Genomic DNA, 57,671 nt, shown 5'->3' on the forward strand with positions numbered 1-57,671 from the left:
TGCCTTCGAACAGGCGTTTCCATGGATTCATGTTGAGGTAACCTATGGTGTTGGAGTAGGAACTTCTCAGTTCGAAACTGCCGCTGAAGCTGGAAAAGCACCTATAGTGTATAGAGATACTAGTGATTCTGGAGGAGCATTATTTGCAGCTGGTTTAGTATTGAATCTGTCTCAATATCTTCCTCAAAGCATAACATCCCTATATTTGCCTACAGCTATAGATGATTGGACGTTAAACGGTTCTCTATATGGTTTGCCAGATAATATAAACTATATAGTTATGTTTTACAATAAAAAATTTGTACCATATCCTCCAAACACTACTAATCAGCTTATTCAGATAGCTGAGTATGTGAATAAGACTTATCATGTTTGGGGAATAGCTTACGGCGCTAGTCAAGAGTATGGATATAGATTTGCAGCATGGTTTGCAGGATTTGGAGGAAATATATTTACGACTATGAATGGACAAGTTTACCCAGCTCTAAACAATACTGCGATGGTTAATGCACTTAACTTCTGGTACAATCTAACTTACAATTTACATATTAACTATCTAGCCCCGAGTACTGGAGCTGGAGGAGCTGAAGGACAATTATTTATAGCCAACAAGACTGCAATAATATTTGACGGACCTTGGGATCTAAATGCTTATTTACAAGCCTTAGGACCAAATTTAGGTGCTGCACCATTACCTATAGTTAGTCAAACTGGTTTAAGAGCTGCACCATTTATAGGTTCTACTGGATTCTTAATAGCTTCTCCTCAAGCTAGTGGAGCTACACCAATGCAAATAAAGGCAGCTTTGATATTTGTGTTATACTTTACAAGCTATCAAGCAGATTTGAGATTGTGGGATGTAGCACATGATATACCAGCTAACGTACAAGCTTATAATGAGGCTATAACTGAATTAAATGAAGGGAAATTACAACCTTCATATCTAAACGGCATCATGAAGGGAATATTAGAACAAGCTCAATACGGCCAAAAGTTCCCCAACATACCCCAAATGGCTTATTATTGGAATTCATTCCATGAATATGCTAGTGAGTTCTTCGCTGGTAAGATAAGTGCTAACGCTGCTGCTCAAGGGATGGAGCAAGCTTTTGTACAAGCGCTAGTGCAAAATGGTTTACTTTCTGGTTTACCAATCTTCCCAATATTGCCACCGACCCAGTTCCTTTTGATAATAACAGCGGTACTATCTCCTTTAATAGTAGCATTACCCAAGAAAAGGAAATGGTGAATCTAAATTGAGAAAGGATAAAATTTATCCGTTTTTTTACATTCTTCCCATTCTAGTTGTTACATTATTTCTTTTTATATTTCCTTTAATATACTCACTGTATATTTCATTTACTAACTTAAGTCTATTACATTTCTTTAAATATGAGTTCGTAGGCCTTAAAAACTATTTAATAATATTTGAATACGGTTATTTTCTAGAATTATTAAAGAACACACTAATATGGACTGTAGGAAGTTTAGTGACTATGATGTTATTAGGATTTGTATTAGCATTGATACTTAATCAAAGTGATCTTAAAGGTAAATCAATATTTTATGCTATTCTCATTTTACCTTGGGCTTTTCCGGGCTTCATTTCACTTTTAATATGGCAAGGCTTATGGGTTGACCCATATGGTATGATGAACAAGTTAATTTTACCCTTACTTCACTTGCCTAAGATAAATTCACTTACTTCTACTACAGATGCATGGATAGAATTAATAGTAACTAACGATTGGCTTTCATTTCCTTATTTTATGACTGTCTTTTACTCAGCTCTCCAGAGCATACCCAGAGAACTTTATGAAATAGCAGATTTAGATGGAGCTAACGCCTTAACTAAATTTCTTAGGATAACTTTACCTTCTCTTAAGAAAACTATCGCATTCGTATTCATTACTAGTTTCGTATTTACATGGAATAATTTTTACCCGATTTTTATATTAACTGGTGGAGGACCTGGAATCTCAACAGAAACTTTCATAGTCTATGCTTATGAAGAAGCATTTAGCTATAGTAATTTCTCTTTAGCGGCGGCTTGGTCTGTAATTTCCACTATTTTTGTTATAGTTCTTGCTATAATTGTAATTAAGTATACACACATTTTAGATTCATTTACATGAGGTGAGTAGCATGATTAGTGTTAGGAAAAAATACAAAATTTCTAAAATTATAAGATTAGCAATATCATATTTTATCTTATTAGTTATGGCATTTTTCTCTATCTTCCCATTATATTATGTTTTCATGACATCATTCAGCAACTCCCCAAGCTTAATATCTCTTAGTATATCAACATTATTACCTAAACATATATATTTCACAGCATATAAGGAGTTACTCTCAGCAAATTTATATGGTGGTACTTTTCCTCTATGGATTAGAAATAGCTTAATTCTAGCAGGATCTACCGCAATAATTTCAGTACTATTAGCATTAATAACTGGATATGCATTATCAAGATTAAATATACCAGCTAAGAAAATCTTGGCTACATTCATTTATATTGTAACATTCTTTCCTTATACTGCTACAGCAGTACCCTTATATTTATTATTCGCTAAACTTCACTTACTTAACTATATTGGTTTAATACTAGCATATACTCCCGGAACCTCAATCTTTGCCGCTTTCATAGCAAAACTAAGTATAGACGCTATCCCGTCTTCTTACGAGGAGATCGCAATGGTAGATGGACTATCAAGATTTGGGGCATTTTTAAGGATTATAATGAGACTAGCTTTGCCCGTAGTGGCTTTAACCGCAATATTGGGATTCAGTGGCGCTTATTTAGATTTTGCTTTGGCTTACTCCTTCTTACTACCTAATGTGAAAGCATGGACTGCAACAATAGGTCTTTATTACATGGCCGGGCTATTAAATCCTGCTAGTGCACCAGCATATAATATATTTGCTGCAGGTGCAGTAATAATGGGTATACCTCTAATGGCATTATTTATAGTCTCCCAAAGAATGATGACACGTGCATATAGTAGTTTAGCTGGGGTGAAACAATGAGTTATGTTAAATTAGAAGATATTTGGAAGGAGTATGAGTCAAAAGGAAAGAAAGTAGAAGTATTAAGAGGATTAAACCTAGATATAGAGAAAGGAGAATTTGTAGTTATTCTAGGACCTTCTGGTGAAGGAAAGACAACAATTTTAAAAATTATAGCAGGATTATTAAGGCAAGATAAAGGTCACGTATATTTAAGAGGAAAAATAGTAGATGATTTACCTCCTAAAGACAGAAATGTTGCAATGGTACCACAAAACTACGCTTTATACCCCTTTATGTCAGTATACGATAATATAGCCTTTCCTTTAAAGATAGCACATGTCCCTAAGGATGAAATTAAGAAAAAAGTAGAGGAAGTGGCTAGAATGTTAAGAATAGATGACTTATTGGATAGAAAGCCTAGCCAATTGAGCGGAGGTCAGATGCAAAGGGTGGCAATAGCAAGAGCATTAGTTAAAGGTGCAGATATCATATTAATGGACGAACCTTTATCAAACCTTGATGCTCAAGTTAGAGTTTTAGCTAGAGAAGAGTTAAAACAATTACAGCGTAGTCTTAAACCAACCATAATATATGTTACTCATGACCAGATAGAAGCGTTAAGTTTAGCCTCAAAAGTAGCAATACTTCATGAGGGAGTTATACAAGCTTATGGAGATCCAATGGAAATATATAGAGAACCAAATAATGCATGGGTAGCAAAATTCTTAGGTAATCCTCCAATGAACGTCTTGAAAGGAGAAATAAAAGATAGTAGTATAATCATAGGCAACACTAAAATTGAGTTACCTACTAAATTCAGAAGTATAGTTAAAGAAGGGCAAAAAGTCTTAGTGGGTATTAGACCAGAGGACCTTTACTTAAATGATAACGGACCTTTAGAAGGTAGTGTAGAAATGGTAGAAGACCTAGGACCATATAGCATTATTCATGTTAGGATAGAGGATGAGATTATAAGAGTAATAGAAAAATCAATAATGAGGAGAGAAAGAGGTGAAAAGGTTAATCTAAGTATTGATACTAGTAAAATTGTTCTTTTTGACCAAGAAAGTGAGAAAAATCTTATGCTGTTACAATCGAAAGTGGAAAGCAATGAATAAGAAACAAGCTCTTCCGTTACTAATATTAATAATCATGTTTTTTCATCCTTTATTGCTAACTACTTCCATTAGTTCTCAAAATTATTACAATAGCCCATCCTATCTTTTACTGAATAACTGGGATAATCAGTCAATTTGGATAGTAACCGGTATAAAAGTTCCTAAACCTTTACTTAATGGATTTCCGATTTTCCCACCTTCAATAAGAAACCTTTATTTAGGGAAATTCGGAATCCTCAACTTCAGTGTGAACATTAATATTACTTCGGAAGAAGCTTATTTAACACTCAATAACAGTGTTATAATTTCTGGTAATGAAGGAAATATAACAATAATGACACCTCCTTATACTCCATACATTCTACTGACGTTTAATATAGTAACAAGATTAACTATAACAGTTTTGACAAACGGAACGATTTATAAAAAAGGAGGAGAAATTGTTATAAGTATGAGTAAGCCTCGATTACCAATTTTCCTTTTATCTAACATTAGCTCATATTTTATCCAAAATCATGAAATTATATTTAATATATCTAAAGGAATATGGTTCTTGGAAATAGGCGTTAACGCAAGTCCGTATAACAGTGTATCAGCTTTAATTAACTTAAATAATAAAGAAGTTTCCCAATGGCTTAACAAATCCAGAATTCCTAAATTACCAGATCCTTTGTTGAAAGAATATTTCCTCTCTCTTTTACTTATTAAGGATGATCAAAACCCTTATCTAGGCACTTTCGCCGCTTCTCCTTCTCCAATATACTTATATTCTTGGGTTAGAGACTCAGCTTTTAGTGCAATAGCCCTACAACAAGCTGGACATTATAATTCAGCCTTAAAATATTGGCTTTGGATGGCTAATGCAGAACAACTTCAGCCTGGGGTTTGGTATACCAGGTATAACTTCTACAATGGAGAACCAGATTCGAGTTTCGGTATACCAGAATTAGATAGTATAGGACTTTATGAGATAGGAGTGTATGATTATTATAATTTAACTCATAATATCACATTTCTCAAGTTAGTTTTACCTAGAATTAATGAAAGCGTAGAATATCAGATTCAACAGATAGAAAATGATAAATATCACCTAATTCCCCCAGACTTAAGTATATGGGAGGACAGATTAGCATATCATTTCTGGACAGAGGCTATAAATGATTTAGGCTTATTAAGCGTAGTTAAAATCTATAAGGCTTTAGGCTTAAACTATACTCTCGTATTGAAAGAAGAGAAAGCGCTAAATGAAAGCATCATTAGATACTTCTGGGACAATAATTCATTTGCCTCAGCACTTGGAACTTCTGTGCTATTTGAAAATGGAAAGAGTGAAGAAGTCTTAACACCGGAGCCACCTTCAATAGATTCAGCAACTTTACTACCTATTGACATGGGATATTTACCTTATAACTCCAACTACTCTGTCGAAAATTTTGACACTGTAATAAAGACATTAACCAGAGATGGTGGATTAGCTAGATTTCCTGACGATCTTTATCACTATTCCGAGTATTTATATGATGCTACCGGGCCTAGTCCTCCGTGGATAATTACCACGTTATTTGAAGCATGGTATCTAGAGGAGATTGGAAAGTATAATGAGGTAGAAAGTATATTATACTGGGCATATAATCATAGTCAGCATGGTCTATTGCCGGAAGCCGTAAATCCTTCTGTAAATGATAGTTATCCGTTGCCAACTACATCGCCGTTAACATGGTCATCAGCTATGTTTGTTATTGTCTCTCTACATTATAAGCAAGAACACTCATCAGTATCGATTTTAATATTTTTAGTTATAGTAATAGTTTTGATACCAATCCTATATTATTTAATAAAAAAATTCTATCATAGTTAAATCTAAATTAGGAGTAAAAAGCCGTAAAATAAAATGTCTTTTACTCTGCAATCATTAATAGTACTTCTAATAAAATGTCTTTTTAATAGCAATATATGATTAGGTTTAGCATTTACAAAAAATATTGTTAAAATTCATGATTCTTCTGAACATTCTCTTCAATATTTAATCTTCATCAAGATGATAATAAAGTATGATTAATTTAAAGATAAAATCATGTTATTTTAGCTTACGTTCTTTTTTAAAAATAACTTAGAGCTTCTTGTAAAATAATGATGAGGAAAATCTCATAGAACATATGAAATAAATACACTATAGACTTAGAAAAATACCGAAAAATCATAATGTAATTAGAAAATATGATATTGGTCATTTAGTGACCGATTAAAACAAAAATTCTTCAACTAACTTAACTTTTACATTTATACTCTTCTAGCACACCTTCTCTTAAAGTATATCCTAATCCAGGTCTATCTGGAGTAACTAAATGTCCATCATCTATTTCAATTTGCTCCTTAAATATCTTATCCCTTAAGTCGTTTCTTCTTAAGTGCATCTCAATCCATTCAGTTCCTAATGCACTTGCAACATGAAGATTTGCTATGAGTGATATTCCACCAGCAGAGTAATGTGGAATAAGGGGATATCCCATTACTTTAGCCATATTCCCTATTTTCATCATTTCCGATATTCCTCCAGTCCACATTGCATCAGTTTGAACTATGTCTACAGACTTCTTTCTCATAATCTCATAAAACTCCCATCTAGTATATGCTGTCTCATATCCAGCTATTGGGACTTCTAATGCCTTCGCAAGCTCAGCACTTAGATCTAACAAATCTGTCTGTATCGGTTCTTCAAAGAACCATATGTTTAACTTCTCAAGTTCTTTACCCATTTTTAATGCCTCTTCAAAGGTATATACGTTATTAGCATCAACAGCTATTCTTACATCATCTCCTACAACCTCCTTAACAGCTTTAAGTCTTTCCAAGTCCTCATTCATAGACTTTCCACCAATTTTAATCTTAACACCTTTAAAGCCCATCTTCACGTAATATGCTACTTCATCCTTTAGCCTTTCCAAATCCTTTTTCTCTGAATAATATCCCCCAGTAATATAAGCTCTAATTTTCTTTTTTGCTCCACCTAATAATTTATATATCGGTTTCTTTGTCTTCTTACCCATTATATCCCAAAGGGCTATATCAATACCACTAATACCGGCAATCACTATACCTCTTCTTCCGAATCTTAAAGTTGCTTTATACATTTTATCCCATAAATTTTCAATAAGTTCCTCGTCCTCATTAAGAAGAAGTGGTTTGAGAATTTTATCTATCGTAACTTTCACTACATCAGAACAGCCATAAGCTAATGATTCGCCATAACCTACTTGTCCATCGGAAGTCTCTATTTCCGTAACTACAATTTCCATAGGGTGTTCAGCTAAGGCTTTAACGGCTAATGCATCCCTTTCCTCATTTATTCCTTCATAACACAGTTTGTAGGTTCTAATATCTTTTATCATTACATAATCATTAACATTTCTTACTTATAAAAAGAAACCTTAATAAATTAAGATCCCTTCGTGGAAGTTTATATAATGAATAGTGCATACACAGATAACCTATTATATGTAAAGATAAAGGTTTATAGTTTTTAATGTTTTTATTACTCCTAAGATGGGCATAGAATTAAATGGAAAAATAGCCATAGTTACTGGAGCCTCTAGCGGAATTGGTAGGGCTATTGCATTTAAGTTAGCTAGCAGAGGTGCAAATCTAATTTTAGGAGATGTAAAAATTGATGAACTTAGAAAAGTAGCTGAGGAAATAGCAAAAGAAACTAAAGTTAAAGTAATTCCCCTCTACGTTAACGTAGGCGATTTCAATTCAACAAAAGAATTCTATAATAAAGGTATCTCAGAGCTTGGAGTAGATTATGTAGACATTTTAGTGAATAATGCAGGAATAAATAGAGATGCACTGTTCGTCAAAATGACTTATGAACAATGGGATGAAGTAATTAAGGTAGATTTATACAGCATGTTTAACATGACTAAACAAGTTGTTGATGGTATGGTTAAGAGGAATTACGGGAGAATTATAAATATATCATCATTAAGTTGGTTAGGAAATATAGGGCAAGCAAACTATTCAGCAGCTAAGGCTGGAGTGATAGGTTTTACTAAGACATTAGCTAGAGAATTAGGTAAATATAACATAACAGTTAACGCGATTTGTCCAGGGTTTATTGATACTCCAATGACTAGGGCAGTACCAGAAAAAATAAGGCAAAGAATTATAGAGAGAATTCCAATGGGTAGAATAGGCCAACCGGAAGATGTTGCAAACTTGGTTGCATTCCTCGCATCGGATGAAGCCTCTTATATAACTGGAGAAGTTATAGGTGTTACTGGAGGGTTAGTTCTATAATGATAGTAGGTTTTGCAAGTAATTTGTACAAAAAATATGAAGGCTCTACTTTCGAAATCCTTGCAGATACTTTCTTTTCAGCATTAGATGTTGCTGGATTAAATAAAGACGAAATAGAAGGACTTTTCATCACTGCATTACCGGGAACTTTTGATGGTTACGCTACACTTCACTTCCCTACAACCCAAATAGCCCAATATCTCGGTATAAAACCTAAATTCACAAAGGTTTTTGATTATGGTGGAGCATCAGCTTTAAGTATGATATATCATGCATATAAAGCTATTAAGGCTGGAGAAGGAGATACCATAGCTTGCATAGTAGGAGGGAAGGCTTCTGATCTAAGAGGTAAGGGAGTTACTGTAGATTCGGTAGATAAAGCGTATTCAGATGTAAGTATAACTCCATTCGACAAACTCTTCAGAGGTCTTAACGATTTAAATCCCGTATCAGATTACGCTTTAGTAGCTAATAGGCATAAGTATCTATTCGGGAGTACTGATGAGCAGAGGGCATTAATAGCAGTAAGACAGAGGTTTAACGCACAGAATAATGATAAGGCTATGTTCAGAGACCCACTTACAGTAGAACAAGTACTTAAATCCTCTATGGTCTCAGAACCTTTAAGACTTTTAGAAATAGTTTACCCTATAGACGGTTTCCACGTATTCATAGTGAGTAAGAAGACTTATAAATCTAGTCTTAGACCGATAGATGTTTTGGCTTACGGAGAAGCTCACTGGACTGTAATGCCAACAGAACTTAATGATATAATTTATACTCCAGCAGTTCAGAGTGCTAAGAATATATTTGATCTTAATAAAGTTGATGCATTCGAACTTTACGATTCCTTCACCATAACAGTAATGTTACAAGTTGAGGATATTGGTTTAGCGGAAAAAGGAAAGGGAGGAGAATTCTTCGAAAAACATGATACAACATATCTTGGCGATATTCCAATAAATACAGGTGGAGGAAGCCTCAACACTGGGCAACCGGCATATATGAGCGGTGGAGTAATCTTAGAAGAAGCATTACTCCAGCTGAATAGCATGGCTAAAGGGCATCAAGTAAAAGATGCTGACATAGTTTTCCTAAACGGAATAGGCGGATGGAATAGGGCTCATTCTGTTAGTTTAGTATTGGGTGAAGAAAAATGAAATTAGAGGAGATTTACGCAAAATATGATGAGATTATAAGAAAAGACTCTTCATTACCTTATGTAAAGTGTGAGGACTGTAACTATACCTTCTTCTATGCTAGGCATTTTTGTCCCAAATGTGGTTCAAGGAACATTGAAGTTCTGAAGAGTTCCGGAATTGGTAAAGTGTTCTCATGGACTAAGATATATAGGAAAGGTGAAACATGGATTTACGGAATTGTTGAACTTGAAGAGGGATTTAAAGTATATTGTAATTTCACTGAGGACGTTAAGATAGGAGATAAAGTTAAAGTAAAAGTAATCCGTACCGATAAATACTATAGTATATTAGCTAGTCAGATTTGACAAAGAAGATAGTAAATATTTAAGACATACTAAAAATCTAGTCCCTTAAAGTATCTAACAGTAATCTAGTAAATTTTTCATAATCTATCTCATAGACAACTTCAGCATTAGGTTTATTATTACTAATTGTAATATTTCTCATTTGAGTAAAAGGACTGGTATTAGCTTAAGGTTTTGAGAGTTGGACTATACAATGTAAGTCGCAAGAGATATTTTCTACATATAAATGTCTTTTTCCCTTAGCATTTACTAATAGAAAGACTATATTATTAAATGGAGATTATACATCTCCAGTTTAATACCAGAATCAAGTAAAAATATTCTGGGAATAAAATAGAAACTCCAAAATTAAGAGAACAAGAGGTATAAACGATGAAATATGCAAAGGGTGAAGAGCTAGAAGAATTGAAATATCCCAAGCCAGTTACAGAAATGATTCCTTCATATGACTCTATAGCTATAGATTATTTCGGTACAAAGATAACGTATAGGGAATTAAACCTAATGATAGATTCTGTAGCCTCACAACTTGACATAAATAAAGGAGATGTTGTGATTGTTACAATGCAAAACATTCCGCAGTTCATTATCACCGAATTTGCAGTATGGAAAAAAGGAGGAATAGTACTGCCGGTAAATCCCTCTTATACAGAGAAGGAATTAGACTATATAATAGAAAACTCTGAAGCTAAGTTAATGATAAGGTCTTGCGAGGCTATTAACACAAAAAAGATAAGGACTATAACTACTAATCCAGAAACGTTCCATGAAATTCCTAGTGAATTGAAAGCCAAATGGAAAATAATTGATTGTGAAGAAGAATTAGACTTCAAATCGTTACATCGTGAGAAAGTTGATGTCTCTCCTAATGATCTAGCCTTATTAGTATATACCTCTGGGACCACTGGGAGACCTAAGGGAGTACCTATAACACATAAAAATATTTATGCTTCATCCATAATATACAAACACTGGTTTAAGTTTACTGAAAAGGATAAAGTACTGGGAATAGCGCCTTTCTTTCATATTACCGGTCAGATCTTTCACATCACAACACCATTAATTTCGGGAAGTGAGATAGTGATTTCATACAGGTTTGATCCAACTTTAGCTTTAAGACATGTCGAGGAAAAGAAGACTACAGTAACAATGGCAGTAGCAACTGCATATCGAGCTATTCTCAATGAGTATAAGGGAGAAGATCTCTCAAGTATGAGGCTTTGGTCTTCTGGAGGGATGCCTATGCCCAGAACGCTTGAAATTGAGTGGAGGGAAAAAATAGGACAATGGATTTACATGGCTTGGGGTCTTACGGAGACTACTTCTCCCGCAACTCTATGGCCTTACCCTTATAATGGTGAGCTACCAGTAGATCCAGAGACTGGAGTAGTGAGTTCCGGTATACCGGTTTATAATACTGAGATAAGTATAGCTGAAGATGGTGAAGTTTTAGTTAGAGGACCTCAAGTAGTTTCAGGTTATTGGAAGATGGAGAAATTTAGAGATGGTTGGCTCCCCACGGGAGATATAGGCAAAATAATTGATGGTTGGGTTTACATAATAGATAGAAAGAAGGATATAATTAACGCTTCTGGATTTAAGATTATGCCTAGAGAAGTGGAAGAAGTAATCTACATGCACCCAGCTGTAAGTGAAGTAGCAGTAGTAGGTTTACCAGATCAATATAGAGGTGAAACAGTTGCAGCATTTATAAAGCTAAAGGATGGTTATACACCAAACGAAAAAGTTGAGGAGGAGATTATATCTTTATGTAGAAAAAATCTAGCGCCATATAAAGTGCCAAAAATTATTAGATTTGTTAATGAGATTCCAAAGACACCATCTGGAAAGATTATGAGAAGAGTTTTCAGAAATGAAAGAATATAACATCACAGTATTAGTAAACTATCTTTTGAGTGCTTCGTAACGAGATATAACAATATAGCTGTAAAAAATATGTTAAACTACTTTGTATTTATGACATATTTTTATCCTGATTTTGAGTGAAACAAGGTGATCTCTTAGCATAAGATATTAAACATAGTTAAAAGCAGGAGTTGAATATAATTGTTAAACTACCTGAAAACTTTTTATATATTATATTAAGGATAGCTCAAATAGACGGAAAAAGTTATATCCTGTGAAAGGCATAGTAGTGGAAATAGGTGAAATACTAACTACAATAGTCTAGATAGTAGATAAAGTAACAAAACATTCACTAACTTATAATATCTACGACTTTAATATAGTAAACTGTACGACGATAATATACCTGGGAATACTAGGTATAGTGACTGGGTTAATGATACTATATGGTGAATACAAGAACAATAATGACTTCGTAATTGCTGGAGGAGTATTAGGGTTAGCTACACCAACAGAGTTTTTTCTACTAAGTTTAATACGAGGGTTATCAAAGTAGAAGGAGATAAGGGTGTAACCACTTTTTGTTAATTGAACCTTTTATTTTTAACTTTCTTTTATTAGTAAACGATAGGGAAAAAGAAGTTAAAAACTTTTAAACCGACGAGTACTCGTTAAAGAATTCATAGGCATGTTCAATGGCCTTGTAAAAGTTCTCCAATTTAACGTTCTCGTTTGGAGCGTGGGCATTAGATGAAGGAGTCCCAACACCTATAGCACTTACAATCTCCCTTATTCCCAAGTCGTAAAATACCCCCATGGGCTGAGTACCAGCAGAATTGGGAATTACAACTGGGTCAAGTGAGTAAACTTTTTTAGCAGAATTAATCATTGCTTTGACTACTTTAGCATTAGGGCTCGTCCTAACTGGCTTCTCCATTCCGAAAACTTCAACCTCAGCTCTATCCTTAACTACTTCAAGGAGTGATGAAAAGACTTTTTTAGGGTCTTGATTCGGGACTAACCTAAAGTCGATCTTAGCAAAGGCATATGCCGGGACTATAGTCTTGCTCCCCTTACCAATATAACCGGAATAAATACCATCTATGTTACAAGTAGGCTCAATATATATTTCCCTTATATTACCCTTAAGTTTATAAGCCCCCAGGGATTTTCTCAACTCCTCCATGTCTATATCAAGCTTAGCGAGAAGTTCCTTCATCTCATCACTTAAAGGCTCTATATCGTTATAAAACCCCTTAAGTTTTACCCTCTCACCGTCATATATCTCGTTCAAGATTTTGATCAGCTCCCATACTGGATTATAAACTATCGGTGCATTTGAAGAATGAATGTCCTTACTAGCAGTCCTTACTGTCAGTTGGACGTATAGTAGTCCCTTAACTCCCAACACTATCATTGGTCTACCCTTAGTATCTAATCCTGCACCTTCCATGATCACTGCATCCGCCTTAGGCTTTTTCCTCTCCACATAATTTGGTAAATTCACACTACCTATTTCCTCCTCACCCTCAACTAGGAATTTGAAGCTTAAATTCCCCTTGTATTTTGAAAACGCTATTAGTCTTGCAATTAACACTCCTTTATTATCCGATGCCCCTCTACCGTAAATATGGCCGTTCTCTATTATAGCTGAAAAGGGAGGGTATTTCCACTCATTTAGGGGATCCACAGGTTGGACGTCATAATGATTATATACTAGGAGCGTCTTATCACCCCCATTATTCGCCTCACCGTAAACTACCGGATGCCCTCCAGTCTCTTCTATAGTGGCCTTTATTCCTAATTCTTCCATGAATTCTTTGAGCCAGGAAGCCGTTTCCCTTATTCCCTCACCAGTTGCAGAGATTGAAGGGTGTTGCAAGAATTCCACGTACTTCTTTAATGCGTACTGTTTCTCCTCTTCAGTTAGCATAATATAGAGTAATTAAAGGGGCTTAAATATCTTTAAATTAACTTGTCACTAAAAAAGTAACTGAATTCAAAAATTACGTTAGTGTTTCATATTCTTCTATTAATGGTTTTCCTTTCGTACTAGGGATGAATTTAATGAAAAATACAAATATTATTATTACTAATATATCTATAGAGTATCACAAAACTATAGTGGAAATCATTATGCGAATGTGGCAGTAATTATTGTTCGAACTATAGGGTCTGAACCTATAAATAATGAAGTTTCTTTACCATTTATGAATATCTGAAAGGATTTCTGGACCGACAGACCATAATGCAACACTATATCCTATTTGAATCCAGAGATAATGTCGTCATTTATATATAAATAAATTTATTAAATGATCTTTTTTTATAAAGAGTATAAATATTAAATTAACATATTACTATATGCTGAAAATTTATAGAAATATAAATCCTCAACGACAACATTATGAAGAAGTTCATAAAAACATTATTAATGTTAATCTTTAAATGCACTATCTGCTTCTTTTATTACCTCATCTAGTGTTTCTATACCTTGATCTATCTCTTCTTTATTTATGATAAGGGGTGGAGAGATTATGAGCCATGAGGGTCCATTATATACATAAACACCCTTCTCTAATGCTTTTTTAGATATAATATCTACAACTGTGGGTTTTCCCTCATATTTATCTTCATAATCACCAAAAGGTGTATTATTCTTATCTTTAACTAATTCTACAGCCCAAAATAGTCCAATTCCCCTAATATCACCAATACTCTTATGTCTTTCCTTAAGCTCAAGTAATCTTTTCCCCAGGTATTCTCCCATAACTTTAACATGTGATAATAGGTTTAACCTCTTGTATTCTTCAATTACTGCCGGTATTGCAGCTAATGATACAGGATGTGCTTCAAACGTATGGCCGTGGGCAAATATATGGTCTTCAAAAAACTCACCAATCTCCTTATTAAATGCAGTAATTCCTATTGGGACATAGGAGGCTGAGGCTCCTTTAGCAGTAGTTAAAATATCTGGCTGTATGTTCCATAAGTTAACCGCAAACCACTCCCCTACCCTTCCCCAACCAGTCATCACTTCATCAGCTATAAACAATACGTCGTTCTCTTTGGCTATCTTCCAAAGTAATGGCATATACTCTTTAGGGGGAACTATAACGCCATTAGTTCCAGTTATTGGTTCTACTATAATTGCAGCCACATTTTTCTCTTGCTTTATTATATAATCAACGTAATTTGCACATGCTAAATTACACTCAGGATATTTTAGCTTTAAAGGGCATCTGAAACAATAAGGCTCTGGAAATCTCACTACACCCGGCATTGTATTTGGTTCAACAAACCATCTTCTGTAATCACCAGTTAACGATATTGATGCCTCTGTAGAGCCATGATATGATCTATACCTAGCTAATATCTTATATGATGGTTTTTTATATAACCTACTTACCTTTACCGCAGCTTCATTAGCCTCTGTACCTGATGTTGAAAAGAAGAATTTTGTAAGATTTTTTGGCATTACTTCGAGAAGTGCTTTTGTAGCCTTAGCTCTAACTACTGCACCGAAAGAAGGATTAATGTATTGTAAAGTGTCAAGTTGCTCTTTTATTGCATTTATTACTCTTTCATTTCCGTAACCAAGATTAACATTTACAAATTGTGACGAAAAATCGAGATATTTTTTACCATTGCTGTCGTAAAAATAGACACCCCTACTACTCGTTACAATAATTGGTTCCCAACTACTTTGCTTACTCCATGTCTTGAAGGTATGCTCTCTTATAATTTTCTTATCATCATCCATAAAATATTGTTATTTTAGTACTACTTATAAATCTGACCTATTTTATTCTTGTATAATATTCAACCTTATAGTAAAATAGCGGTACTATCTTAAAATATTAGTATAAGTATATAGTTGTGTAATTTACTAAAGATATCTTTATATTCTTGTATATTATTCAATATTTGATGAAGAATGGATGAAATAGATTTAAAGATTCTAAAAATACTTCAGAAAGATGCAAAATACTCATTAGAAGATTTAAGTACTGAATTGAAAATGCCTAAGTCAACAGTAGCATATAGGATTAAGAGATTGGAATCTTTAAATATTATAAAAGGGTATTATGCTCAAATAGATCCTACCGCATTAAATCTAGATTATATCGTAATCAGCTTAATAAGAGGCAAATACAGTAAAGACTATCATATAGAATTGGGCTCTAAGCTAGCTAATATTCCTGGCGTATGGGGTGTGTATTTTGTATTGGGTGATACAGATTTCATAGTAATCGCTAGATATAGAAATAGGGAAGATTTTATGAAAAACTATTTAGAGAGAATAACAAGTATGCCAGAAGTCGAAAGATCTAGTACACATGTTGTAGTTAAAATAATTAAGGAGTCTCCTAATATGGTTATTTGGTGGTAAGTCTATGTAGCAGAAATTATGTTATATTTGCATGATTCTTAAATTATTAAATAAATAGGATTAAAATACATAATAACTAAGAAAGAGAGCAAAAATTAAGCTAATAGTATGATAAAATCTTCTTTGTGAATTAAGCTCAAATATAATTAGATAAGATAATTTAGCTAAAAATTGCAAAGAAATTATTGGGGAAAATAAATTTCGGGTAACATTTTATTAGTATTTTTATAGACTAAATCTTAAGAACTTCTAAATAGTCTCAAATTAGCATATTTTAAATATACATATATATCAAAAATAAAAATCTTAATATTTTCTAATAATAAAAAGAATAAAGAATATTTTAACATTTACCACCTCTCTATAACTACTTTTCTATCTGTAAAGAAATCAATACTATCTATTTGTCCATGAAGAACACCGAAGAACGAGTCCTTCTTACCTCCAAATGGGAAGAAGGCCATAGGCTGGGCAACACCAACGTTTATTCCAATATTCCCAGCACTTACTTCTCTTCTAAATTTCCTAGCATAATAGCCGCTTGTAGTGAATATTGATGCAGCATTACCGTAGTTGCTCTTATTTATCATATCAATAGCCTCATCTAAACTCTTAGCCCTAATTATTGAAGCTACTGGACCGAAAATCTCCTCCTTAGCTATAACCATTTCTGGGGTGACTTCATCAAATATTGTAGGTCCTACAAAATATCCGTTGGGATAATCCTCAACTCTAAAATTCCTACCATCAAGTATTAACTTAGCTCCTTCTTCAACACCTTTCTCAATATATCCCAAAATCCTCTTCTTAGCATCTCTAGTGACAACAGGTCCCATGTCAACACTTTCATCTAAACCATAGCCCAATTTAAGCCCTCTTGCAGCCTCTACAAACTTTCTCTTAACTTCATCATATACATCTCCAACAATAACGAGGTTAGCAGCAGCCAAGCATCTCTGTCCTGCATTACCAAAGAAGGCCGAGAGAATAGAAGGAATGACTTTATTTAGGTCAGCATCTGGCATTACTACAATAAAGTTCTTTGCACCCGCTTGGACTATAGCTCTCTTACCATTCAATCCAGCTTTTTCGTAAACATATCTCCCAACCTTAGTTGATCCGACGAAAGTTACTCCTTTTATAAACTTATTCTCTAGAAATTCATCAACAACATCCTTAGCTCCATGAACTATATTGATAACACCTTTGGGAAGTTTAACTTCTTCAAAAATCTTAATAACATAATCCATAGTAACTGGGGTAATTTCAGAAGGTTTAACAACGACAGTATTACCTAGCACTATGGCATAAGGAATAAACCAGAAGGGAACCATAGCTGGAAAATTAAATGGAGTAATAATGCCGAAAACACCTAATGGTTCTCTAATACTAACTTCATCAATATCTTGAGAAACTTGATCCATATGTTCACCTTTAGCTAATGTATAAGCAACTGAAATTGCACTTTCAACGCTTTCAATAGTTCTTCTTAATTCGCCTCTAGCCTCCTGGATAGTCTTACCATGGTTCTGGGTAATAATCCTTGATAAGGTCTCATAATATTCCTCCAACTTGAATTTAATCCTAAACAAATACTGAAGTCTATCAGTAATTGGTAGCTCTCTCCATTTTTCAAAAGCTTCTTGAGCAGACTGAATAGCTTCCTTAGTCTCATCCTTTGTAGAAAAGGGAACTTGAGCAATAATTTCATCCTTAGCTGGATTATAAACATTTCCCCATATCTCAGTTTTAGATTCGACTCTTTGGCCATCAATATACAGTTTTAGTTTACCATAATTTTTCTGAACTTCTTCTAATAACATACCTTTTCGCGGTAATTTAGATATTGTATACCATATATATTTTTCGTTCCGATATGTTAGAAAAAATCTAATTATAAAAAATAATAGATATATTTTATTGTTTATTGTTTTTTTATAATAAAATTAGAAAATTAATAAATATATAATATACTACAATAGCTTAATAGATATTTATGTCCTAAAGAATTTGAGTTCATTTGATGTAACTCTATGCGTAAAAAGAAAATATTCACAGCTTTTCCACTAATCTATATCCTAAATCCCAAATGGGACTGTTCTCAAACAGTCATCAAATTCGATAATTGTTTGTAAAAATATTATGATATTCATAAAAATAGTTTTTCCTAATGTGATTCACTAAGAAGAGCTAGAAGTGTAAAGAGTAAAAATTATTTTAGAAAAACTTATGTGTAAGGGTCACGAGGTTATATGGGGGTTACAAGATGGACCTCGTAACCCTTGCACAATTAATACTTTTGGTTCTGAGGAATTTAAGCTAATAAAACAGATTTAGAAGACCTTGCTTACGCAATAGCAGCATACCTACTAGGAGTACAAGTCACCAAGCTAGGAATACCACCATCAACACTATACTAAAAAACTCGGAGTAAAGAGGAGAAGAGAAGGAAAAACCACCTTGTCTCTCATGCAAATCAAACAAAATAGTAAAGAATGGTTCATCTAGAGGAAAAACAAAATACAAGTGCAGCGGAAGAACATTCTACAAAAACACAAGATGGGTAAAGAATAAAAGGAAAGGATATTGAAAGAGTACACTAACAGAATGAGTATGAGAGGAATAGCAAGGGTTGAAGGAAAACCATTAACAACAATATAAAGAGGAAGGGGATAGAGGTATACGCACACTTATTAATCCTACAAGAACAACTAAAGAACTTCACAGCAAAATCCACGGTAATTGATGAGAGTTGGACTTACACGGTCCAAAAAGGGAGAACTTGTGGATATGGAATGCGTTGCAAGATGGTGTACCCTTCTTCACCACGGGTGATAGGGGTTATAGGACTTTCAGTTACCTCTTGAATACCCAAGAGCAAAGTATATTACACTGATGATTACTCAGTTTACCAAGTACTCAACAATCACGTTGTAAGTAAGAAGTACACCGTGGAAAGTTATAATTCTTACTGTAGGGCTCACCTAGCTAGGCTAGCAAGGGATACAAGGGCTGTTAATAGGAGTAGGAGGATGGTTAACTATAGTCTTGGCTTGTTAAACGTCATGTACCCGGTAGTTTATTCAAGGGAGAAAACTCCTTTAAATGAGGCTTACTTGAAGAGAATACAGTATATTAGAAATAAACTGATATAATATTACAAATATTTATAGAATTTCATGACTTCATGAGAACAGTCCCTCCCAAATTCATTTTACAAAAATAATTTCAAAGAATAATTAATCCCTCGATTCAGAAAATTTTATAATAAGAGAAAAAGTTAAGGTGGATGGAGTGGTATTACCTTAGTGGGAATAACACTTGATAGTTTTGGACTCCATCCGCCCAAAAACACTTTCTCTCATAAACTTCAAGGGGACAAAGGCTGATAAAGTAAAGAAAACACTTATAACAGCAGCACTTACTAGGGATTCAATAGAAAACAATGCAAAGGAATATCACCACAAACAGTAAGGAACTACGTAGAAGAATAACCACATAAAAGAAATACTACACACGATCAAAACAATCTCGATCAAAGAATTGAGTGGAAGAAAAAGTATAAGAATACCAATAGATTGAACATATAAGGGAAAACCTATGTAGGGGCCGTGAATTGCCCAATGCTATTTAATATTCAACCTGTACAAGCAACAAATAAAATAATTTTTTGTATAATTTAAAGTAAAATGTACTATGTAGATAATTTAACTTATTATATAAAAACCTCTATAATATAAGACAGTGTAACAGAAAAAAGGAAGATTTAAATCTTGGTTTATTCTGCCTTTATCATCTTAAAAATTTTTAGTGTATCTTCTGAGTAATATCCATGCAATAAAGATCCCTTTAGTTCTGGTTGATATTTTGGTATTATCCAGTATTTCATTAGAGGAAGATATATCGCACCAGAAAGCAAGAATGATAGTAACCATGAATTATCTAATGCTATACTCTCTCCTGGATAAGGCAAGTAGAGTATTGCTGCAACTATTATAAAAGCTATTACTGCAGCTGGATTTATTCCTTTCCAGTATCGAAATCTTCCCTTACTTAAAAATATATCAGCTAAGTCAAATTTAAATCTTCTTACGATTGCGTAATCAAACATTATTACTCCCTCAATGCTACCTAAAAGTCCACCATAAGTTAATAACCAACTGTCTATATAACTATATGCATTACCGTAATAGGTCCATGCTCCTAATGCTAATGATATTGCTACTACTATTAATGAACCTCTGAACCAGGATAAGTACTTGGGAAAAGTATTTGCTATATCATAGGCAGGGCCTATAGCATTAGCAAAAGCATTTACTAAGAATGTCGCTAGTATAAACGATAAGAGTATTAATATGTTAGCGGGACTCGACATATGTAAAGTTACCAAAACTATTGGATCCCATATTGGTATCCCATAAAGTTTTAGTGCAGCTGCAGTAGTCATAGAGCCCATAACAGCCACTATTAACATTAATAGTGGCATAGGAGCTTGTCCTGCTATTTGCGAAAATTGACTTTTTGCAAATCTGACATAGTCTGGCATGGTTATTGCCATGGTTGCCCAATAAGCTATGTTAGCGTTAAGAAAAGCTAATATTGTAAGTATCGAAGCAGAAGAAGTTGAAGAGGATAATGTAAATATGTTAACTGACCAACCTACCCTACTCATAAAAGTTGTCCATACTACAATGAATGCAATTAATACTACTAAACCTCCAATTCTCGCGAGCCATTTTAATAAAGGCTGAGATTTCTTTATGGGAGAAAAGTAGAAAACTAATATCTGTAATAAAATGACTATAACGAAAGTTGCCCAAAATACTCCAGGAAAATCTTTGCTTAAAACAAACGGATAGTCAGCATAATGACTTACGGTATATGCTACCACACTTAATTTTCCAGATAATATTGCATAAATTGCCGTTGCTGCTTCAGTGATTATATAACTTTCTATTCCCCACCAACCTGCTCCTATTACAGCTCTTAGCCAACTAGGAAACATTGCACCATAAACTCCCCATCTTGACCTAGTTAATTGAGGTTCTGCTAGTCCATATCTTGCCCCTCCATGTGATTGGATAATCATAGGAATAAGAACAATAGCGTTTCCTAAAAATACTAGAGATATCGACTGGATAATATTTAATCCAAATACTAAACCCACGCTAGCTAATGTCCAACTTGGAATTATAAAAACCATTGAGACCCATATCATAAAAAATGTAAATGCACCCCAGTTTCTATTTTTGACAGGTGTTGGATGTATATCTGCATTCCATAGGAATTTTTCATTTGGAAAAGTCTCCGTAAGTTCTACTTGACCCGTTTCTGGGTAGTATTTTGTTATAGACACTCTATCTATAACCTTTTCCGTCATTTTCCATCACACTAAAACGGGTGTTTTGCCTGGTATGTATTTACCGCTTCCTTTTTTGCCTATTACTTGACCTTCTTCATAAACTATTTCTCCTCTCCTTATAGTCATAATATTCCATCCCTCTACTTCCATTCCTTCATATATCGTGTAGTTAATATTACTATGAAGAACATCTGCAGATATCCTAACTTTTCTATTAGGATCTATTACTGCAAAGTCAGCATCAGAGCCAGGCATTATAGTTCCCTTTCTTGGATATAAACCAAATAGCCTTGCAGGATTATAAGATGTAACTTCAATAAATCTTTCCATACCTATTATTCCCTTCTTTACACCATAATAGAATAGGATAGGTAGAATAGTTTCAGTACCTGGTACTCCGTTAGGAATCTCATGGAAAGGAGGCACTTCCTCTCTATACCTCTTCTTTTGAGCATCAGAATATACACAATGATCACTACCTACAGTAAAAATGTCACCAGAGGCTAACCTCATCCATAATTTAGTTCTCTGCTCATCACTTCTTAAAGGAGGACTCATAACATATCTGTAACCATCAGGCCTCTTTAAGAAATCAGTGTTTAAAGTTAAATAGTGAGGAACAGTTTCATTATAAAACTTGAAACCTTGCTTTCTATAGGATGACATAATATCTACCGCTTCACCAGTAGACGTATGCACTATATACATTTTAACGTCTTTACCTAGCATACTTGCGATAGACGCTATTCTGTTTGTAGCCTCTATTTCCATTATGTCGGGCCTAGAATAATAATGATATATAGGCTCTATCTTGCCCTCTGAAACGAATTGTTGTATCAATTCATTAATAATTTCTCCGTTTTCTGCGTGTATACCTATTACACCACCAAAATCATTAATCCTTTTTATTAATTTATATAATTCCCCATCTGATAGCATAAACTCGTTTTTATAAGCCATAAATAACTTAAAACTCACTACCCCCTTATTTATTATTTCTGGGATTTGTTCAAGAATTTTAGTATTACTCTCTCGTATAATCATATGAAGACCATAATCTGAAATGACTTTAGGATCAGCATTACTCCTCCATTGCTCATATGCACTTAATAAATCTTGACCTTTAGCTGGAGTTATGAAATCTACAATAGTAGTTACGCCTCCTGCAACTGCAGCTCTAGTACCATAATAGAAGTCATCTGCGGTAACTTCTTTCATAAAGGGAAATTCCATGTGAGTATGACCATCTATTAAACCTGGTACAACATACTTTCCAGTTAAGTCTATTACTTTATTTGCTTGTTCTTGTATATCTCCTCCTATTTTGGCTATTTTACCATCTTTTATTGCAATATCTCCTTCGAAAGGTCCTGATACGGTAAATGCTTTTACATTTTTCAGAATTAAATCATAGACCATCAGAATACCATATAGCTTTAATTGCTTTATAAATCATACTGTCATTAATAATGGATTTTTTTAAGCAAAAAAGGGAATAAAATTGTTGAATTGGAAACTATTTAAGCTAAATAATAGATAAATATTTATTTTGTCCAATTAAATTATTTATATAATGATAGATCTATCAGTAACTTTCCAAGGAATAACATTTCCAAATCCTTTTTTAGTAGGCTCTGGTCCAACAACTGGGAATCCTCCAAAAATAATTTCGGCAATAAGAGCAGGTTGGGGAGGAGTAGTTGTTAAAACTATAGGGGACTCAATAGTTAGAAAATCAGTAAGACCTATGTATGCTACAATTAGAAGGAATAGAGAAATAATAGCATTTGAAAACTTAGAACTGATAACAGAAGATCCCTTAGAAGTATGGGATAAATATCTAAGAGTAATAAAATCTGAAATAGGGAAAAGTGCTCCCATTATAGTAAGTATAATGGGAGGTCCAGATTACTCTGAATGGATTAGGTTAGCAAGATGGGCAGAAGATAGGGGTGCTGATATGCTAGAGTTAAACTTTGGTTGTCCTCATGGAGAACCAGAAAAAAGAACTGGGGCATTCATAGGACAGCATGCGGATCTTGTACAAGAATATACTAAAGAAGTAGTATCATCCGTAGGAATACCGGTAATAGCTAAATTAACTCCAAATATTACAGATATTAGAGAGACAGCAAAAGCAGCTGAGAATGCGGGGGCTAAGGCAGTAACTGCAATTAATACCGTTAATGGTGTAATAGCGGTTGACATAGAGAGAGCTCAACCACTACCAGATATTAATGGTTATTCTGGATATGGCGGAATCTCAGGCCCAGCAGTTAAACCAATAGGTTTAGCTGCGGTATCAAAGATTTATACATCAACTTCTTTACAGATAAGTGGAGTAGGAGGAATATTTGATTGGAGAGATGCTGTTGAATATATAATGATGGGAGCTACTACAGTTCAGTCTGTTACTTATACTATTCTTAAAGGATTTGAATTCATAAATGAGTGGAAAAAAGAACTGGAATCCTTTATGGAGAGAAAAGGTTATAGAGCTATCGAAGATATGAGAGGGTTGGCTGCGAAGAAGATGACAACGTACGAAGTATTGGAGAAAGTAACAAAAAGGAGAACTAGTGTTGATGAAGAAATTAATACAGTAAGAGATGAAACACATGGTTAAAATTGCAATGATACAAATGGGAAGTGTAGAATCTAAGGAAGCAAATATACAGAAAGCTCTAGAGTATACAAAGGCCGCAGTTAAAGATGGAGCAGAACTAATAGTATATAACGAGTTATTTACAACACAATATTTCCCCGCTACAGAAGATCCAAAATTCTTCGATTTAGCAGAGCCAGAAGACGGGCCTACGGTAAGAGTTTTTGCTGAATTTTCTAAACAGTACAAAATAGGTATGATAATAACTATCTTTGAAGAAGATAAAAAAATTAAAGGAATATATTATGATACAGCTATTTTCATAAAAGATGGCAAGGTATTGGGTAAATATAGGAAAACTCATATACCTCAAGTGCCTGGTTACTATGAGAAGTTCTATTTCAAACCAGGGAAAGAATATCCAGTATTCGATTTCGGAGGATATAAGATTGGGGCAGTAATATGTTATGATCGTCATTTTCCTGAAGGTGTTAGAATACTAACACTGAAGGGTGCAGATATAGTTACAATACCTACTACAACAAACTTTTATCCCGAAACCTGGGAACTAGAATTAAGAGCTCATGCTGCATTTAACACAATATACGTCGTGGGAGTAAATAGGACTCCAGAAATTTTCCAAGGTAAGGAAATAGATTATTTTGGCAAAAGTTTAGTAGCAGATCCTACAGGAAATATATTAAAAGAAATGAGTAGCCAAGAAGGTTATGAAATAGTCGATGTTAATCTTGATTTTATTAGAGAAAGAAGGAAAAAAGCTCCATTCTTAAGAGATAGAAAGCCAGAAAACTATACAGAAATTTCATCATTATATATTGAAACCATATGATTTTTTATTTCATGATTTCGTTAATCATATGTTAATGATTTATTTAAGATATACTACGAAGAATTAATGTATTAAAGAGAAAGTTAAAATATTTTTTAATTTTTTATATAATAAAAAGTTTGCAAAATATTATCTGTTGATTTGATAGGAAATTTTTGTTTTATAAGATATTGTACGACTCTCGTAATATAGCCATTTAACTATAAATCTTCTTTGTTATATTCCAAAAATATATGTATGAATTTATGTAGGATTTTATCTTTATAAGGATTAAGTAAGTTAATGTTTTGTGGATCATTCAAATTTTTATCAGAGATAACGTTAAACTTTGCTTTTAAATTAACGCTTGATTTTGAATTTAACAAAAATTTACGAATCTAAAATTTAAGAAGATTAGAAGCATCCCATAAAGTAGTATGCTAATGAATTTATACCATAGACCCCAATTTCATCACCCAGAAAATAATTCAGTGGAGTTAAAAATTGGATAAAATAATTTGACTAAATATTCTTGTAAAGTAGTGATATTTTCTTGTAATAACAAGAGTCTGAAGCTTCCGGGAGTGTGGAGCTTCCGGTATAAAAACCTTTCCATCGAAAATCAAGCATAGTCCACACTACTTCTGAAAAACAAGACTCTCCTTATCACTCGCCAGCATCAAAGGGCTTATTATAATACAGTACAGCCCAAGTAATAACAGCAAGCTTCCTTGCACAAGCAATAATCAACTTATTACCCCTCAACCTTCCCTTGTGCTCCTCATAAAAACGCTTAATAACAGGGTTAACCCTAATAGCAGTTAAAGCTGCAAGATAAAAAGCCCTCCTCAAAACAGCATCACCTTTCTTAGAAATACCCCTTGAAACAACACCCTTCCCACTAGACTCAACAACCGGATCAAGACCACAATAAGCAACAAACCTCCTCTTATCAGAAAAACGCCTAACATCACCAACCCTAGCCAAAATAATACAACCCAGCGTCCTACCAATACCCGGAATAGTGAAAATCAAACTATCCTTGGGAACAAAATTCTCAAGCTCCTCCTCAATCTCCCTCTTCCTACCCTCAAGCCTCTCCAGTTCCCCTAAAAGAAACCTAACCTCAGACAACACTACATTATCCTCCCCTCTCAATACCTCATTCAAGTTCTCCTTGGACAAACTATCCCTATAACCCAAGAGGATTAAATCCCTCCTCAACCTATTCTTAACCCTAACAATACTTCTTGTCACAAAATCCCATTGGCTTGTTAACTCCCTAGCCTCATTAGTTACACTACCCATATTAACAACTAATTCCGCAAGCTTTTTAGCATCATTCTTATCACTCTTTTTACCCCTAAAATCCTTAAACCTCTTGAGTACTAAGGGGTTAATAATCCTAACATCATACTCATTACCCAAGTACTTAACCAAGTTAATGTGGTAAACTCCAGTACTTTCAATACCTATCTTGCAACCCTTAGGCAAGATTTGCTTTACTCCCTCAAACCCTTGCTTATTATTAGGAAACTCATATAATTTACCTTGGAAATACACTACTAATTTATCTTTTGATATATCTATTCCTGCAACTGGGGCCTCCATATATACTCACCCTTATGTTTTATTCGAGCTTCAAGCCCAACTTCCGGTACGAATTTGGAGGCGGGCCAAGCTCCCCGTCGAGCTTTGAGCCCAAGGAAGTCAACGGCCTCAACCCCAGTCAGATCTGTATTACGCAGATCTGACTAATATGTTTTATATAAGGAGGTCAGTATGAAGGATTCTATTTCGTATTTCTCAAATACATCTATCACTAACCTTCTAATTTTCTCTGAGTCGTTAGTAGCGTGAATAATATAATCTTTTCCTAATGTCCGTTTAATCTCCTTAAAAGCCTTACCGAATTTTGTCTCTTCTATCGAATTACTATCATCTGAGACTACTATACTTATAACATAGGGTGATATAGGATCGTGGTCTCCAGAAGTATCAATACCTAAAAATAACATAAAGGTTTTTATTACTGACCTCCTCCCCCGCCCTAAAGGGCGAGGGTTCCCTTAGGGCGGTTCATAGGTTTGTGGTTTACCACCTTCATCCTCACAACTTCATAGCTAGTGGGTGCGTAAAGCACCCACCCCGCTCCGTTCATCCAGCGGTAGACCACGGGCTGGGTCTTCAGCCCATTACCCCTATCCCTCACCAAGAGTTGCCCTCTGCTCTTGGCTCTTGGGGACTCGGGGATATGTAGTTCTGTGCGGGGACACATATCTTCAGTATGCCCACCTTTGTGGGCTTCCCCGCACTTTATTAATAGTTTTAAGCTAAGATTAAAAACTTTACCCCGCCTTAAAAGGCGAGGCTTGCCCCGCGTTTTGTCATACTACTTGACAGGAACAAAGTTGACAAAAAATATTTATTAAGAGTTTTAATTTTAATGAGAACTCTACGTTTGCGTTTTACGATAATCCTATATTTGATGATTTGTTAGAGAGGATTGTTAGAAAATCTTTTAGGGTGTCATTATCGAAACATGGAAGGAGTTATATGAGTGTTCCTCTGCAGATTGCTGATTACTTTTCCTACTTCTGGTGGGAACTCTTTTCGGGTAAACTAAAAGACTACGTATCTTTTGAGAAAATACTTAGCTTAACCATTAAAGTCGATATTGTAGGTTTAAACAGAAAAATTTCTCTAACTAAAATACCCGTTGAAAGTACTTAACTATTCACATTATGTTAATCTATGCGTAATCAGATTTAATTAAGGAATATAGCTTGTAAATCTATTTTTAATAGCAAATAAAATAAGAGAACAAGAAAAACTGAATAGCATTTATAGGAAAATCGCTACATTTTTACATGACGTTGAACAAATCTAAGAAATATTGTCCTATTTACTGAAAAATTGTTTCTGATAAACTAAATAAAGTAAGGGAATAAATTCAAAGTATTTATTGGTTCATGAAAAAATATTATAATTTTTTATGGTAAGGGAATTTCCTTAAACTACTAACTGAAGAGTGCCTTATCTAATGCTAAAAAAATTAAGTTTTCTTTACTAAATTATCTAATATTGACTTTATTTGTCTTTCTAATTTATTAACTCTAAATTCAATATCATCATAATCATCATAAAAACCGTAAAGACCTCCAATTCTTCCGAACATAACTTCCCCTAGGTTCTCAAGCGAAGGGCTATTTCCTTTCTTAATTACTTTGTAAAGTTTCTGCACTCTCCCAACTCCTATTGGCAAAATCATTATTCCTCCCTCTTTAAGCTGTTCGTAAGGTTTACAAAGAAGCGTAGGTGCTGTTGCCCAAACGACCACTCTGTCGTAGGGTTTTTCTTCCTCATATCCTAAAGTCCCATCTCCAAGTATAAGTTTTATATTATTGTAATAAGAGAGGAGTTTGGAAGCATAGTTATACATTTTCTCATTTATTTCTACGCTTACAACTTTATCGACAATTTCAGCAATTAAAGCAGTATAATATCCTATCCCTGTTCCTATTTCAAGAACCTTCTGTCCCTTATGAAGGTCTAGCTCATCTAGCATAAAAATTCCCAAGTTAAGAGCAGTAGTATTTATACCCGGTAGAATAGGCAGAGCTTCGTGTGTATGAGCATATGCATAATCCTTTAAGTTCTCTGGAAGGAATAAAGACCTATCGACTTTATTGAAAGCTTCAGCTAGCTCCTGAGTCTTAATCTTTCTCAATATTTCCTCTTTTTCACTCATATATTAACTACTGAATTAACGAAAATAAAGGTTTTAGGAAAGGTATTTATTTTACAAACTAGAATTTCATACGTGAAATTAGGTTTTATCTCAAACCAGATAACCTCTGCAATTATACAAGGTACTTCAATAGTTTGGTTTCCAGTTCCTAAGTTTGATTCTTCTTCAATATTTGCTAGGCTACTAGATGAAGACGGGGGAGAGTTCTCTATAGTAGTGAAGAAAGAATCTCAAATAAAGCAGTATTATGAACATCCTTTGGTGTTAACTACAGAAGTTTATACAGAAAAAGGAATGATTAAAATTACTGATTTATTACCCTTAGGTGAAACTGTAATAATAAGAAAGGTTGAAAGTGAAGTTCCATTTTCAGTAGTTTTCAAACCCTTCTTTAGATACGCGTTGTACAGACCAATAATACTAAAGGATAGGTTTATCAACTCTAAGGGTAGGGATTGCGTGGCTTTTCTCTATAGCTGGGATGGAAAAGTTAAAAGGGAAGGGCCTTTCACCTGGAAGTTTTCTGAAGGGAAGGGATTTTTAGTAGCTAATTATTCTACAGATGTGGAGCACGGAGCTTTAAGTGAAAGAGGGAAGAATTTAAGATTAGATTTTGAGAAGCCTTTCGAGAAAACTATAAAATATTGGGAAAGTTTTGAAGTTAAGTCAAGCATATATGAAGACCTTTACAAATCATCTGTTTTCGTTCTTTTAGGTTCAATTTATTCTCCTTCTGGAGCATCAATTGCAGCCCCCACTACTTCTTTACCCGAAGTTGTTGGAGGTTCAAGAAATTGGGATTATAGATTTGCTTGGGTTAGAGATTCGTCAATTACGGCTGAGGCATTGATTAATGCAGGGTTTATTGTAGAGGCTAGAAGGATAATCAATTTCCTTCTATCCTTGATCAATTTCACGTCAAAACCTTTCTATTATCCTTTATATACTATAGAAGGTACAATACCTCCACCAGAAGTTAAATTAATGTGGTTATCTGGATATAAGAACTCGAAACCCGTTAGAATAGGCAATGCTGCATCAAAACAAATACAACTTGATGTGGAGGGATTCTTCTTAAACGCACTTTATAAATACTTTGAAAAAACCGGAGACATTGTGTATGTAAAGGAGGTATTTGATAAAGTTGAATATATTGCAGATTGGGTTTCCGAAAACTGGTTATTAAAGGACTCAGGAATATGGGAGGACAGAGGTGAACCCAGGCATTATACGCACTCTAAGATAATGATGTGGGTAGCCTTAGATAGAGCTGGGAAACTCGCAGAACATATAGGCAAAGAAGATAGATGGAGAGAAAGTAGAGAATCATTGAGGAAATGGATTTTAGAAAACTGTGTAACGAATGGTTATTTTGCAAGATTTGCTGGAAGCGAAGACGTTGATTCATCAATACTTTCCGCACCTCTATACGGTTTTGTGAACGAAAGAGATATGCTGTTCTTAAACACTTTGTCCAAGATAGAGAAGGAACTTAAAGTCGGTAACTTCGTTAAGAGATATAAGACCGATTTTATGGGAGAAGCTAAACATCCGTTTCTTCTAACTACATTATGGTTAGCCAGAGTTTATGTAAGGCTAGGAAGAATTGAAGAAGCAAAGAATATAATCTCTAATATAGAAGAGATAGCAGGGAACTTAAAGCTTATAGGAGAACATGCAGATGTTGAGAAGAAAGAATTTACTGGTAATTTCCCTCAAGTCTTTGTACATGCCGAAATTATCAACTTAGTTAAGGAGCTTGAGGGGAATAAGAATAATGTAACATGATTACTAGCGAAAGTAAAGAGTTAAATCTTCAAACAGAAATTCTTTGCCTTTGCGTCTAATTATGAAAGCATAAATAACTTGAGATTTTTATATTCCTCTTTTATTCTTAGGAAATCTGTGTCTTTAGTTACAAGGGTTAAATCTCTATTAATAGCTTGAGAAGCTATTAATATGTCAAAAGATCCTATTAGCATTCCTTTATCTCTCAATCTTTTATAAATCCTTGAGGCTATCAGAGAATCTTTTAAGGTAATGCTTAAAATTTTAAATGCTGATAGAAAATCTAATATTTTATTTTCATTAATTTTACCTAATAATATCTCATATGCACTTAATGAGCTAACATAAAAATCTTCAGCCTTATCTAGAATTTCTTTTGCCTTTTTGTTTCCCTTTAAATATTCAATAATTGCTGAGCTTTCTAGCAATATCTTCATCAGTCCTCTTCCTCATTTCTTCAATTTCTTTAGCTAACCCCCTTGCTTCTTCCTCATTGAGAATTCCAAAGTATTTTTCAATCTTTTTCCTTCTCACACTTAATGATTCCTCTATTAGTTCTTCAATTATTTCACTAAAGCTTTTATCACCTTTAATCTCAAGGAGTTTCTTATATACGTCATCCCTTATCATTATGGTTTTCATATATGCTATATACATACTATAGGTAATAAGCTTACTGGTGAGTTGTTAGAAAGAAAGGTCTAATGAGTATTTTTGGATAAAACTGCTATTGAAGAGATTCTTTATTGTTCCCTAATAATATTCTTATCGTGTATATATTGGAGAGCTTTTCTCCAATCTTTTTCATATGCTTCTGATAATTTTATGAAATTAGGGTCTTCTATCACTTTCTTAATAGCATCTACGTTCACGTTATTAATAATACCTTTTTCTTTAAGTTCTAGGATCAAATATACTACGTTGACCTTGATGTGTATATTAAGTGGCTGTTCAAGCAACTCAGTAAGATAATCTTTATCTGGTTTTTCAATTAATCCTACTTCCAAGAAGTAAGGGAGTAAGCTCCATGCACTTATTCTCGTTAAAGGATCTGATCTTAGGGATTTTTCAAAGTATTCTATGTTCGACTTAAGTAAATCCAAGGATATTATTCTCTCTTTCCATAAATCATATGCTATCCACCAGGCGTTTATATCTCCTTCTCTCAATGCCCTTACTAGCTTTTTCTCATCATATTCATTTTTATCTATTATATTAAGCTTTATTAATTGAGGTAGCATTTGCCATGCATGCAAAGCTATGTCTATGTCTTCATCCTCTAATAATTCTAAAAAGTATTCCTTATACGATTTAAGATCTATGGATTTATATAATAAGTCTGCTTTTCTCCACCCATCTAATCTATCATATTTATTATTTGAAGTTAGTAATTGTTCGTAGAATCTTTTGTCCATAAATAATATGTGTAATTGTGGGCTAATATGTTTATCTATTAAATTTGAAATAAACTAAGTCAACAAAAAAATATATTTATAAAATTCTGTAGATGAGGAAAATACTTACTTTAACAGAGTTAAATGAAAAAGAATAACGTGTTTATTAACTTTAAATCAAAATAATGTAATGACCAAATATGCCGAAACCATATGTAGCAATAAACATGGTAGAAGTAAGAAATGATCCTAAAACGTTAGAACTTTTTGGAAAAGTAGGACCTAAAGTATGCATGGTCACAGCAAGACATCCAGGGTTTGTGGGATTCCAAAATCATGTACAGATAGGTGTAGTACCTCTAGGGACTAGATGGGGAGGTGCTAAAATGGAAATGAGCCAAGAAATGCACAGCTTGATGTTAATGCAATATACCTTTTGGAAGAATTGGAAAGATCATGAGGAAATGCATAAACAGAACTGGGCTAATCTCTTTAGGTTATGTCTACAATGTGCAGACCAAATGATTTGGGGACCTTATGAACCTTTATATGAAATAGTTTATGCCAATATGCCTCTTAATACAGAAATGACGGATTTCACAGTTATGGTAGGTAAGAAGTTTGCCGCTGGAGAAGCTGTATCTATTCCTCCAATTTCTCAACCTTACGGAAAGAGAGTTGTTGCCTTCGGAGAGCATATAGTAAAAGAGGGATTAGAGAATCAATTTGAGGAATATGCTATAAAAACTCTTGAAGCTTTCAGATCGGCTCCAGGATTCCTAGGAGGGATGATACTTAAAGAGATTGGAGTATCACCTTTAGGAAGTTTACAACTAAACGCAAAAGGATTTCATCAAATATTAGAGACAGCTAACGGAATGGATGTACCAGAACCAGTAACAATTTATGAAGCTCCAGAATTCAGAAATAGACCTCAGAGGTATATTGTTCATACAGAGTGGAGTGATACTAATGCACTTATGTTCGGTCTTGGGAGAGTATTGATATACCCAGAGGTAAGGCAAATCCACGATAAAGTACTAGATACATTAGTATATGGACCTTACATAAGAGTATTGAATCCAATGATGGAGGGAACGTACTGGAGAGAGTACCTGAATGAATATCATTTATAACCCTTTATTAGAACTATGTAGTAAGTAATGAAATAAAGTAAAATATAATTATTTTTATTATCTAATTAATGAGAACTAATTTATTATTAATGATTAAAACTCATTTTCTATGATGTGAACTCGTAAAATATTAAAATTAGCCGGTTATATGATAATGCTTATAGACGAAATATTCACGCCTCTAAAGATTTGATCTTTTAATTACATGAACAAATAAAAAAATTTAACTTAGATATACCACGTTAGTTCTTCAGTATTCATTACAAATCTTATATATGGCATTGAGTAATATAGTAGATCAAGATTGTGTGTTTGTAATCCATAATTCATCATCATATAACCAACAATAGATGGTCCATCGAAATAAGCTGCTGCATTTTCAAGTATTTGTGTCTCATTAGCCATATAAGAGTATATTGAATTTAGTACTACAGCTTGGTCTGTTGAATTAAGTTGCTTTAGGAAGTAGTCTCTAAATTGAATAGCCATCATCGCATAATAATTTGTAAAGAAACCAAAGTCATATATTACATTTGGATTTCTATAGATTTGAATTAGTAAAGTGATGTTTCCATAATGGGAGTTAGTTACAGCATCTAGGTACTCTGCTGCATATAAATCAGTCAAGAATGCGTTATATAACCCTTGATAAAATCCATATGGCGTTATTGTTGGTCCTACATTAATTGATAAACTTAAAGCAGCCCATGCATTTGCGAGTATTTGTTCCGTTATATTTCCATGTGATAAATACGCTGCCTCTGATGCTGTTTCAATTTTCCATAAATTGCTTAAGGTACTTGCATTATTGATTGCCTCTTGCACTTCTAAAGATAAGTTGTAGTAAGGTTGATATAAGATCTGTATTGCTTCTACTGCTGGGTTAGGTAAGAAATAGAATGCCGTATAATTTCCTTCATTTGCTAATTTCTGTGCTTCACTCCAATACTTTTGAGCTAATTGCTTAGCCGTTACATTAGTACTGCTGTTGTAAAGTTGCTGGTAAAGATGTTCTAGATATAGATAACCAATACTAAAGTTTATTGGAAAGTCTATGTAACCAGAAGGAGTTGGTAATTTACTTCCAGTGGTTATCTGGTATATTTGAGGTATTGAAGAAACCGTGTAGAGCACTTCATGGTGTTCTTTTGCAAATTGTAAAGCCATTTGGTAATTTTGACCTTCAGCTAATGCCATCATTTGAGGTACTACGAGATAATAAATCCCTCCTTGGTATAATTGTACAATTCTTTGGTAAACTACACCGGTTGAATACATATAACCTTCCAAACCAACATCACCTAAGAAGTACAATGATTTATTTAGTTCTGATTGTTGATTTAACATTGAAGCTAGATACATTACAGTTGCAGAATCTGTTTTCACAGCACCAGGTACGTTAATACAATAAGGCGAGTTAATGTATAAGTAGTAATTATATTCTGTTAATGGTTGATAAGCTAACATAGAAGCTATCACTGCAGCACCTTTAGCGCCAGCTAAATAACCATTTCCAGATAGGTATGGGTTTCCTATAAAAACTAAACCCTCTCCCGGTGTAACGTAGGCGTATTGAGAAGCAATAGTATGGTCTGGAAATACGGGATTAATCAGATAATCCTCGCCATTACCTAAATTTGCTGGATCAGAAACTGGAGAAGGAACAACTTGCTCTATTGTTTTTGTTACAGTTGTTGTAGTACTAGTGGCATTACCATTCTCTGTTTTACCTACTAAATACCCACTTATTCCTGCAACTATTATAAGTATAGTTAATATAGCAATTAAAATATTTTTATTCATTTTTATCATTTAAAGATGATTTAATTTGTTTAAAAATTTTTACCCAAATCTCTAATTGAGTTGAATGAATGTTTCCTTTTACTATACACTGAAATTCCTATTAAAATAGATAAGATCAATGCACCTATTGCCTCGTAGAGAAGGTATCCCTTTGATGTTGTTATAACATTATATTCACCGTAAATAAAGAGGAATAAAGCTATACTACCCAAAATCTTAATCTTTAATGAGTTAAAATACTTAAACACTGACAAAAATGACAAGAATAAGCTTACGTAAAGTAGTGCCACTGAAGGGACTATTAGAGTATTGTAGAACAGAGTATAGTTTAGATTACCTATTCCAACTAGTGGAATTGATGCAATTGCTAGATATTTCACTATATTTTCCCTTTGTAAGCCAGAAAGTAAGTTTTTGATCATGAGGAATTCTGCCATAATGAGACCGAAATTTCCTATAGCCTCTCCATAAACAGCTAGGCTAGAGGGTGATAGGAATGAACTATAAAATAACATGGTACCACCTATAAGTACAGAATAGAGAATATAGTTAGAAAACCTTTTATCAGCCTTTATGAATGTTGATAAAGTTATGCAAACTATTATAACAGATGATGAAAGAATATCAAGGAATAGTGAAGGAATTGGAGGCGTTACACCTAATCCCAATTTCCAGCCGAAGGGTAATGCTAGTGCAAGCTGTGAAAAAGCGATAATTGGGAAAATATAGTAAAAGTTTGTAAGTAATGCTACGACTATTATTACTTCTACCATTAGAGAGATTATAACAGCTGTAATCCCGTCTAAGTTAAGTACGTAATAAGGTATATAAATCGCAGTATAAATTGTGTAAGGGTAATAACTTCCCAGCCAACTTGCTAAGAACATATATCCTACAAGTGGGTGGAAATCTTGTGCATAAGCATATAATCCTTTATAATCCCATTTAACGTTTACAAGTAAATAAGTTAAATATGCTATTACAAAGACTAGTAGAAATGTGGGTAATGCCACATAAATAGATAGGTGAGTTGTTGCTAAAATTGCCGGTGCTATTGTCGAAAAAATTACAGAGAAAATTATAATTTCATTTTTCATGAGTATAAGTTACGATAAAGTATTATTAAGTGTTTTCCCGAATTAAATCCTCTAAAATTTTCATGGCAGCGTTTCTACCAGGAATCCCAGTTACTTGACCACCTGGATATGTGCCAGAGCCCGTAATATAAAGATTCTTTATAGGAGTTGTATAACCCCAACCCTTTACGGGTCTATCATCAAACATAAACTCTGGAGTCATTGGCATATGGTTCATATCACCAAAAGGTGCTAAATACTCTTTTTCAAGTTTATCAGCCGTAAGTAGGTCGATGTGAATTACGCTTTCTTCTTTTACCTTAAAGAAATCCTTAATTTCCTCAATATCACCACCCATGCTGGTTATCACATGGCATCCTAGTGAAGGATCAACAGCTGAAGGAATAGTTACTTCTCCAAAAGGTAACGTGAAGAGAGAGTCGAGATTATCCTTCATAAAGTCTGGTACTTTAGGTGCTTCTTTTAGTAATAAGGTCCATCTTCTCCACCCTGGTATAAAATTCGGATGATAAACTCTTATCATACCGTTAGTTAATCTATTTAGTAGAACTGGGCTCCCAGCATGTAGTACTACTTTACTTTGAATTACTTTACCGTTGTTAATAGATACACCTTCAGCTTTTCCATTCTTTATTACAATTTCTTCAACTCTGGTATCATACATAAAATCTACACCTAGTTTCTTAGCATTCTCCTCTAAGACTTTTCCTACACTTCCCATTCCACCTTTAACAATTCTCCACTCCAGACTAAAATAGTAAGCCATTATATAAGCTGGTAAATTAAACATGAATGCATAGGCTAAAGCCTCATGAAACTTATTATCAAGATATTCTGAGAGAACTTTTCTTGTAGGTTCAAGGAATATCTCTAACTCTGTGCTTTCAACTGCTTTTTTGAAGTCGTCAATAGAAGGGGGCTTAGTAACGAAAAGAAATTTTTCCTCAACAATTCTCTTTAGTTTGAAAATTAACCTATCTAACTTTTCGTATTTGTACTCTCCATGTTTTCTGAACTCTTCAATTCTTTTCTTTTCATCTCTCCACAGATATAATACTTCACCATCTTCAGTTAAAAATATGTCAGCGAAAGGAGAGTCTATAACTGGGAAGTAAATTCCCAATTCCTCCTCAATCCTTTTAGGGAATAGACCTAAAACATATGAGGCTTTACTATATTTTAACCCTTTGTACTCTGCAGTATCAGCCATTCCACCCGGTTTACTCCTAGCTTCTATAACAAGGACTTTTAACCCATGTTTTGCTAAGTAGTTTGCTGAGACTAAACCGTTATGTCCTGCACCTATGATGATAACATCATAGTTCATAAATCTTTAATCGAGTAGGAAGGTAAAATATTCAACTTAGAACAAAATATTTTAAGCGTGGAATCGAGATTTAATTATGCCAATCCCGCTTATAACTATTGATCTAGTATTAGAGGATATAAAAGAAGAGCTAAGAAAGAGAGGGAAGAATACTCCTAACGCTAGTGTCTCCCTCGTTGATTATTTACCAGACACAGTATTAGCTTACGTAAGGGCTGGTGATTACACGATTTATGTAAATAAACAACAATATTTAAGGGCTAAGAGGGCAGGATATGAATATGAATACTTATTCGTCATACTACTTCACGAATACTTACACTTAATTGGTATTGCCGATGAGAGAGAAGTTAGAAGGATTGATATGGAAATAGTTGAGGAAAAATTCGGAAAAGAAAGTTTAGCTTATAGAATTGCAATGGAATTAGCGGATCCTAGAGATATCAGGGAACCAGGATTAAGACCCCACACCTATATTTAATCTATTTTTTCTAAACTAACATTGTTTGTATCTAGTCCTCTGAAGAACCAGAATACTGTTGCTATCGCACCTATAACCCATAATGCAGTATTATACCAAATATATGTAGAGAGTCCTTGCAAATAACTTCCCAATACATATACTGAAATGGCATAAGCGGTAACTGGAGCTAGCCTAATTAGTCCTATAAGAAAGGCCCTTAAATTATTTGGCATTAAAGTAGGTTCATAGATTGTCCTAGTTGCCCATGCGAATTCACTGAATAACATGTTAGCGAAGAGTAAGATATAAAATCCTATGAGATTAAAATTAGAAGTTAGTAGAATTATTGGTATCATACTTAATGCTCCTCCAACATAAGAGAATAGGGCAAAAGTTCTAGTTTTAATTTTTGTTACTAATGCCCCGGCAATTAACCCAGCTATACTAGCACCTAGATTCGCTATAAAGATGATAAAACTTGTAGTAGCACCAGAAAAGTAAAAGTCGGCAACAACGAAAGCCATTAATCCATAAGTTAGATATTGTGAGATTCCGATTATTGCTAAAAATGCATATCTAGCACCTAAACTAAGTTTCTTATTTACCTCTCGTTCTTTCAGATCTTTAGTACTTCTAACTATTTTCTCTACTTCCTTTTCTGCCTTATTTAAATTTCCTTTTACTACTAACCATCTAACAGACTCTGGTAGTAACAATCTGATAATAATTGCAGTAATTACTCCTATAAAGGCAACAATTGAAAGTGCTAGAAGTTGTATTGAAAAGGAGTTTGATGCACTATAAGTTATATAACCTATTAAAGCTGCAACCATAGCACCAATATTATCAAAGTTTGGTGCCAAAACTAACATAATGTCTCTTTTATCTAAAGGCATCATCTCTGCAGTGTAAGATAACATAACTGGAACTTCTCCTTCAACACCTAAAACACCTAAAACTATTCCTGCTATTAAAAGGGCAATGTAAGGGAATTTTGCTAAGTTATCTACATTTAATCCAGAGAGTAGTGCGGCTAATGCGATGAGTAGTGTGCCTAAGGAGTATAAGGTCATTGTTATGAAAAATGTAGTTTTCCTCCCCAGTCTTTTATCTGAGAAGAAGGGTAATATTAGGTTACCAGCTATCGTAACAAATGTTGGAGTTAAAAGGAAAAATACATTGTTTATTGAGGGATATACTATTGGTGCTATTGATGATATAACTCCCCACATAAAGAAACCTATAGCAAGTGAGGCAAACATTAAGGAGTGGATACTCGTCCATTTAGCTTTATCTACTAACTCATGAATACTCTTCTCCATATTTGATATTGTATATTACTAACTTATAAACCTACTTATATGAAATTCCACTGAAAAAAGATTTAAATTCATTTTTCTATTTTATAACATTTTTCTATTTCTTTGTTTTTAATATAGAGATCACAATCTTTGAAACCAAACCAGAGCTTAATCTCACCTTCTTTTTCAGTCAAAACAATAGTACTTGGCTCATCAAAATTTTCCTTAACCCATAAAGCGTACCTACCATCTAAACTATCTAAATGGGCGATAAACTTAATCACTCCAAGTTCTTCTACCACTCGTACAAAAAGTAAAAATCGTGAGACCCATTTCTCAAGTTGACTTATTGCCTTATCTCTGAAATCTTTATTTAATGCAAGGTACTTATAATAGAATAGTTTAGGATTTATGATAGCCTCTAACACACTGGTATCTTCCATGAAATATACTTTGAGATTGTACTTTTGTAAAAATGATCTGAAAGTAGAAAGTCTATTTAAAAGTTCCTCAACTTTAGAAGCTTCGGGTAAATTAAATTTCAGAGAAACATAATTCGGTTCTATTTCTTTACATTCTCCGTTTTTGCATCTAGTTAAAATAAGTTGTAAATCCTTTGTGTATTCAAAAATATAATATTCATCAGAAGAAGTTGGAGAAGTACAAGGAATTAAATAATCTCCTTTAACACAGTATATGTATTTCATTTATATTAATTCTCACTCCCTATTTATAACTTCTACTTAACCTTTAACTTTTTATCAGTTAATTTAAATGTAAATCGGAATTGGAAAATCTTTGAAAATGTCATTCTTGATGTGAAAAATCTGCTTAATGCAATCTAAATCTCGATTAACGTTAAAGGAAATTGTTCTTCAATACTTTATAATCGATAGTTTTTCCGATATTGCAGAGTTATGTAGATATTACTGATAATAAAAGGCTATTAAAAGAGCAATAACTTAATGAAGTTCTTTATAACTCTGGTGTTACGGGAAATAAAATTCTAAAATTAGTGGTGATGTGACTCTCACACTCTTTAAGAAGTAGAAAAAATAAGATGAAAGAGATAAAATTTGTTTTATGATAACTTCTTCATCAATTCATAGAAATTTTCATATGGGTGTATTGGAGTAACTTCCACTGTAACCGAATGACCAAGTTCCTTCATTATCGGTAATGTTTCTAAAATCTCATCTAACTCCTCATGGGAGTTTACATCTATTATTGCAACTACTTCTCTCTTTCCACTTACCTTATAAAGTCCTTTAATTTTACCAGCTTTTACAGCAGATAACGCAGCTTCAGCCTCCTTTTTCCATATCTCCATTAATTGCCTTTGAGATATGTTCTCAGGTTGTTTAACCTTAAACCAAAGTAGGAATAACATCATATAATAAGTAAGTTTAGTTACTTATAAACTAATAGGTAATAGTTTTAATTTATTTATTTTCGCATTTAATGATATAATTGTCCCCTTTCTATCCCATACAGTACTGAGAAATTTGACAATATACCTAAAGCTAATATAAAGTGAATAAGTGTGAGAAGTGGGTTACCGAAATCTATAAATAAATATCCTAAAATACTTGCAATTATTACCAATCCTATATTACCCATTAATATCCTTTTCTCTAAATCAACTTTTACTCTCAAATAACCATAAACCGCTATTGCTAACAAAATAGCAGCTAATAATGCATGAAGGCCTAACAATTGGGGTAATATACCATAGAAAACCATAATATTACCTATTAGTAGTTGTAATATCGTTACACCGGCACCTATTAGCCATAGTTGACTGTTCTTCAAATTTTATCACCTCACAATTGATATATTAAGAGAATCTCCAACTTTCTTCTGAGATTTATAAGCCATTCTCATAGTTAGACAAAACTTCATTACTAGGGAAATGACTTTTACCATAGTATTTTATTATTAACTTAGGTTAAAAATTTTGTTTAGATAAACTTCTCAATATAGAAATTAACATTACTAAGAATATTAATGAAATAGTTATAGAGAGAAAGGAGTGTAATACATGCTCTCTAATTATGTTACTGAAGTTATGGATGGAATGGAATAGAAGGAATTAATCCTATCAAAACTAGGTAAGTATCAATGATTAAAAGGAATAACATTAGTAGTACAACAGTCTTATCAATTCTTGTAAACTCAATATCATCAATATAAGTTCTAGTCTTATAAGCCATAAAAGCCCTTGTTTCTGCAGAAATGCTCACAACCTTTGCCTTCTTAAATTCATAAATAAAGAGAGGAATAAAGGATTCAAACATAGCTCTCCACTTTTTAGTCCCCTTCATATACTGTAATTTTATTATAGTGTCAGCAGTGTCAAAAATTTTTGGAAGGGATACCAAGGCTACCGTAACTGCAAAGGTAATAGGCATGGGAACCTTCATCTTATGAAATGATCTTATAATTTGAGACGGAGTAGTGGTAAGAAAGATTAGACCAGAATAAAGGAACATTCCCCAAATTCTCATACTAACTTGAAAGGAGTAAATTATAGCTTGAAGAGTAAGATAGGGATCTATACCCATATAAACGAAATATTCTGGGAATCTCCAGATAATAAGTAAGTGATTTCCGAAAATCTCCTCTATTACATTAGGGGAAACAAAATAAGAATAATCAAGAACAGTACTTATCATCTGAAGTGAAGTAAAGGCTAATATTAGTTTAAGTCTTCTCAGAGTATAATAAAAGTAAAGAGAAACAGTACCAGCAATTAATCCAACCCACCATATTGATTCAGCACAGATAATAGTCACTATAAAGACTATTAATAACTTCACTAGGGGGTGAAGTTTATGATATATTGTCTTACCCTCTACATAAGTAGTTAATTTCTCAAAACCCCTAAATCCGAGGGCCTTAAAGAGTAAATAAAATGGAGATATAGATGAGGCAACAATTATTAACCAACTTATCAGTTCATGAAGTATCAACTTTACTCACCAATCCTTAATAACGTCTTCTGGTGAGATGGGGATAACCCTTCCATTAACCATCTTATATACTCTATCAGCATAATAGTATACGAAAAGGGGGTCATGAGTAACCACAAGAAAAGTTGCATCTATACTCCTTAGCTCTTCCCCTAACATCTTCCTATTATACCAGTCTTGTCCAGTAGTTGGTTCATCAAGAAGAAAGACCTTAACTCCAGTTGCTAATAGAGAAGAAATTGCAACCCTCCTCTTCTGTCCAACAGAAAGGAGAAAAGGATCTCGATCTTCTGGCAAATTAAACCTTTTCAACAGCTCTTTAATTACTCTCTCATCGTATTTCTTTCTAACCTTTGCTGGATATGATACCTCCTCTTTTACAGTCTTTTTAGTAAACATTAGGTCAATCTCTTGAGGTAGATAAGCGATTATTTCGCCCCTCTTTTCAACCGGGAGTTTAGAAATCTCCTTTCCCTCAACTTTTATACTACCGTAAAACTTCAAATTTATGGGTAAAATACCAGCTAATGCTTTTAGAAGAGTTGACTTTCCACTACCGTTATCACCAATTAATGCTGAGATACCTTTCCTTAACACAATTTCCGTGTCTACAATAGTCCTATTACCGTCAGTAACCTTAACCTTTGCCTCAAGTATAACCTCACCATCTCTTCTTTTCTTCGGAAGAGGAGAAGGTCTTAAAGGCTCTAAACCCAAATCCTCGAAGTCCACTTCCTTAACATGATCTCTCTTAATATCATAAATGATCTTACCTTTGTCGAGGATTATAATCCTATCAACGAATTCTAACACTTTGTTTATCTTATGTTCAGCAATAATCATACTCATCTTTTCTTTTAATCCTCTTAATGTAGTCAAAATTTCCTTAGTTCCCTTTAAGTCTATACTAGAAGTAGGTTCGTCAAGGATTAATGCTTTAGGATTCATTATGAGAATACTTCCCAAAACTACTCTTTGTTTTTCACCTCCAGATAGTCTAAAAGTCTCCTTATTTAAAAGGTGAGAAATACCAACTATTTGAGAAACCTTATTGATCCTATATAATATCTCCTCTCTTGGAATGTTTAAGTTTTCAGCACCGAAAGCCAACTCTTCAATTACGTAATAGTTAAAAATCTGCGAATCCGGATCTTGTAAAAGAGTACCCACAAACCTAGCTATTTGCTGAATGGTCGAATTCCTAACATTAATACCGAAAACCTTAACCTCACCTTCTTCTTCAACCTCTATCTCATGAGGGATTACACCGTTAATTGAGTTAAGGAGAGTCGATTTTCCGGAACCAGATTTACCTGCTATTAAAATTGTTTCACCTTCCTTAACCTCAAGAGAGTCTACATTTAAGGAGTATGAACTTTCTGGGTAAAAAACTCTTAATCCTTTAATTTCTAAGAAGTTCATATTCCACTTCTCACCACCCTCACAATTCTATTAGCTACTAATGCAGATATTTCCCCTATCACTACATCGCCTGGAATATAAGAGATTAATAGGAACTCTATTCTAGCCTGACTTGGAACGAACCCAAAAACTATAGGTGCAATAAAACCGTAAGTAAAGAATGGATGCACAAAGGAAAATACAAAGCCTAAAACACCTCCCTCGAAGAGTGCGAATAATGGTTGCATGGTTTTTTCACCTATTCCGAATATCCTACCTCGAGTTAAATAGATTGTAATGTCAGCCATAAGTCCATAAGTCAATACATCTTCAATAAGCCATAAAGGTTCTCCGGCAAAGCCAAAATGAATTAAATCACCTACAATGTCAAAAACTCCCATACTTAACATTCCCGCACCTACTTTCCTTATCACTCCCACTACAATAAAGAAGACTAGAATTCTGAACCAAACTGGAGGATTAATAAAGGGGTAAATTGGAGAAGGTAATATAATGGCATCACCTATAACGTGGTCAGCAAATGAAGTAATAGCACCACCTATTGCAGCAATTACATAATCCATCAGTTTCATTCTATTTTTACTTTTCCTAAATATAAAGAATGCTACTATTGCAGCAGCAATAAAATAACCCACTATTATAGGTAAAGGTGTTATTCCGGGCTCTAGTGAAAACATCTTATCTCCTCCTCACGAAGAGAGTTACACCTAGTATCATTAGAATTGCCACCACTACACCTATAGCAACAAAATATGGTGTATAGTTTGGTTTAGGTATGGGTTTAGTGGTAGTACTAGGTGCAGGAGCTGGGAAGTAGCTTATTGTTGATGAGCCATAGTTTATAACGTAGATGTAATGGTTTTGTGGATCATAAATTATACCATTGGGATCAGAACCTACAGTAACCTCTTCAACGAGTCCCCCTTTGCTATTAAATACTACTACAGTATCACTATCGTGTGGAATTGAGAGAACAATATCATTATCGTAAGGTATATAACACATCCAAGCATAACCGTTAATTGCACCTAAAGTATATGGGAGTGAATCAAATGCTATTACTTTTCCGTTAGTTAAGTTTATTATCTCGAAATAATGATGCCCCGGAGATACTGCAAGTTCATCAGGAGGTACAAAAACCATTGCTTCTACAGAACTTACATTTAGTGTAATGTTCTGGACTATTTTGAAGTTATTTAAGGAAATTCCGTAGATTAGTGGGCTACCGTAACCACCTACATAAACTACATTAGTATAGTTATCATAAGCCAAAGCCTGAGGATCAGACATTACGGTTACGTTATTAATATGATGATTTAGTGTTATGAAGTAGACCTTATCACCACATGATGCAGTAACTACTACATAATTACCTGCTGATATTATTGCCGGATATTTACCTACATCAGAAATATAATAATTCCAGACTGGGGTATCATTTTTAAGTTCTATTAAATGACCACTCTCATATACTATGTAAATATCATCACCTAAAATTGTAAGCCTAAAAGGGTTTGGATAATTAGGTAGATTAATTGTTGATACAATACTGTTATTTTCCAATATTTGTAACTCACCTGCCCCTTGTGCTATAAAGTATATTTTACCGTTATAATATATGCCGTAAGAAGGATTTAATGCTGTATTAATAGTTCCCACATTCACAGAAGATAAAGCAATTAAGATTAAAACTGGGAGTGTGGGCAACAATATTTTTAATTTGATATAAATTATATAGAATGTAAATTTAGTTTCAATTTATCGTCGGATCTCTTTTCTGATAGTAAAAGGTGTTACAATTTTAATCTCTATTTGAATTTTTATTGTATAATTAAAGTGTTTAAAAGGAAGAGGGATTTAAGGTAATTTTGAATAAATTACAAATGAATGAAATTGTTGTCCACACTCGATAGTGTCGTCATTAAGCTACAAATTCTGGGATTAGCCTTCTCTCCCACAAGACCAGCGCTATAGAATACTTCACCATATTTATACTCCTGTTAACAGCCTTCGTCGCCCTCTTGAAACGTACGAGCCTATCCCTCAGTGAGGAGTGAAAGGACTCGTTGGGGTTAACAGGTGAGACTACCGTGTGATCCTTTAACCAAAAGTAAACGTTGTAATCATCACTCACCCATCTACCATCATCTGGCAAGTACATTTTAACCTCACTGAAAGTATTCTCATCCCTATCACCCACAGAGTAAATTATGTATAACCCTAGCCTAGTGTACACGTGACAAGTAAACACCCACTTGTAGAAAGCCCTAGTGTTTCTGTACAAGTATGTCCACATCTCATCAACAACCTTAGTAACGACCTTACCCTTGACCAACTCTTTAGCCTTATTCCACAAGTCCACTAGCTTCTCATACTTCCTCTTACCATAACGCTTAACCCAAGTAAAAACAGTACCCAGAGGTACGTTAAGAACCCTAGAAATAGCCCTCATACTCATACCATTAGTATACATCCTCAAAGCCTCCTCCCTCACCTCCTTAGAGTGGTGGTGATAAACCGCGTCTGCAAGAAAGTACTTACCGCAATCCCTACACAGAAACCTCTGCCTACCAAGAGGCTTACCACACTTAACGACGTGATGACTACCACAAGAGGGACAAGCTATATCATGCCTAATTACAGGCTTCCTACCCATAAGTAATACTCATAATACAAATATAAATAGCTTAATGACGACACTATCTCCACACTCAAAACTGGAATAATAAGAAATATTTTCATAAGATAATATTTCCCAGTGGGTTTTTAAAATTTTCCAAAAGACATCTATAGAGAAAAATACTTTACATTTCCCAAAAATTATGCTAGTTACCTCTCAGCATCAAGATCTAACTTATCTGCGATATAATATTTATATATCTTAATTTTATATGCAATTAGCACCAGCTTCAAGGAGTACCAAAAATTCTGAACGATATCTACACGAACAGGAATGACTTTAGCCTATTTTTAACATCTTAAGATAGAACTAATCCCTTGCAAATATTAGAAAAGAATATGTAAATTTTCCACGGACTAATTTTCAATTACGACTTCTTCTAGTACTTGTCTCCTCATATAATCGGAAAAAGGAAAATGAAGACCATTCTTTATAGCTCTAACTAACTTCTCCTCATCTTTAACCATAACACCGCCAATAACATCTATACCATAATCAAAGAGAACATCAGTCAAGGGTGAAGATGGACCCACTAGATAAACCTTTGCGGATTTGCTCAATTGTAGAAGTCTTTCAATACTTTTATTTATTATAGTTGTTGCAGTAAGGATAACAATATCACTTTTAGGAATAACCTCCTCAGCTGCAAAGGAAAAGAGTATATTTTTGCTTGTGTTAAGCACATTCTGATTAAGTTCAAGGACGTAAAAATGCCTAGCTTTTTTCATAAACTTATCTACATAACCTGGAAAGTAACCAACCATTGTCACAGTTTTATCCTTACTTTCTTGAAAGGCTAGATCGAGAGCATTAGCAACTTTATAACTTTTAGGCGGTGGAATTGTAGAGTTAATAGCAGCAAGTCCAATAGAAGCCTCAAGGAAGTTCCAACTTTTTAAGAGCTCTGCTAACTTCCTAGTGTCTATCTCATGTAGGGATTCAATATTTCTAGGCTCTTCATTTGACTTATAAGTCATTGCCATACCGGCGTATTTTGACAAAACCACAGTCCAACCTAGACCTATTACTAATTCCCTAACCTTTTTCTCAGGCGTAATGGATATTAACTTCTCTATTAACTTCATAATAATATATATATATGAATATTTAAAAATATTTCCTCTCTCTAACAATTTCCTTCCTTACATTAGATAGGTTACTATTCATAATATTAGGTTAACCTCTTTTTATTCAGTCAGTTGCAAGACGAAATAATCCTCTCCTTCTCTAGTTATTTGTTATTCAACTTTTTCTAAAAAATTTAATATAAATCATATCAATATATTTAGATATTCATCTTTCAGTATTTTCACATATACCTAAAATTGTTATTCAATCGTAAAATAAATCATTAAAGCTTGTTATATATAACAAACTAAATTGGGAATTATTTATCACATGAGATAAGCTTATCTGAATGTTCTAATAATCGGCCTCTGAAATATCCTCCAGCAAACATTGGCTTAAACTTGACCTTACTTAGCTTTAATCTATCAATTAACAAAAATATTGCATCGTCATTAGTCATTGCTATTCTATCCATAATTTAATCGAATTTACTTTCGTTCTGTAAGATTAATTCTATATTGATTGATCCAATTTTGAATAAAACAGAAAAGAATCGCATAAAATAATAAAACTTTTTTACACCTTTTACTGATTCAATAACAATGGGTAGTTATGATGATGTAAGTAGACTATTGAGGAGAGCTGAAAAGTTTAGGAAAGATGCTATTAATGCTTATAATGAGGGATATTACGACATATCTTGTTTTTATGCAGAACAAGCTGTACAGCTTAGAATTAAAGCGTATATGCTGAGGAATCTTGGATTTATACCCAGAATTCATGGAATAAGAGATTTGCTTTCAATTATCTACAAATATACACGGGATAAAAAGATAATGGAATTTATAAGCGAAAATAGAGATTTGCTGAAGGAATTAGAAGAGGGGTACACTGAGACTAGATATGGTTCGATAGATTATACCGAGGAAGATGCTAAAGAGTGTTTAAATATAATGGAGAAGCTATTTAACTTAATATGAAGCTTGAGCCATACATTGAATTTGTTAAGGAAAAGATGTATATCCTTTCTAATTTCCCCCAAATATCTCCAGTAATATATGAGGCTATTAGAAAGTCACTTGATGAATATAATGTTAAAGCTGAGATATACTTTTTCGGTTCAATAATAGAAGGAAAAATCACCGTAATGAGTGACATTGATGTTGCGATTCTGGTCGATAAGGTTCCTGATAAGAGAAAAGAGATCGTTAGAAGAGTTTTTGAATTACTTGAAAATAAAGGATTACCCTGGTGGTTACCATTAGAAATTCACTTCTTTACTCCATCAATGTTTAATGCATTTAAGAAAGGGGGTGCTAATTTCATTAGGGCTGAAGATTATATTAAAAAGAGAAGAAGTTAGCCGCCAAGAAGGATTAATTGTTGTAAATTATTCAAAACTGATAATGTCACAATTAGGCCATATACTCTCTTTACTTTATCAATTATAGCAAAAGTAATGTATAATTTCTTATCTTTTAGCATATCCTTTTACGATTCATAAAGCTTCATCGAAGTAAGTCTTTTTTAGATTAATTTATTAGAATAGAATCAATCACCTAACTACTTAATACCTCTTTTTGAAATTAGGCTAATCATGAAACCATTCTATATGAAAGTATATTAATACAAAGAAAATATGGGAAAATACTAGTTCTTTTAACTATTATTTATTTTATCTTGTTTTTAAGCATCTTGTCTTGTTTATGAATTTTCGAAACAATTTATCCTCTAGCTTCTCTCAATAGAAAAAGTGGAATATCATCTTCAGATAAAACGATGACCTCTTTAGGATATCCTTTATGCGACCTTTCCTTTTTTATCTCTATCTTATAATCATTTGCTATCACGTCTATTTCACGATTATTCTTAAAATAAAACACCTCACCGAACTTTCTTAACATATGTTCTTGGACAATATGTTCAAGCATTGCTTCTTCTCTAACCTCTCTGTGAACCCACTTAGCCATAGTCGTATAAATGAAGGGGTCTCTGAAAAATATCTTCTTCTCTTTCTTTCTGTTTACTTCATTTCCTACCTTATAATAAGCTATATCAACTAAAAATATGTCCTTCAATAACTTAACATAATCCTCAACCGTCAAATGCGAAATCCCTAAGTCATTTGCAATTGAATTGAAAGACATTACAGAAGGGATTTTAGTCATAATAGATCTAAGAATATCTTGCACCTTTCCTACTTCCCTTTTCGCCTTAAATATTTCTGAGATTATACCGTATATTAATGCTTCACCAGCATCTTTATGTTCATTTATTGATTTAGGAAATCCTCCCTTCTTTTTATATTCATCAAAAAGAGATAAGGCTAAAGCGGAATCAGTCAACACTTTATCAATCTTATATCCGTGGACTTCTACAAACTGAGGAAAAGAGAGGGGAAGCACTAGTACCTCTTTTCCATACCCTCTTCTACCGGGAAATCTTTCGACACTTTTAGTTACTCCCAATGAAGATGAACCACTGACAATGATCACGTCTTTGGAGAACTCTCCTTTATCTATGTAATACTTTACTATCTTCCACCAGTCCTCAACAGAGGTTACTTCATCAAGTATTAAAATAGTACTTTCTACCTTTCTTTTCCTCTTCTCCTTTATAAACTCTGAAATAATTTCCCTAAGTTCTTGAAAAGAAGCTATGTAGTCTAAATCAAGATAAAATATCGACTTAGGATCTTTTCCCTTTTCTATTAATTCCTTGATCATTATCTTAAGTCCTGTAGTTTTTCCAGTTTGCCTAGGTCCATAGATGAAGTTTAAGCTGAAAGGAGTGAGAGAAATCTCATCAATCCAATTAGGTCTCCATTTTATTTTTTGTGATTCCCAATCCTCTATGTGCTTATCCTTCCAATTATCACTGTACCACCAAGGATTTAAGTCACTAAATTCCTCCACTTGTTAATATACTAACAATAATTATTTAAATCTTCGATAGCTGAATAACAACATTGAAAACTGAAAAATTTACTAGTAATAGTATTTTAATGTGTTAAGGGTCTTTCACAGTTCTTTTGCGAATTCACTTTATTTTCTCACTTCGAGATTGAATAATTGACTGTACATTGATAATTGGAGAGACCAAGGAGTTATACCACGGACTTAACGAAGATAATAGCATACAATTATTCTAACTCTATGAGAATATTACAATTTGCAAAGGATCTCCGAATCTCCCTATTTTAATGATATGAGATTATCTTCTCCAGAAGCATTTTATCTAAAGATCCTTCAACAAAGATTCTATCGCAATGCAACATTTATATTCACACATACCCTAACCAACTTAAGGGCTTCTCGAACTCTGAAACATCCGAAAGTTTATATGTCTTATATCCTCTCCTAGTCAAATAAAGTATAGTAATCTCATTCTCGTCAAATACCTTAGAAGCCATTTTTATTACTTCATTTACGTGTGTTGTAAATACAGTTTGTGTGTTGCTTTGCTTAATATCGTTAAGGATTTGCATTATTAAGTCAGGGTGTAAAGAGTCCTCAATTTCGTCTATAAGCAATAAGTTAGAAGCAACAAGACCAAACTTTATCATCTCTCTTTTAAGAATACCCCTACCCATAACATAAGCTGGCAAAGAATCATAATACAATTTAAATTGTCCATACTCATCTTGTAATATTTCGAACTTAGATTTAATCTCCTTGTTTTTCCTTTTTGCAATACTGAAAATCCTTTCAGGATTACCACTATTATCAAAGAAAGTTGAAATATATATCGGCGAATACCCTTTATTCACCCTCTTATGGATTCTTACCAAAGGTAATAATACTGGACCAGACAGTCCCTCCATACTTAATGACGCTGTTTTCACATTTATTTCTGCGACTTTATCATCATTTACGTGTACCTCCAAATTATACGGATCCTTCCTCTTAAAAGTAACTTTACTATCATCAAGGGTTACTACACTATCTAAAATTGACAGAAAGGCTGAAAGTTCATCGCCCCTACTACTCATCGCATATGTAAATGATGTAATAATGTCACTATCATTCATATCCGATTGGAAAAGAGCTGATAAAAATATCGCTTCAAGAAAGGAAGTTTTCCAGTACCATTTTCACCAACTACAATGTTAACCCTTTTAAGCTTAGTACTCACATTAAGTCCTCTGAATCCTTGAATCTCTACATTTCCTATTATCATAATTGTAAATTCTACATTTAAATTTAAAAGATTATACGAATAACACCTCTTTAAGAATTCTTAAACCTCGCGTTAATAAAGAAGATGAAGCTTCATCGCAAAAAGTTCTTATCTATAAATACATATAACATAGAGGAGTGGAATGATTTTCTATTTTAACACTCGTAGATTTCGTTTATCTAAAGTAATCACTAGTTATTAAGCTTAAGACAAATAGCTCTTACCATCGCTAGTCAAAGCTTATTTAGGTATTAATTAGATTCTGTATTTATGAATGAGTATATTGCAAAATACATTATATCAAATAATCGCAAGAGGACTGGAGAGATAAATATAAAGTATACTGCTAATGATGACATGAGATATTAAAATCGCAAAATCTGTCTTTGATAAATTTTGCGAAGAAGATGTTGATAAGAGAATTTACTTCTTATTTTCATAAACGTATTTAGCAATAAGTTCCTCTATACTGAGATTTGACAATCTTGAAATCCTTTCATAAGAATAAATAAGTATATCTCCACTAGATTGGAATCTTGAACCTCTTATTTGGCCTTGCGTAACTTTACCAGCTACCGCAATTTTAATACACTTTAAATTTCAGACGAAAGATTATTTACGGTCTGTTCAATTTGCTCAAACGCCTTCATACCCTTACTGGATTGAAGATCAATAGTAGCTTTTTTCTCTACAATATATACCTTAACATTTCTACAGTTTTCTATGTAGAAGCACACGCTATCAGCTTTCTTTCCTTCATCGCATACTAAATCATAATCAATACATGAAAATCTATTCAATTCATTCACCGTATATTTCCTTCACTTGTTGTCTAATTGCATCGGAGATTGTCGGAATTTCTTCAACGTCTCCCTTTTCAGTGTATTTAATCTCTTCTATTTTCCCTTCGTTTAGTAAGTATATCTTTAACGTTTTGCCTTTAAGCCTTTTAACGTAGTTGACAGCTATTTGAATCGTAAATATATCACTGTGAGTAGTTAGGAAAAACTTCTTCCCACTCATCACAAGGTCGCTTAAATAATTAGCAATGTCAATTTGTGCTCCTGCATGGAGATTAAGTTCAGGCTCCTCAATTATCATGAACTCCCCTAAATAGGCCATAAGATGTATGGGAATTAACTGGGAGTAACCCGATGAAAGAAGAGACAAAGGAACCTCCTCACCTCTATCAAAAACTTCTATTAGTATAGGCTTACCCACTTTATACATAAAGTTTATTTTTCCCATACTTACATTCAATTCCCGTTTTTCAGATAAGTCCATTAAGTTAATTACTGAAAGCAAGGAGTCTATGAACTCTTTTATAATAGGTTTGTTCAAGTTTCTTTGTTGAGATAAATAACTGAATAGATTAGACAACACTACGTTTCTCTCTGTAGGTAAAATTACAGTTGAATGATAGACCTCAAAAAATAATCTCAGCAGTACGTCAGCTATTCTCCACGTTAGATTACGGTCTAAATCTGTTTTTGACCTCTTTTTTGTCTCTTCATCGTAAAAAGGCAGAGCACTTCCGTAGTATACTTTTAGTCCTTTTATCTTGTCATTTCTATCAACTCCAATACTAATAGAACCGTGAGGAGAGTCAGTTCTTTCTATCAGATTTACAGATATTTGCCTATTAACTTTCATTTCAACTTGAAATTTGTCAGTAATAGTTACGTAAAGGGTACCGAGAGAGTTTGTAAGTTCAATTCTTGACTCTTTGGCTCCGAATGAAATTAATTTCTTTACATTAACTCCAAACACTTCTTCTAGCCTTCTCTTGATACTGTTTGATAGAACCTCATTTATTACGTCAATGTAAGAACCTATTTCAAACTCCTTGCTATTTGAATCTATTACTTTGGAACCTACATCATCTATATTAACTCCACTACTAAATAGAGAATATAAAAGATAAGAGAGAAATGACTTTCCAGATGCATTAGGGCCTATAACTATGGTAGTATCCCCTAACTCAAATTCAGCATTCTGTATAGGTCCAAAATTCTCAACTTTTATTCTCATTATGTTACTAGTAAGAATTTGATAAATAAAGTATTATGCTTTCATCTTATAGTCAACACTTCCTCTCCATTGTAGCTCAAAATAATATTTCTAACCTCTAACCCTCTGATCATGGGTGAAAGAAATACTCACAAAACTGCTTTATTAGCAGCATCTAGTAATAACATAAATACTTCCTCTTTCTAATAAGTATAAACTAGTAATCACTATATCACTTCGTCTATAGATGCAACACAGATATATAAATTCTAAGATAACAAACATCATTCTATTGATGAAGACTCTTCATAGTCTTTCTCATGATAGTTTTAACTTAAGATACTAAAAGTGGACTAGATAATAGAAGTAACGATTATATATTTTGTAGTATAAATACCGTTTTCCCTTTGGATCAGTAATTGATACCAGTTTTTATTAGCTTTGGGGAGATAACCCGATGACGGAATATAATAGCTGTTAGAGTGTAGTTGGGTCAGAAACCTCATATAATTATCCTTTATAAGGGTGAAAATATACAAGTAGTATAGGGAAATTTAAAATGGTAGTATCGCATAATTTGACTGAAGAGCAGAAAAAGATCCTAGAAAGGATGCAAAACAGAATAAACTATATTATAAAAGCCCATAAGGAATATTTAGATGCGTTAGCAGAATTTGATAGAACTGGAATATTGAAAATTCATGGAAAAGTCCTTTATGTAAGGAAGTATAAAAATGGACAAGAGAACGAAGATAAATAAATTAACCTTCAATAATCTGCCGTATAGTTTCTCTTATTTTGTTTATTGCATACTCGTCTTCTTCCGGCGGATTATCGGCTACTTCAGCTAAGGTCTTTATCAATTCTTCTTCTAAATCTTGAGGAATTTCCTTGTCAAATAATTCATATAAGATGTCTAACAATAATACGAAGGCCGTTCTCTTATTCGCATCAACGAACGGATGGGAAGTTATTAAACGATATGTTAACACTGCTAAACTCCTACTAATATCATGATAAAGACTAAGGTTCTCAATTGCAGAATATATTGTAATACCTATAGTATCTAAGTTGACTATACCACGTTCTGTATTAGGATCATTTCTGGTTATACTATCGTGGATTTGTATTATAGTTGGTACTCTATCGCTTTCTCTACTTCTCCATTTTTCGAATTCGTTTAATAATCCTTCCAAGATTTGCATTAACTTGTTCTCCATGACATTTTCAACCCTAAGTGTTAACTACTATTAAACTACATAGCTTGTTCTTATACTTAAGACTACTAGTTATAAAGTTCTTTATTCGTTTATAACACTTAGCTAAGTCTATTTCTTGTAAATGTTTCCTAAAATTATGATGAATGATTTCTAATAGTTTGTTTAAGTCAGTATGGGAATCTCTTTTTTCTGAGACTAATAACATTAGCCAAAATTGAGCAAAACCAGTACCATTCAAATAAAACCATATATATTTTATAATATCGAATATAATTAAATATATTTTTATTAAGAGAGCAAAGAATATCGAATTAATTTCACGTTGCTAAAAAGGGGTACATAGAGTCAACTGAGATTTGCAAAAACAACTCCTCAACTTGAGGTAAACCTTGTGCAACAATTTCCTATATAGGAAGTTTCATATCGTTAGTTTAGGTGTGGTTATGAGAATGATAGGGATGTTATTGCCGTAGTTAATCTTAACAGAAAGGGGTCTCGGACCCTCTCGTCTGCCCCTCAAATGGGGGATGTAGTCCCTAACAGATGAGGGGAATAACCGCCCTTAGGGCGGTGAAGAAGTCAGCTTCATAAACTACATCCCAAAACTGTTTTTCTGGTAGGACAATATTATCACTCTATTTCTCTAACTAGAGCTTTATTGCTTCATTAATTGCCTCCTCGACTTAGATTCCTTCTAAAGAAGCTTTAGCTTTTAACCTCTCATATAACCTTTCATCAATTTTTTATAAGAACCTCATAAACTAGCCTACTTTGGTTAATTTAAAAGGTTAATCGATTCGAGTAAAGATAGTACTGCGTTTGATATAAATTAAATAAATAATCTTTTCTTTCTTTACAACTATATTAAATTAAGGCATTATTGAATGTTAAAAATTCTAGAGAAATATAAATAGTTAAACGATAACGAGATGTGGTTATGAGTGTAAGCGTAAAGCGATTACTTTAGATAAACTATAATATCTCGCTGAATAAATTTAAGTTGTGATAAGGGAGTTATCAATCCAGAACTTTAAGAGTCTTGAAAATGTTAAAATTGAACTAGGCAAAATTAATGTGCTAGTTGGCCCTAACGGCTCTGGAAAGACCGCTATAATAGAATCATTACTCTTAATCAGAAATCTGGTTTCAAAAATTTTGGGGATGTCCCCTTTCGGACTATGGTGGGGCTATGATAATGTTGTATTTAGTAAGGACTTGGGGAGAAACATAGTGATTGAGATTAACTCTGACGAGTTTTATTACCTTCTTGAGGTGCATAGAGAGAGGTTTGTCAAAGAGATATTAATGATGAAGGATTTAAACCTTGAAAGGAGTGAAGATAAGGTAATAATTAACAATGAGGAATATAAGGGACTTAATGAAGAATATAGTGCGTTAAATCTCGTTAACTTAGCCAGACTGCCCAGAGATAAAGTAATGGTGTTAAACTCAGTATATAATTTTTTGACTGGTATAATGGTTTTACGTGTAGATCCCTATGAAGCAATTTCACCAATTCACGCTTCTGAGATTACAGCAATTGATATTAATGGAAGGGGTATGGTAAAGGTTCTACATAACCTATACTCTGAAGGTAATCTCCCAGGCTATATTGATGAATTCCTTAAAGAGGAGGGATACTCAATTTCATTTAAACTATCTGATGAGGGAAACGTTATACTATATGTTAACGATCACGGTGTTATAGTACCTCCTCCATCAGTTCCTAGTGGGCTTATAAAAATGCTTACCATAATGACTGCATTAGCACTCAAACCTAAAATTCTAGCCATAGATGAAGTCGAGAATTCACTTCACCTAAAGTATATTGAGAGACTTCTCGATGTTTTTGATTATTTCTCTAATGACACACAAATAATACTTTCAACACACTCACCAGCAGTCATCGACTTGGTTAAACCTTCATATTTAGTATTAGTATCAAAAGAAGGTTTGTCTACTAAAGTTAGGAGAGTTAATAAAAAAGATGAGGAGTTAAAGGAATTTCTAGTTAAGAATGGAATTACCTTAAGTGATGCATATTTTTACGGTGCAATTTAGATGAAGGTGTGTATTGTTTCTGAGGATACTTACGGTTACATTTTTTTGAGGAAAATAATATACAAGTTGAAACACTACTGTAAAGCGTCTGACCTCGAAGTATATAATACGGGGAGTTCTTATAATACATATAGGGGAAGTCATTATGATAAACTTGTCAAGATAGTTAGGGTATTATGTACTTTATGTGATATAATAATTATAACAAAGGACGCTGATGGAAGGAACGTAATGAGGAGGAGAATAAGCTCAAAAATCTAATAAATAATTGTGAAAAAGTAAAATTCCTTATTTTTAACTATCAGATAGAGGACTGGATAGTATATAGTTTGACAAGACGTCTTGATCCTAATCCAGCTGAGTATTTAAAGACACACTATCAGTATGAAAAATATAAGCTGGATGAGTATGCTGACAAACTTGAATTCGAGATTTTAAAGAACCTAGATAGCTTCTACAAATTCATACAATATATAAAGCTTGAAAAGTGCTTTAGCTGACAAAACGCGGGGCAAGCCTCGCCTTTTAAGGCGGGGTAAAGTTTTTAATCTTAGCTTAAAACTATTAATAAAGTGCGGGGAAGCCCACAAAGGTGGGCATACTGAAGATATGTGTCCCCGCACAGAACTACATATCCCCGAGTCCCCAAGAGCCAAGAGCAGAGGGCAACTCTTGGTGAGGGATAGGGGTAATGGGCTGAAGACCCAGCCTGTGGTCTACCGCTGGACGAACGGAGCGGGGTGGGTGCTTTACGCACCCACTAGCTATGAAGTTGTGAGGATGAAGGTGGTAAACCACAAACCTATGAACCGCCCTAAGGGAACCCTCGCCCTTTAGGGCGGGGAAGAGGTCAGCATTATCGTTTTCCCTTACTATGCTCTTTCTACTCTAACCACTAACTTCCTATAACCGTTAAGAACTTCATTATCAATCTTCTCCTTTTTAACAATCTCCTTAACTCTAAACTTTTTAGCAAATTCCTCTAAAGCTATCCTAGCCTCTAATCTCGCT

55 protein-coding genes and 4 pseudogenes (2 of these 59 cut by a window edge) are annotated in these 57,671 nt (G+C 33.7%); 25 read left to right on the top strand and 34 right to left on the bottom strand.

The window, feature by feature from the left end:
* The 5 genes in view from STK_RS06110 to STK_RS06130 are tightly spaced (at most 10 nt apart) and all read left to right on the top strand, a layout consistent with a single transcriptional unit that may run on beyond the window.
* On the top strand, positions 1-1,249 hold the 3' portion of the coding sequence (locus tag STK_RS06110) for an extracellular solute-binding protein (protein ID WP_010979117.1). The gene continues 230 nt to the left of window position 1, outside the view; the window shows 1,249 of its 1,479 coding nt (coding positions 231-1,479); the start codon falls outside the window, past its left edge; the stop codon is at positions 1,247-1,249.
* 7 nt (positions 1,250-1,256) lie between these two features.
* Positions 1,257-2,135 carry a carbohydrate ABC transporter permease gene (locus STK_RS06115; RefSeq protein ID WP_052846481.1) on the top strand — a complete coding sequence of 293 codons (879 nt, stop codon included), beginning with the start codon at positions 1,257-1,259 and terminating at the stop codon, positions 2,133-2,135.
* Between the two features lie 10 nt (positions 2,136-2,145).
* The gene (locus tag STK_RS06120; protein ID WP_052846482.1) at positions 2,146-3,030 is read left to right on the top strand and encodes a sugar ABC transporter permease; all 885 of its coding nucleotides are present in this window, start codon (positions 2,146-2,148) and stop codon (positions 3,028-3,030) included.
* Positions 3,027-4,130: an ABC transporter ATP-binding protein gene (locus STK_RS06125; protein WP_010979120.1), complete on the top strand. Its 1,104-nt coding sequence runs from the start codon at positions 3,027-3,029 to the stop codon at positions 4,128-4,130. The genes STK_RS06120 and STK_RS06125 overlap by 4 nt, the downstream gene beginning before the upstream one ends.
* Positions 4,123-5,988: a glycoside hydrolase family 15 protein gene (locus STK_RS06130; protein WP_052846483.1), complete on the top strand. Its 1,866-nt coding sequence runs from the start codon at positions 4,123-4,125 to the stop codon at positions 5,986-5,988. The genes STK_RS06125 and STK_RS06130 overlap by 8 nt, the downstream gene beginning before the upstream one ends.
* A 409-nt stretch (positions 5,989-6,397) precedes the next feature.
* Here STK_RS06130 and araD read toward each other — a convergent pair whose 3' ends face one another.
* The gene (gene araD, locus STK_RS06135) at positions 6,398-7,519 is read right to left on the bottom strand and encodes an arabinonate dehydratase (RefSeq protein ID WP_010979122.1); all 1,122 of its coding nucleotides are present in this window, start codon (positions 7,517-7,519) and stop codon (positions 6,398-6,400) included.
* A gap of 154 nt (positions 7,520-7,673) precedes the next feature.
* On the opposite strand from araD, the gene fabG reads away from it, so the two are divergent.
* The 4 genes from fabG (at position 7,674) to STK_RS06155 (ending at position 11,820) form a co-directional block, all read left to right on the top strand.
* A complete protein-coding gene (gene fabG / locus STK_RS06140; RefSeq protein WP_010979123.1) occupies positions 7,674-8,426 on the top strand; it encodes a 3-oxoacyl-ACP reductase FabG in 753 nt (250 codons plus the stop codon).
* Entirely contained in the window at positions 8,426-9,586 is a 1,161-nt protein-coding gene (locus STK_RS06145) for a thiolase family protein (RefSeq protein ID WP_010979124.1), read from the top strand. Before fabG ends, STK_RS06145 begins: the two co-directional genes overlap by 1 nt.
* Positions 9,583-9,933, top strand: coding sequence for a Zn-ribbon domain-containing OB-fold protein (locus tag STK_RS06150; protein ID WP_010979125.1), 351 nt, complete (start codon positions 9,583-9,585; stop codon positions 9,931-9,933). The genes STK_RS06145 and STK_RS06150 overlap by 4 nt, the downstream gene beginning before the upstream one ends.
* A 372-nt stretch (positions 9,934-10,305) precedes the next feature.
* Complete coding sequence (locus STK_RS06155) at positions 10,306-11,820, top strand: AMP-binding protein (protein ID WP_010979126.1); 1,515 nt, start codon at positions 10,306-10,308, stop codon at positions 11,818-11,820.
* Positions 11,821-12,451: 631 nt separating this feature from the next.
* Here STK_RS06155 and STK_RS06160 read toward each other — a convergent pair.
* Together STK_RS06160 and STK_RS06165 are read right to left on the bottom strand one after the other, a co-directional pair.
* On the bottom strand, positions 12,452-13,732 hold the full coding sequence (locus STK_RS06160; protein WP_010979127.1) for a M20/M25/M40 family metallo-hydrolase: 1,281 nt from the start codon (positions 13,730-13,732) through the stop codon (positions 12,452-12,454).
* 504 nt (positions 13,733-14,236) lie between these two features.
* The gene (locus tag STK_RS06165) at positions 14,237-15,562 is read right to left on the bottom strand and encodes an aspartate aminotransferase family protein (RefSeq protein ID WP_010979128.1); all 1,326 of its coding nucleotides are present in this window, start codon (positions 15,560-15,562) and stop codon (positions 14,237-14,239) included.
* A 174-nt stretch (positions 15,563-15,736) separates the two neighbouring features.
* Between STK_RS06165 and STK_RS06170 the strand changes: the two genes are divergently transcribed.
* Positions 15,737-16,192 carry an Lrp/AsnC family transcriptional regulator gene (locus STK_RS06170; RefSeq protein WP_010979129.1) on the top strand — a complete coding sequence of 152 codons (456 nt, stop codon included), beginning with the start codon at positions 15,737-15,739 and terminating at the stop codon, positions 16,190-16,192.
* A gap of 350 nt (positions 16,193-16,542) precedes the next feature.
* Here STK_RS06170 and STK_RS06175 read toward each other — a convergent pair whose 3' ends face one another.
* Positions 16,543-18,015: a CoA-acylating methylmalonate-semialdehyde dehydrogenase gene (locus STK_RS06175; protein ID WP_010979130.1), complete on the bottom strand. Its 1,473-nt coding sequence runs from the start codon at positions 18,013-18,015 to the stop codon at positions 16,543-16,545.
* 429 nt (positions 18,016-18,444) lie between these two features.
* Here STK_RS06175 and STK_RS14815 point away from each other — a divergent pair.
* Together STK_RS14815 and STK_RS15655 are read left to right on the top strand one after the other, a co-directional pair.
* Positions 18,445-19,347: pseudogene (locus STK_RS14815) on the top strand (IS1 family transposase).
* 166 nt (positions 19,348-19,513) lie between these two features.
* On the top strand, positions 19,514-19,666 hold the full coding sequence (locus STK_RS15655; protein WP_084742645.1) for a DUF4322 domain-containing protein: 153 nt from the start codon (positions 19,514-19,516) through the stop codon (positions 19,664-19,666).
* 304 nt (positions 19,667-19,970) lie between these two features.
* On the opposite strand, the gene STK_RS06185 is transcribed toward STK_RS15655, so the two are convergent.
* Positions 19,971-21,572: an NCS1 family nucleobase:cation symporter-1 gene (locus STK_RS06185; RefSeq protein ID WP_010979131.1), complete on the bottom strand. Its 1,602-nt coding sequence runs from the start codon at positions 21,570-21,572 to the stop codon at positions 19,971-19,973.
* Between the two features lie 6 nt (positions 21,573-21,578).
* Positions 21,579-22,973 (bottom strand): dihydropyrimidinase, encoded by a 1,395-nt coding sequence (gene hydA, locus STK_RS06190; RefSeq protein ID WP_010979132.1) that lies wholly within the window; start codon positions 22,971-22,973, stop codon positions 21,579-21,581.
* 154 nt (positions 22,974-23,127) lie between these two features.
* On the opposite strand from hydA, the gene preA reads away from it, so the two are divergent.
* Positions 23,128-24,180 (top strand): NAD-dependent dihydropyrimidine dehydrogenase subunit PreA, encoded by a 1,053-nt coding sequence (gene preA, locus STK_RS06195; protein ID WP_010979134.1) that lies wholly within the window; start codon positions 23,128-23,130, stop codon positions 24,178-24,180.
* On the top strand, positions 24,173-25,009 hold the full coding sequence (locus tag STK_RS06200; protein WP_052846484.1) for a carbon-nitrogen hydrolase family protein: 837 nt from the start codon (positions 24,173-24,175) through the stop codon (positions 25,007-25,009). Before preA ends, STK_RS06200 begins: the two co-directional genes overlap by 8 nt.
* A gap of 645 nt (positions 25,010-25,654) precedes the next feature.
* Here STK_RS06200 and STK_RS06205 read toward each other — a convergent pair.
* The 3 genes and pseudogenes from STK_RS06205 to STK_RS15215 form a co-directional block, all read right to left on the bottom strand.
* Positions 25,655-26,599 carry an IS110-like element ISSto5 family transposase gene (locus STK_RS06205; RefSeq protein ID WP_010979136.1) on the bottom strand — a complete coding sequence of 315 codons (945 nt, stop codon included), beginning with the start codon at positions 26,597-26,599 and terminating at the stop codon, positions 25,655-25,657.
* Between the two features lie 143 nt (positions 26,600-26,742).
* Positions 26,743-27,006, bottom strand: a complete 264-nt coding sequence (locus STK_RS06210; RefSeq protein WP_052846485.1) for a hypothetical protein — start codon at positions 27,004-27,006, stop codon at positions 26,743-26,745.
* A gap of 32 nt (positions 27,007-27,038) precedes the next feature.
* A pseudogene (locus STK_RS15215) lies at positions 27,039-27,302 on the bottom strand (hypothetical protein); the annotation flags it as partial.
* A 242-nt stretch (positions 27,303-27,544) separates the two neighbouring features.
* On the opposite strand from STK_RS15215, the gene STK_RS06215 reads away from it, so the two are divergent.
* Positions 27,545-27,721, top strand: a complete 177-nt coding sequence (locus tag STK_RS06215) for a hypothetical protein (protein ID WP_198429760.1) — start codon at positions 27,545-27,547, stop codon at positions 27,719-27,721.
* A gap of 322 nt (positions 27,722-28,043) precedes the next feature.
* Here the strand turns inward: STK_RS06215 and STK_RS06220 are convergent, their stop codons facing one another.
* On the bottom strand, positions 28,044-28,739 hold the full coding sequence (locus STK_RS06220) for a protein-L-isoaspartate O-methyltransferase family protein (RefSeq protein WP_010979138.1): 696 nt from the start codon (positions 28,737-28,739) through the stop codon (positions 28,044-28,046).
* A 72-nt stretch (positions 28,740-28,811) separates the two neighbouring features.
* Between STK_RS06220 and treH1 the strand changes: the two genes are divergently transcribed.
* Entirely contained in the window at positions 28,812-30,527 is a 1,716-nt protein-coding gene (gene treH1, locus STK_RS06225) for an alpha,alpha-trehalase TreH1 (protein WP_010979139.1), read from the top strand.
* Positions 30,528-30,586: 59 nt separating this feature from the next.
* On the opposite strand, the gene STK_RS06230 is transcribed toward treH1, so the two are convergent.
* The 3 genes from STK_RS06230 to STK_RS06240 form a co-directional block, all read right to left on the bottom strand.
* Positions 30,587-30,964, bottom strand: coding sequence for a type II toxin-antitoxin system VapC family toxin (locus tag STK_RS06230; RefSeq protein WP_010979140.1), 378 nt, complete (start codon positions 30,962-30,964; stop codon positions 30,587-30,589).
* Entirely contained in the window at positions 30,930-31,184 is a 255-nt protein-coding gene (locus STK_RS06235; RefSeq protein ID WP_010979141.1) for an antitoxin VapB family protein, read from the bottom strand. Before STK_RS06235 ends, STK_RS06230 begins: the two co-directional genes overlap by 35 nt.
* An 86-nt stretch (positions 31,185-31,270) precedes the next feature.
* A complete protein-coding gene (locus STK_RS06240) occupies positions 31,271-31,942 on the bottom strand; it encodes a hypothetical protein (RefSeq protein ID WP_010979142.1) in 672 nt (223 codons plus the stop codon).
* A gap of 179 nt (positions 31,943-32,121) precedes the next feature.
* Between STK_RS06240 and sor the strand changes: the two genes are divergently transcribed.
* Positions 32,122-33,057 (top strand): sulfur oxygenase/reductase, encoded by a 936-nt coding sequence (sor, locus tag STK_RS06245; RefSeq protein ID WP_010979143.1) that lies wholly within the window; start codon positions 32,122-32,124, stop codon positions 33,055-33,057.
* Between the two features lie 228 nt (positions 33,058-33,285).
* Here the strand turns inward: sor and STK_RS06250 are convergent, their stop codons facing one another.
* The 3 genes from STK_RS06250 to STK_RS06260 are packed head-to-tail and all read right to left on the bottom strand — an operon-like array spanning position 33,286 to position 37,284.
* On the bottom strand, positions 33,286-34,860 hold the full coding sequence (locus STK_RS06250; RefSeq protein WP_052846938.1) for a serine protease: 1,575 nt from the start codon (positions 34,858-34,860) through the stop codon (positions 33,286-33,288).
* 29 nt (positions 34,861-34,889) lie between these two features.
* Positions 34,890-35,957 carry a hypothetical protein gene (locus tag STK_RS06255; RefSeq protein WP_010979145.1) on the bottom strand — a complete coding sequence of 356 codons (1,068 nt, stop codon included), beginning with the start codon at positions 35,955-35,957 and terminating at the stop codon, positions 34,890-34,892.
* Between the two features lie 25 nt (positions 35,958-35,982).
* Positions 35,983-37,284, bottom strand: a complete 1,302-nt coding sequence (locus tag STK_RS06260; RefSeq protein ID WP_010979146.1) for a phytoene desaturase family protein — start codon at positions 37,282-37,284, stop codon at positions 35,983-35,985.
* 76 nt (positions 37,285-37,360) lie between these two features.
* On the opposite strand from STK_RS06260, the gene STK_RS06265 reads away from it, so the two are divergent.
* Positions 37,361-37,765: a hypothetical protein gene (locus STK_RS06265; protein ID WP_010979147.1), complete on the top strand. Its 405-nt coding sequence runs from the start codon at positions 37,361-37,363 to the stop codon at positions 37,763-37,765.
* Here the strand turns inward: STK_RS06265 and STK_RS06270 are convergent.
* The 11 genes from STK_RS06270 to STK_RS15220 form a co-directional block, all read right to left on the bottom strand.
* Entirely contained in the window at positions 37,762-39,069 is a 1,308-nt protein-coding gene (locus STK_RS06270) for an MFS transporter (RefSeq protein WP_010979148.1), read from the bottom strand. The genes STK_RS06265 and STK_RS06270 overlap by 4 nt on opposite strands.
* 68 nt (positions 39,070-39,137) lie before the next feature.
* On the bottom strand, positions 39,138-39,755 hold the full coding sequence (locus STK_RS14825; RefSeq protein WP_010979149.1) for a hypothetical protein: 618 nt from the start codon (positions 39,753-39,755) through the stop codon (positions 39,138-39,140).
* Positions 39,756-40,129: 374 nt separating this feature from the next.
* On the bottom strand, positions 40,130-40,438 hold the full coding sequence (locus STK_RS06280; protein ID WP_052846487.1) for a muconolactone Delta-isomerase: 309 nt from the start codon (positions 40,436-40,438) through the stop codon (positions 40,130-40,132).
* 68 nt (positions 40,439-40,506) lie between these two features.
* Positions 40,507-40,860 carry a hypothetical protein gene (locus tag STK_RS06285; RefSeq protein WP_232616530.1) on the bottom strand — a complete coding sequence of 118 codons (354 nt, stop codon included), beginning with the start codon at positions 40,858-40,860 and terminating at the stop codon, positions 40,507-40,509.
* A 254-nt stretch (positions 40,861-41,114) separates the two neighbouring features.
* Positions 41,115-42,020 (bottom strand): energy-coupling factor transporter transmembrane component T family protein, encoded by a 906-nt coding sequence (locus STK_RS06290; RefSeq protein ID WP_052846488.1) that lies wholly within the window; start codon positions 42,018-42,020, stop codon positions 41,115-41,117.
* A gap of 6 nt (positions 42,021-42,026) precedes the next feature.
* Positions 42,027-43,442, bottom strand: a complete 1,416-nt coding sequence (locus STK_RS06295) for an ABC transporter ATP-binding protein (protein WP_010979152.1) — start codon at positions 43,440-43,442, stop codon at positions 42,027-42,029.
* Complete coding sequence (locus tag STK_RS06300) at positions 43,439-44,119, bottom strand: hypothetical protein (RefSeq protein WP_010979153.1); 681 nt, start codon at positions 44,117-44,119, stop codon at positions 43,439-43,441. Before STK_RS06300 ends, STK_RS06295 begins: the two co-directional genes overlap by 4 nt.
* A 1-nt stretch (position 44,120) precedes the next feature.
* Positions 44,121-45,149, bottom strand: coding sequence for a YncE family protein (locus STK_RS06305; protein ID WP_198429761.1), 1,029 nt, complete (start codon positions 45,147-45,149; stop codon positions 44,121-44,123).
* 214 nt (positions 45,150-45,363) lie between these two features.
* Positions 45,364-46,098 (bottom strand): IS1-like element ISSto9 family transposase, encoded by a 735-nt coding sequence (locus tag STK_RS06310; protein WP_010979155.1) that lies wholly within the window; start codon positions 46,096-46,098, stop codon positions 45,364-45,366.
* 380 nt (positions 46,099-46,478) lie between these two features.
* A complete protein-coding gene (locus tag STK_RS06315) occupies positions 46,479-47,207 on the bottom strand; it encodes a DUF364 domain-containing protein (protein ID WP_010979156.1) in 729 nt (242 codons plus the stop codon).
* Positions 47,208-47,509: 302 nt separating this feature from the next.
* Positions 47,510-47,665, bottom strand: coding sequence for a hypothetical protein (locus STK_RS15220; protein WP_198429762.1), 156 nt, complete (start codon positions 47,663-47,665; stop codon positions 47,510-47,512).
* A 127-nt stretch (positions 47,666-47,792) separates the two neighbouring features.
* On the opposite strand from STK_RS15220, the gene STK_RS06320 reads away from it, so the two are divergent.
* Both STK_RS06320 and STK_RS06325 read left to right on the top strand, forming a co-directional pair.
* Positions 47,793-48,170: a HEPN domain-containing protein gene (locus tag STK_RS06320; protein WP_010979157.1), complete on the top strand. Its 378-nt coding sequence runs from the start codon at positions 47,793-47,795 to the stop codon at positions 48,168-48,170.
* Positions 48,167-48,553: a nucleotidyltransferase domain-containing protein gene (locus STK_RS06325; RefSeq protein ID WP_010979158.1), complete on the top strand. Its 387-nt coding sequence runs from the start codon at positions 48,167-48,169 to the stop codon at positions 48,551-48,553. Before STK_RS06320 ends, STK_RS06325 begins: the two co-directional genes overlap by 4 nt.
* Before the next feature lie 361 nt (positions 48,554-48,914).
* Here the strand turns inward: STK_RS06325 and STK_RS06330 are convergent, their stop codons facing one another.
* The 5 genes from STK_RS06330 to STK_RS06345 form a co-directional block, all read right to left on the bottom strand.
* Positions 48,915-50,105 (bottom strand): ATP-binding protein, encoded by a 1,191-nt coding sequence (locus tag STK_RS06330; protein ID WP_010979159.1) that lies wholly within the window; start codon positions 50,103-50,105, stop codon positions 48,915-48,917.
* A gap of 368 nt (positions 50,106-50,473) precedes the next feature.
* Entirely contained in the window at positions 50,474-51,220 is a 747-nt protein-coding gene (locus STK_RS06335) for an AAA family ATPase (protein ID WP_010979160.1), read from the bottom strand.
* Positions 51,217-51,369 carry a DUF2813 domain-containing protein gene (locus STK_RS15660; protein WP_232616531.1) on the bottom strand — a complete coding sequence of 51 codons (153 nt, stop codon included), beginning with the start codon at positions 51,367-51,369 and terminating at the stop codon, positions 51,217-51,219. The genes STK_RS06335 and STK_RS15660 overlap by 4 nt, the downstream gene beginning before the upstream one ends.
* A gap of 593 nt (positions 51,370-51,962) precedes the next feature.
* Positions 51,963-52,169 carry a hypothetical protein gene (locus tag STK_RS06340; RefSeq protein WP_198429763.1) on the bottom strand — a complete coding sequence of 69 codons (207 nt, stop codon included), beginning with the start codon at positions 52,167-52,169 and terminating at the stop codon, positions 51,963-51,965.
* A gap of 1 nt (position 52,170) precedes the next feature.
* A complete protein-coding gene (locus STK_RS06345; RefSeq protein ID WP_010979161.1) occupies positions 52,171-53,400 on the bottom strand; it encodes an AAA family ATPase in 1,230 nt (409 codons plus the stop codon).
* Between the two features lie 538 nt (positions 53,401-53,938).
* Here STK_RS06345 and STK_RS06350 point away from each other — a divergent pair.
* The gene (locus tag STK_RS06350; RefSeq protein ID WP_052846491.1) at positions 53,939-54,139 is read left to right on the top strand and encodes a hypothetical protein; all 201 of its coding nucleotides are present in this window, start codon (positions 53,939-53,941) and stop codon (positions 54,137-54,139) included.
* Between the two features lies 1 nt (position 54,140).
* Here the strand turns inward: STK_RS06350 and STK_RS06355 are convergent, their stop codons facing one another.
* A complete protein-coding gene (locus STK_RS06355) occupies positions 54,141-54,599 on the bottom strand; it encodes a type II toxin-antitoxin system death-on-curing family toxin (RefSeq protein WP_010979162.1) in 459 nt (152 codons plus the stop codon).
* 436 nt (positions 54,600-55,035) lie between these two features.
* Here STK_RS06355 and STK_RS15665 point away from each other — a divergent pair.
* The 4 genes and pseudogenes from STK_RS15665 to STK_RS15930 all read left to right on the top strand — a co-directional run.
* A pseudogene (locus STK_RS15665) lies at positions 55,036-55,146 on the top strand (transposase); the annotation flags it as partial.
* A 455-nt stretch (positions 55,147-55,601) separates the two neighbouring features.
* Complete coding sequence (locus tag STK_RS06360; RefSeq protein WP_010979163.1) at positions 55,602-56,660, top strand: AAA family ATPase; 1,059 nt, start codon at positions 55,602-55,604, stop codon at positions 56,658-56,660.
* Positions 56,661-56,921, top strand: a complete 261-nt coding sequence (locus STK_RS06365) for a hypothetical protein (protein ID WP_052846492.1) — start codon at positions 56,661-56,663, stop codon at positions 56,919-56,921.
* A gap of 312 nt (positions 56,922-57,233) precedes the next feature.
* Positions 57,234-57,497: pseudogene (locus tag STK_RS15930) on the top strand (hypothetical protein); the annotation flags it as partial.
* Positions 57,498-57,532: 35 nt separating this feature from the next.
* Here STK_RS15930 and cyp119 read toward each other — a convergent pair.
* Positions 57,533-57,671: the final stretch of a cytochrome P450 Cyp119 gene (gene cyp119 / locus STK_RS06375; RefSeq protein WP_010979165.1), read on the bottom strand. Its footprint extends 965 nt past the window's final position; only the last 139 of its 1,104 coding nucleotides appear in the window; its start codon lies off the right edge, out of view; the stop codon is at positions 57,533-57,535.

Source organism: Sulfurisphaera tokodaii str. 7, assembly GCF_000011205.1.
GTDB lineage: Archaea > Thermoproteota > Thermoprotei_A > Sulfolobales > Sulfolobaceae > Sulfurisphaera > Sulfurisphaera tokodaii.

What these genes read in the sequence shown, in the direction of transcription:
- STK_RS06155 (WP_010979126.1), top strand. Translation starts at nt 10,306, where the DNA reads ATGAAATATGCAAAGGGTGAAGAGCTAGAAGAATTGAAATATCCCAAG.
- STK_RS06260 (WP_010979146.1), bottom strand. Translation starts at nt 37,284, where the DNA reads ATGAACTATGATGTTATCATCATAGGTGCAGGACATAACGGTTTAGTC.
- STK_RS06280 (WP_052846487.1), bottom strand. Translation starts at nt 40,438, where the DNA reads ATGTTATTCCTACTTTGGTTTAAGGTTAAACAACCTGAGAACATATCT.
- STK_RS06270 (WP_010979148.1), bottom strand. Translation starts at nt 39,069, where the DNA reads ATGGAGAAGAGTATTCATGAGTTAGTAGATAAAGCTAAATGGACGAGT.
- STK_RS06325 (WP_010979158.1), top strand. Translation starts at nt 48,167, where the DNA reads ATGAAGCTTGAGCCATACATTGAATTTGTTAAGGAAAAGATGTATATC.
- STK_RS06185 (WP_010979131.1), bottom strand. Translation starts at nt 21,572, where the DNA reads ATGACGGAAAAGGTTATAGATAGAGTGTCTATAACAAAATACTACCCA.
- hydA (WP_010979132.1), bottom strand. Translation starts at nt 22,973, where the DNA reads ATGGTCTATGATTTAATTCTGAAAAATGTAAAAGCATTTACCGTATCA.
- STK_RS06170 (WP_010979129.1), top strand. Translation starts at nt 15,737, where the DNA reads ATGGATGAAATAGATTTAAAGATTCTAAAAATACTTCAGAAAGATGCA.
- STK_RS14825 (WP_010979149.1), bottom strand. Translation starts at nt 39,755, where the DNA reads ATGAAATACATATACTGTGTTAAAGGAGATTATTTAATTCCTTGTACT.
- STK_RS06250 (WP_052846938.1), bottom strand. Translation starts at nt 34,860, where the DNA reads ATGAATAAAAATATTTTAATTGCTATATTAACTATACTTATAATAGTT.
- STK_RS06320 (WP_010979157.1), top strand. Translation starts at nt 47,793, where the DNA reads ATGGGTAGTTATGATGATGTAAGTAGACTATTGAGGAGAGCTGAAAAG.
- STK_RS06255 (WP_010979145.1), bottom strand. Translation starts at nt 35,957, where the DNA reads ATGAAAAATGAAATTATAATTTTCTCTGTAATTTTTTCGACAATAGCA.
- STK_RS06295 (WP_010979152.1), bottom strand. Translation starts at nt 43,442, where the DNA reads ATGAACTTCTTAGAAATTAAAGGATTAAGAGTTTTTTACCCAGAAAGT.
- STK_RS06210 (WP_052846485.1), bottom strand. Translation starts at nt 27,006, where the DNA reads ATGTTATTTTTAGGTATTGATACTTCTGGAGACCACGATCCTATATCA.
- STK_RS06240 (WP_010979142.1), bottom strand. Translation starts at nt 31,942, where the DNA reads ATGGACAAAAGATTCTACGAACAATTACTAACTTCAAATAATAAATAT.
- STK_RS15660 (WP_232616531.1), bottom strand. Translation starts at nt 51,369, where the DNA reads ATGATAATAGGAAATGTAGAGATTCAAGGATTCAGAGGACTTAATGTG.
- STK_RS06335 (WP_010979160.1), bottom strand. Translation starts at nt 51,220, where the DNA reads ATGAATGATAGTGACATTATTACATCATTTACATATGCGATGAGTAGT.
- STK_RS06355 (WP_010979162.1), bottom strand. Translation starts at nt 54,599, where the DNA reads ATGGAGAACAAGTTAATGCAAATCTTGGAAGGATTATTAAACGAATTC.
- STK_RS15220 (WP_198429762.1), bottom strand. Translation starts at nt 47,665, where the DNA reads ATGGATAGAATAGCAATGACTAATGACGATGCAATATTTTTGTTAATT.
- STK_RS06205 (WP_010979136.1), bottom strand. Translation starts at nt 26,599, where the DNA reads ATGGAGGCCCCAGTTGCAGGAATAGATATATCAAAAGATAAATTAGTA.
- STK_RS06130 (WP_052846483.1), top strand. Translation starts at nt 4,123, where the DNA reads ATGAATAAGAAACAAGCTCTTCCGTTACTAATATTAATAATCATGTTT.
- STK_RS06150 (WP_010979125.1), top strand. Translation starts at nt 9,583, where the DNA reads ATGAAATTAGAGGAGATTTACGCAAAATATGATGAGATTATAAGAAAA.
- STK_RS06215 (WP_198429760.1), top strand. Translation starts at nt 27,545, where the DNA reads ATGAGTGTTCCTCTGCAGATTGCTGATTACTTTTCCTACTTCTGGTGG.
- STK_RS06175 (WP_010979130.1), bottom strand. Translation starts at nt 18,015, where the DNA reads ATGTTATTAGAAGAAGTTCAGAAAAATTATGGTAAACTAAAACTGTAT.
- STK_RS06120 (WP_052846482.1), top strand. Translation starts at nt 2,146, where the DNA reads ATGATTAGTGTTAGGAAAAAATACAAAATTTCTAAAATTATAAGATTA.
- sor (WP_010979143.1), top strand. Translation starts at nt 32,122, where the DNA reads ATGCCGAAACCATATGTAGCAATAAACATGGTAGAAGTAAGAAATGAT.
- STK_RS06220 (WP_010979138.1), bottom strand. Translation starts at nt 28,739, where the DNA reads ATGAGTGAAAAAGAGGAAATATTGAGAAAGATTAAGACTCAGGAGCTA.
- preA (WP_010979134.1), top strand. Translation starts at nt 23,128, where the DNA reads ATGATAGATCTATCAGTAACTTTCCAAGGAATAACATTTCCAAATCCT.
- STK_RS06160 (WP_010979127.1), bottom strand. Translation starts at nt 13,732, where the DNA reads ATGCTAACTGAAGAGGAGAAACAGTACGCATTAAAGAAGTACGTGGAA.
- STK_RS06235 (WP_010979141.1), bottom strand. Translation starts at nt 31,184, where the DNA reads ATGTATATAGCATATATGAAAACCATAATGATAAGGGATGACGTATAT.
- fabG (WP_010979123.1), top strand. Translation starts at nt 7,674, where the DNA reads ATGGGCATAGAATTAAATGGAAAAATAGCCATAGTTACTGGAGCCTCT.
- STK_RS06165 (WP_010979128.1), bottom strand. Translation starts at nt 15,562, where the DNA reads ATGGATGATGATAAGAAAATTATAAGAGAGCATACCTTCAAGACATGG.
- STK_RS06365 (WP_052846492.1), top strand. Translation starts at nt 56,661, where the DNA reads ATGAAGGTGTGTATTGTTTCTGAGGATACTTACGGTTACATTTTTTTG.
- STK_RS06265 (WP_010979147.1), top strand. Translation starts at nt 37,361, where the DNA reads ATGCCAATCCCGCTTATAACTATTGATCTAGTATTAGAGGATATAAAA.
- araD (WP_010979122.1), bottom strand. Translation starts at nt 7,519, where the DNA reads ATGATAAAAGATATTAGAACCTACAAACTGTGTTATGAAGGAATAAAT.
- STK_RS06345 (WP_010979161.1), bottom strand. Translation starts at nt 53,400, where the DNA reads ATGAGAATAAAAGTTGAGAATTTTGGACCTATACAGAATGCTGAATTT.
- STK_RS06145 (WP_010979124.1), top strand. Translation starts at nt 8,426, where the DNA reads ATGATAGTAGGTTTTGCAAGTAATTTGTACAAAAAATATGAAGGCTCT.
- STK_RS06200 (WP_052846484.1), top strand. Translation starts at nt 24,173, where the DNA reads ATGGTTAAAATTGCAATGATACAAATGGGAAGTGTAGAATCTAAGGAA.
- STK_RS06350 (WP_052846491.1), top strand. Translation starts at nt 53,939, where the DNA reads ATGGTAGTATCGCATAATTTGACTGAAGAGCAGAAAAAGATCCTAGAA.
- STK_RS06315 (WP_010979156.1), bottom strand. Translation starts at nt 47,207, where the DNA reads ATGAAGTTAATAGAGAAGTTAATATCCATTACGCCTGAGAAAAAGGTT.
- STK_RS06125 (WP_010979120.1), top strand. Translation starts at nt 3,027, where the DNA reads ATGAGTTATGTTAAATTAGAAGATATTTGGAAGGAGTATGAGTCAAAA.
- STK_RS06300 (WP_010979153.1), bottom strand. Translation starts at nt 44,119, where the DNA reads ATGTTTTCACTAGAGCCCGGAATAACACCTTTACCTATAATAGTGGGT.
- STK_RS06310 (WP_010979155.1), bottom strand. Translation starts at nt 46,098, where the DNA reads ATGGGTAGGAAGCCTGTAATTAGGCATGATATAGCTTGTCCCTCTTGT.
- STK_RS06230 (WP_010979140.1), bottom strand. Translation starts at nt 30,964, where the DNA reads ATGAAGATATTGCTAGAAAGCTCAGCAATTATTGAATATTTAAAGGGA.